The following is a 56,925-nucleotide window of genomic DNA, read 5'->3' as shown; positions in this document are numbered from 1 at the left end:
CAGGGGTGGTGGACATTCGCGAGCGCGACCTCGGAGCCGCCCTGCTCGCCGCAGCCGAATAGCCCCGCACCTGCAAGCAGATCAATCGGTCAGCCGAGCGTGTTGAAGAACCAGGCGTAGCCGACAAGACCCGCGACACCAATCGCAAGGCCGATCAGGAACACGCCGATCGCCGTACCGATGCCGAAACCGCCGCGCTGCGGCTTGGCATTGCGCCGCGATTCCGCCTCGATCAACGCCTTGTCCGCGTCGGCGCGCAGCCGCTTCAGAAGCCAGTCCGATTCGAGCGCCCGCTCGCGGTCGATCATGCGTTCGGCGACATATTCGGTGATGCAATCGGCCATCGCGTGCGCAGAATCGGTTTCCAGCAGCACCGTTCGTCCCAGACGCGTGTCCTTCACGAAGCGATATGTCCGCCGATCGCGCGCGATGACGACATGGCTCGTGACATCCACCCACATTCGCGGCGGATTTCCCGGCACGACCTGCAGCATGAACTGCTCGTCATCCTCGGGGAGCTCCTTTGAGACGCCTTCCAGCTCCTCGCGCAGGATATCGAGGCGGGCTCTTTCGGTTTCTTGCAACTCGATGATGACGTCGGTTCGCTCGGCCTCGGCCAAGCGGACCTTGCGCATCGCCTCGCGCAGGCTGCGAACCTTGGCATGCGGCACAACGTTATCCGCCTGATCGCTCATCGCCGTCACTTCTCCGGGCTTCGGTCGCGGGCGGATATGAAGGAGTTCCGCAGGCGCAACCATCGGCGTGAATGTCTCGCTATATTAATACGTCATTAAGTAACACGGCGAGAGCCCCGTTTCAGCTTCGCGACAACTTGATCGCGAGTCTTCCCCGGGTAATCTGTCGTTCATGGTAAACATTCACGAGGCGAGAAAATGACAGTGCTGCCTGCAAGCGCGGAAATCGTAAGGAACGCAGCGGAAGCCGCCGGCCTCTCAGTTCGCATCGTCGAGGTTCCGGGAACCGCGCGGACGGCGCAGGATGCAGCAGATTCGGTGGGTAGCACCGTCGGCCAGATCGTCAAATCGCTGGTTTTCAGGGGCAGCGATTCGGGCAAGCCTTACCTTCTTCTGGTTTCCGGCGACAACCGCGTGAACGAGAAGGCGGTTGCACGCGACCTCGGCGAACCGCTTCAGCGCCCCGATGCCGCCTATGTGCGCGAAGTGACCGGCTTTGCGATCGGGGGCATTCCGCCGCTTGGCCATGCGCAACCGATGGCGATCTACATGGACGAGGATCTTCTCGCCAAGGACGAGATCTGGGCAGCGGCGGGCACGCCGCGCTGCGTGTTCGCGACAAATCCGCAGGCATTGCGCGACGCCACCGGCGCAACGGTGATCAATGTGAAAGGCTGAGATGGGCTGGTCTTGGCGGCCGCCGCACGCCAGAATGGCACATTGCGCCGCGCAAGGGACTTGACGCGCGGCACGGAAAGCGACCGAGCAGGCACTGCCGGGAACAGGAGAAGGCGCGATGCTGGTCGATGGGAAGCCCTATCGCACGATCTGGCTCAACGACGATGGGCGCTCGGTCGATATCATCGACCAGACCCGGTTTCCGCACGTCTTCTCCGTCGTGACGCTCAAGACCATGAAAGCGGCCGCTGTCGCCATCCGCACGATGCAGGTGCGCGGCGCGCCGCTGATCGGCGCGACGGCCGCCTATGGAATGGCCCTGCAGATGGCGGAAGACCCCGGCGACGCCGGTCTCGACCACGCTTACCGCACGCTGATGGCCACCCGCCCGACGGCAGTCAATCTGCGTTGGGCCCTTGATGAGATGCGAGAGCTTCTGCGCGAATTGCCTCTCGGGGAAAGATCGGCCCGCGCCTACCTGCGCGCAGCCGAAATCTGCGACGAGGATGTGGAGATCTGCGCCGCGATCGGGCGCAACGGCCTTGAGATCATTCGCGATATCGCCCATCGCAAAGGCCAGGGCGCGACCGTCAACATCCTCACCCACTGCAATGCCGGCTGGCTTGCCACCGTCGACTGGGGCACCGCCACCGCCCCGATCTACATGGCGCACGATGCGGGCATCCCCGTGCATGTCTGGGTTGACGAGACACGCCCGCGCAATCAGGGCGCCGCCCTGACCGCCTGGGAGCTTGGTCGACACGGCGTGCCCCACACGGTCATTCCCGACAATTCCGGCGGTCACCTCATGCAACACGGGCAGGTGGACATGGTGATCGTCGGCACGGATCGGACCACTGCCTCCGGCGATGTCTGCAACAAGATCGGCACCTACCTGAAGGCACTGGCGGCAAGCGACAATTGCGTGCCCTTCTACGTCGCCCTTCCCTCGCCCACCATCGATTTCACGATAGATGACGGCTTGCGCGAAATACCGATCGAGGAGCGAGCGGGGGAGGAGGTCTCGCGGATCTGCGGACTGACCCGGGAGGGCCGGATCGAGACGGTTTCGATTGTCGCCAGCGGCTCCCCGGTGGCCAACCACGCCTTCGACGTCACGCCGGCCCGTCTCGTGACGGCGCTGATTACCGAACGGGGCGTCGTCGCTGCCGACAAGAACGCGATTGCCGCCATGTTCCCCGAACGCGTGCAGAGCGCGCAGGCGCGGGAGCCGCAAGTGGGGACAGCCTGAGCAAAGAGCTTGCGGACACGACGTCATTCAGATTTCGTTAAGAAATTGCGCCGATGTTTGAGGCGTGCATCTGCCGTCGCAGCGGCAGTATCTCAGAGCATATTCCAATCAGATTGAGGCAATCTGATTGGAATATGCTCTAGGTATTGATCTGGAGCGGTTTCTTGTCGTTCAGACGATTCCGTCTGAAGGATAAGCGCTCTAGAGAGGCTTTCGGGAGCCCGTCGTGGTTGACAGTGTCGGCTATCAGAAACGATATGCCCTGACGAGCGTGAAGAAATTCTCGTTCGCGAGCAACAATGCCGAATGGAAAGCCCGGCGACAGGCGGCGAACGAAAAGTTCTACGCGCAGCAACAGGCCACGACCAATCTCTTTTCAACGGGCGTGAGCGCGGTGGCCGGCCAGGTCGATCTTACCACGCAGCTCGTGCAGTCCAGGCTCCAGGACGAGATCAACGCTCAGGTCAAAGAGCGGCAGGAAAAGCTCGACGCCCTTTACGCCGGCTTCGACAAGACCGTCTGACGCTCGCGCCCCATTCCGATACCATCCGCACCCTGCAGACCAGTCATGCCGCCAACGCGCTTGCGAGCCCGCGTCGGCAGGGATATTGCCTCAACTCACACGCCCGTTTCGCGCTGCTTCCCTTTAACGAGGAGGGCGACGAACGCGGCGCGTATCCATTTCCGAACACGACGAGCATCCCATGTCTTCCCAGACCGGTCTCGGAAAGGGCATTGCCCTCGCCTTTCTCAGTTTCGCGACGTTTTCGTTTTCCGACGCCTCGGTGAAGCTGCTGGACAACCAGCTCGATCCGTTCCTGATCACCAGCATCGGGTCGGTTTTCAGCCTGATGGCGCTTCCATTCGTGAAAGCCCCCGGCGACCGCTGGACCGACGTTTTCCGCACCACGAACCGGACGCTGTGGATGGTGCGGGCTGGAACCGCGACGCTCGGTTCCGCCGGTAGTGTCGCCGCCTTTTCCACGCTTCCCATGGCCGAAGCCTTCGCACTGATCTTCCTGCTTCCTTCGTTCGTCACGATCCTGTCGATCCTCTTTCTCAAGGAACGGGTCGGATGGCGGCGCTGGGCGGCAGTGATCATCGGTTTCCTCGGCGTGCTGATCGTGCTGCGCCCGGGCTTTCGGGAACTCTCCATCGGTCATCTCGGCGCACTTTTCGGCGGCCTCGCTGGCGCGGTCTCGGTCATTCTCTTCCGGGCGATGGGCCCTTCGGAGAAGCGCATTTCCCTCTATGGCGCAGGCTTCTTCGGTCCCATCGTGCTGTGTGCGATCCTGATGATCCCGCATTTCAGCTGGCCCGACGCCGAACAATGGGTGTTCATCGCCGGCTACGGCCTTCTGGCGGGACTTGCAAACGTGCTGCTGATGCGCGCCGCCCATCACGCGCCGGCCAATGCGCTGGCCCCCGCTCAGTACAGCCAGATGCTGTGGGCGCTGTTGCTCGGCTGGCTGATCGCCCGCGAGACGGTGGATGCGGTGATGCTCGCCGGCATCGCGCTCATCATCATTTCCGGATTGCTCACATTGATGCGCGAGCGCATTCGCGGCGCGCCTCTGCCGCCGCCGGTCGCTGCGGCCGATGCCCAGCCGGCCCTGTCAATCGACGCCGCGGCCAGCGACCACAACTCCGCACCCGCCGGACAGGACTGCGCATGCCGGCCGCATCCGGCTGCATAATCCGCACAGCGCCGGTCTGTCGACGGTATCGATAAGGAAACGCCGCCGGCCCCTTTTGGAACCGGCGGCGTTTCCGTGTCTGCCGGGCCGTGTGGATGCCCTGCGGCTCAGACCGATCCGATGGTCTTCAACCTCGCGCGGGTGTGAACCTCGCTCTGGCTCATGACGGTGGTATGCGCGCGGAAACGCTCCACGATGGAGCGAACGAAAGGCCTTGCCGAGGCGGATGTCAGCAACACCGGAGCCTCCCCGACGAGTGCGGCCTTTTCGAAGGCATCGCGGACCTGTGCGACGAATTCCTGAAGCTTGCTGGGGGCCATCGCAAGATGCCGCTCGTCCCCCTCCCCGACGATCGACTCCGCAAAGGCCTGCTCCCATTTCGGCGACAGGCTGATGAGCGGAAGGTACCCGCCCGGCGCCTGGTTCGCGGAGCAGATCTGGCGCGCGAGCCGGACACGCACGTGTTCCGTGATGACTTGCGGGTTGCGCGTGAAGCCGACCGCCTCGGCGATACCTTCCAGAATGGTAGAGAGATCGCGCACCGAAACACGCTCGGCCAGCAGCATCTGCAGCACGCGCTGGATCCCGGATATCGTGATCTGACCCGGGACGATGTCGTCCACCAGCTTCGACTGTCCCTCGGGCAACTCCTGCAGCAGCTTCTGCACATCGGCATAGGACAGAAGTTCGGAAACGTTTGACCGCAAGATTTCCGTGAGGTGCGTGGACATCACCGTCGCCGGATCGACCACCGTATAGCCCTTGAGGGTGGCATCCTCGCGCAGGGACGGATCGACCCACGTCGCAGGAAGCCCGAAAGTCGGCTCGATCGTATGGGTGCCGGGCAGCTTCACCTGCTTGCCCTGCGGATCCATGACCATGAACTGGTTGGCGTGGATCTCGCCCTTGCCGGCTTCCACCTCCTTGACCTTGATCACGTATTCGTTGGCACCCAGCTGCACGTTGTCGAGAATGCGTACCGGCGGCATCAGGACACCGAGATCGAAGGCGAGCTGGCGGCGCAGCGCCTTGATCTGCTCGGTGAGCTGGTCGCCGGTGCTGCTTTCGGAATTGATCAGAGGCAACAGGGCGTAGCCGAGTTCGATACGCAGATCGTCCATCTTCAGGGCGTCGGTGATCGGCGGCTCGGGGGCCGGTGCCGGCTTGGCGGCCTCCACCTGGGCGGCGACCTTCTCGACTTCCTGACGCTTCTGGACCTTGTTGCCCTGGCTCGCCAGCCAGCCGGCCAATCCGCCGAGCGCCAGGAACGGAATCATCGGCATGCCCGGCAGCAGCGACATCACCACCATGACACCGGAGGACATGCCAAGCGCCTTGGGGTAGCCCGAAAGCTGCGAAATAAGCGCCTTGTCGGCGGCTCCCTTGACGCCCGCCTTTGAAACCAGCAGGCCCGCCGCGGTGGAGACGATCAGCGCCGGGATCTGGGAAACGAGGCCGTCACCAACCGTCAGTAGCGTATACGAACGCCCGGCATCCGCGAACGAGAGATCGTTCTGCACCACGCCGATGATGATGCCGCCGATGACGTTGATGAAGGTGATGAGCAGGCCGGCGATGGCATCGCCGCGCACGAACTTGGACGCGCCGTCCATGGCGCCGAAGAACGAGGACTCGTCCTCCAGCTCGGTGCGCCGGCGGCGTGCCTCCGACTCGTCGATGAGACCGGCGGAAAGATCCGCATCGATCGCCATCTGCTTGCCGGGCATCGCATCGAGGGTGAAGCGCGCCGCGACTTCTGCAATACGGCCGGAGCCTTTCGTGATCACCACGAAATTCACGATCACCAGGATGCCGAAGACGATCATCCCGATGACGAAATTGCCACCCATGACGAAGCTGCCGAAGGCCTGGATCACGTGGCCGGCAGCGTCGGTGCCTTCATGTCCGTTGGCAAGGATGAGGCGCGTGGACGCGAGATTGAGCGCCAGCCGCAACATGGTCGCGATCAGCAGCACCGTCGGGAACGAGGAAAACTCCAATGGCGTCTGAATGAACAGGGACGTCATCAGGATCAGAACCGACAGGGTGATCGACAGGGCAAGAAACAGATCGAGCAGGAACGACGGCATCGGCAGGATGAGCACCACGAGGATGGTCATCACCGCGAACGCAAGCCCCAGGTCCCCGCGCTTCAGGACACCGAGGATATCCATGAGGCCGAAGCCGCCGCCACCGCCGGACGGTCCCGCCCCGCCGGCCTCCACAGCTCCCCCTGCAACACTCGGAACGTCGCTCATCAACAGGCCTCGAATTGACTACGGAACGCGCTCATGCGCGCAGGATCGGACGGCGTCCGGTGCCCTCAGTAAGCCGCGGCACGCGGTTCTCCGGGAGACGGTATCTCGGTGCCCTCGCCGGCATAGAGATTGAGCTTGTTGCGCAGCGTGCGAATGGAAATGCCCAGGATCTTCGCCGCGTGCGTCCTGTTGCCGAGGCAATGCTCGAGCGTGTCGAGGATGAGCTGCTTTTCCACGTCGGCGACGGTCCGGCCCACCATCGAGCGACTGACCGCCTCCGCCGTCATCGCGGCCTGTTCCGCGGTCCCACCACCGCTGCGCACCGGGCTGCCGTCCGGCATCAGGATGGCTGCTGCCGAGATTTCCTCGTCCTGGGCCAACAGCACCGCACGGTGCATCGTGTTTTCCAGCTCGCGGACATTGCCGGGCCATGGATTGGCCGTCAGCGCGCGGCGGGCGTCCGCGCCGATCGGACGTGCCGGCACGCCGTTGATCTCGGCGTACTTGCGAACGAAATGCTGCGCCAGTTCCAGGACGTCCGCCGGACGCTCCCGCAACGGCGGGATCTTAAGGTTGACCACGTTCAGGCGGTAAAGAAGATCCTCGCGGAAGCGCCCTGCCCGCACTTCTTCCGCCAGATCGCGATTTGAGGTCGCGATGACGCGGATGTTGACAGGCACGGGACGCGTGCCGCCCACCCGGTCGATGACGCGTTCCTGCAGCGCCCTGAGGAGCTTGGCCTGCAGACGAATGTCCATCTCGGAGATTTCGTCGAGCAGCAGCGTACCGCCATCGGCTTCCTCGAACTTGCCGACGCGGCGGGCAATGGCGCCGGTGAAGGCACCTTTCTCGTGGCCGAAGAGTTCGGATTCAAGGAGATTGTCGGGAATGGCCGCGCAATTGATGGAAACGAAGGTCTTGTTCGCCCGCTGCGACTTGCGGTGCACGTGACGGGCAAGGACCTCCTTGCCGGTGCCGGACTCGCCCGTGATCAGGACAGATGCCTCTGACGGCGCGATCTGTTCTGCGAGCTTCACGACAAGCGCCATCGCCTCGTCGCGGTAGATCAGGTCCGACTGGTCCGCGGCAACGGCGCTCAGCACAGCGGCGATCAGATCGGGATCGGGCGGCAGCGGGATGTATTCCTTCGCGCCGGCCCGGATGGCATCGACGGCCGCACGCGCGTCCGACTGGGTGCCACAGGCGACCACAGGCACATGGATGCGTTCGTGCTGCAGCCGTTCGATCAGGGTCGTGATATCCAACCCCACATCGATCATGATCAGATCCGCGCCCTTGCCGGAGCGCAGGGTCTTGAGACCATTGTCGACGGTCTCCGCGAAAGTGACGCTTGCGCCGCTTTCCATGGCGATCTTGGAAGCCACGGTAAGCTGTCCGCCGAGCGTGCCAATGATCAGAAGGCGCATGTCGTTTCTCTCGTCCTGCCGACCGCTAGCGGTCGGTCTTGATGATTTCCGTCATGGTCACGCCGAGCTTGTCTTCCACAAGCACGACTTCACCACGCGCGACCAGCCGGTCGTTCACATAGATGTCGATCGCCTCGCCGACCTTGCGGTCAAGCTCCAGCACCGTGCCGGACGACAGGGCCAGCAAATCCGAGACCTGCATCCGCGAATGTCCAAGAACAGCCGCGACGCGCACGGGCACGTCGAAGACGGCCTCCAGATCCGCGGCGGTGCGGGCATGGGGTGAGTCGTCTTCCTCGCGCCGCGCTTCGCCGGGCTTCAGTTCCTCGAACTGCATGCCGCCCGGGCCCGGATCGTTCTCAATCTCGTCATTGTCGCTCATGCGTCACGCTCCGTGGTATCGGCCGCCGGCTGGCGCGCGGCGAAATAGCGGCGGATGGAACTCTCTATCTGCTTCTCAAGCGCCTTGCGGTCCCGCACGAGACCGCCGTCGGCCCATTCCAGACGACAGTCGCCGCGCTCTATGTCGGGTTCGCCCAGAATGACGATCCGCCCCTCGAAGCCCCGCTCGTAGGCGATCTTGTCGATGTGCTGGCGCAATGTCTCGCTGTCGCGCTCGCAAACCCGGATCACCACATGAGGCGAGCGACGCAACGGTCCAAGACACTCCGAGATCAGCGCAACCACCTCACCCAATGGCTGCCGGGCGATCAGATGTCCGGCAAAACGCCGCGCAATCAGAAAGGCCAGCCCGACCGAGTCCTTCTCGACCTTGTCGAGCTCCCCGTCGACACGCAGAAGCAGTTCCGCCGCACTGTTGGCGAGCTTGGCAGCCTCCTTCGCCAGCACATGCTGCCCCTCTTCGCCCACCTTGGCCCGCTCCTCAGCCTTGCCGCGTTCGTAGCCACGCGCCTCCGCGTCCCTGACCAGCCGGTCATGCTCCGACTTCAGGATCGTCGGCTCGACATGGACCTCTTCCTTCTCCGCAGGCTCCGGCGCCACGGGAGCCGCAAAATCGCGGTCGAACAGGAAACGAGCCGGATGGGCCATCATTACTCCACTAGTAGACGAGCTCGTCGTCGCCCTTGTTCTTGGTGATCATGATCTCGCCACGCGCGGCCAGGTCCTTGGCCACGTTGACCATCTCGGACTGCACTTCGTCGACGTCGCGCAGCCGCACGGGGCCGAGCGCCTCCATGTCGTCGCGCAGCATCTTGGCCGCACGCGCCGTCATGTTGCCGAAGAAGAACTCGCGCACCGCCTCGTTCGAGCCCTTGAGCGCGACCGCCAGCTTGTCTTTCTCCACGTTGCGCAGCAGCGTCTGGGCACTGGCCGCATCGAGTTTGGCCAAATCGTCGAAGGTGAACATGAGCGTCTTGATGCGCTCCGCGGATTCCCGGTTCTCCTCCTCGAGAGCCGAGAGAAACCGGGCTTCCGTCTGGCGGTCGAAATTGTTGAAGATATCGGCCATCAGTTCGTGCGAGTCGCGCCGGCTGGTGTGGGAGAGGTTCGACATGAACTCCACCCGCAACGTCTGCTCGACCTTCTCCAGCACGTCCTTCTGCACCGCCTCCATGCGCAGCATGCGGTTGACAACCTCAAGCGCGAATTCCTCCGGCAGGATGGAGAGGACGCGCGCCGCGTGATCGGAACGGATTTTCGACATTACCACAGCGACAGTCTGCGGATATTCGTTCTTCAGGTAGTTGGCGAGAATGTTCTCCTGAACGTTGGAGAGCTTTTCCCACATGTTGCGCCCGGCCGGCCCCCGAATTTCCTCCATGATGATGGAGACGCGGTCTTCCGAGAGAAATGTCGAAAGCAGCCGTTCCGTCGCATCGACGTTGCCGGTCAGCGCTCCGGTGGACGTCAGCTTGTGCACGAACTCGCCGAGCAACTGCTCCAGCATCAGCGGTGTGATCGCACCGAGCCTCGCCATCGCCGAGGAGATCTGGCGGACCTCGATCTCGTCGAGCCGTTCCCAGATGTGACGCCCGTGCTCCTCGCCCAGCGCAAGCAGCAGAACGGCCGCCCGCTCCGCGCCTCCGAGCTGGCGTTCGTTCTGGTCATCGACGACCTTGAGTTCGTTGCCGATAGCCATCTAGGCGGCCTCGTTCAACCAACCGCGCACAATGGACACGGCCTCGTTGGGATATTCGCTGACGATCTCGCCGATCTTCTCCACGGACTTCATGTGGTCCTTGCCAGCCTTCTGTGCGTCAAGGAGCCATTGCATTCCATGCTCCTCTTCGTGTTCGCCGCCTTCCGAAGGCACCGGCACCAGAGATCCATCGGCTGCGATCATCATCTGCTGCTCGGCATTCTCGAGCTGCTCGCTTTCCTTCTTTTCCTCTTCCGCGACGACCGTGCGCACCAGCGGGCGAACCACGAAGAACAGAAGCAGGATCGAAATCACCACGATCACGCCGAGTTCGGCCATATAGAGGATATCCTCCTTGGTGAAGTCGAACAGGCCGACTTCACTGGCCGGAAGATCGGCGACAGGCCCTTGCGCGAAACGCAGATTAACGACCTCGACCTTGTCCCCGCGCTGCTCGTCGAAGCCGACGGCGGAACGGACCAGCGTCGAGATCCGGTCGAGTTCCTCCTGCGGACGCGGAGCATAGACGAGATCGCCGGTATCGTTCGTCTGATACACGCCATCGACCAGCACCGCGACGGACAGCCGCTTGATCGCCCCGGCCTCCTCCACGGTCGTACGGGTGGAATGGGAAATCTCGTAATTGATGGTCTCTTCGGTCGTGCTGGAGGCGTCGCGGTTGCCTGCACCGTCCTGATTGGCGGGAGCATTCGGCAACTGGTTGCCAGCTGTCACTCCGCCTTCGTTCGAGGTGCTGGTCGAATTTTCCTCGCGTGTCTGCGTAGAGCGCGCGACCTGCCCGTCCGGATCGTAGGTCTCTGAGGTCTCCGTCGTGCGGTTGAAATCGATGTCGGCTGCGACGCGCACCCTTGCACGCCCCTGGCCAACGACGGAGGAGACGATCTCCTCCACCTGTTGGCGCAGTTTGCGCTCAACCTCGTTGGCGCGCTGCTGCAACGAGGAGGAGACCACGCCTTCCTTGTCTTCCTCCATGCCGCTTGCCAGCAGCGTGCCGCGCTCGTCGACGATCGAGACGCGCTCGGGCGAGAGCCCCTCAACGGCGGAGGCGACCAGGTGCTGGATCGCACGGATCTGCCCGCTGTCCAGCGTGCCCCGCACCTTCAGAACGATCGACGCGGTCGGGCTTTCGCGATCGCGCTGAAAAAGCTCGCGCTTCGGGATGACCAGATGCACCCGCGCACTGACGATGCGCGAAATCGACTGGATCGTACGCGCCAGTTCGCCTTCCAGCGCACGCAGCTGATTGATGTTCTGGACAAAACTCGTCGTGCCGAGCGTGTCGGTGCGGTCGAAGATCTCGTAGCCGACGGACCCGCCGGTGGGCAAACCCTGCTCGGCAAGCGTCATGCGCGTGCGCAGGACCTTGTCCTGCGGGATGAGAATCGCCGCCCCCTCGTTGCGCGTCTCGTACTCCACGCCCATGCTTTCGAGCTGGCGGATGATGGCCGCGGAATCATCGAAACTCAGGTCGGTATAGAGCGGCGACATGGTCGGGGTCGTCACCCTCAGGATGATGACCGTGAACATGCCGATCAGAATGGCCGCAACCGCGCCCATCGCGGCCAGCCGGCCGGCGCCCAGGGTACGCAAGAATTCGAGCATGCCATTCACGAGATGCAACCCATCGGACTGTTTGCGCAAAATTCTGCGGGTCGCCTGGAAGTATGAGGAATTAGGATGTGCGGTTTCCTTCCAGACGACCCGCTAGGCAAAAATTGCCCCCGTCATGGTAAACAACCCGTTAACAGAATCTTGCCGAGCCGTTAACGGCCGTGGAAAACACCGGCGTCGTGCGGCGTGGCTTGCGCGCAAAAGCGGCAAATTTCGCCGCTTTGGTTAACGAAGTGCGTGCGATCGCGCACGCGATCACGCGGATGTCCGCCGAACCGGCCGGGCTGGAAACAAAATATTCACGGATCAAATACGAAAAGCGGGCCGGCATGACCGGCCCGCATCAATTGACTGCCACGATCGAAAACCGATCGGGATCGCCTGTGCAAAGGGCGAAAAGGACGCCGCGATCGAATGCGAAGTCCCTCAGGGACGATACTGCTGAACCCGCGTCGCTCGCAGGCCCGCAAGCCCATGCTTGTCGATGGAACTCTGCCAAGAGAGAAATTCCTCGACAGTCAAGGTATAGCGCTGACAGGCCTCGTCCAGCGACAATAGTCCACCGCGCACCGCAGCTACGACTTCCGCTTTGCGGCGGATGACCCAGCGCTTGGTATTGGTCGGCGGCAGATCGGCAACCGTCAACGGACTGCCGTCGGGCCCGATGACATATTTGACCCGAGAACGCACTTGTTCGGTCATCGTACTCTCACACTAAACGTGACCTGCGAAGCTTGGCCCACCCGGTCGTCTCCGGCCGGAAAACAGGACTTTGCTTCAACAAATATTCCCAGACGGCTTCCGATGCCTTGCATACACCAAGTTCAACGGAAATCGCCTCAGACACGAGGTGACAATACGCGGCCGGATTTAAAATTTACCTAAGCCATTAGCAACAATTCGGTAAGAGTTAGCACTACCGCCCCGACGCCGGCACCAGGCGCTATTGCCAGCCGGGCGCACAGGGACGAAATGGCAGATTTTTGCCATTTTCCAACCAGCGACGATCTTGGCAATTCGGGAAGATCGCGAGCCTTACCGGGTCAAACCGTTTTCCAGAGCAGTCGAAAATGGAGGCTCCCGCCGCACGCTTTGGTTGCACATTCCCATACCGCGCCCACTGCCACTGCAAATGAGGACGATGCGACGTCCCGTCCCAATGGAGGCCGGCCCCGAGCGTCGCTGTGACAGGCATCGCGACACGCGCCAAAAGCCGAGGCCCCGCGCTACCTGGAAGTAACACGAGACCTTGAGCATCTTGCTGGCTGGCAGAAACGAGGAGAAGGCTCCCGGCGGATGCTGCAAGCGCCTGATATAAACGGCAAGCTTTCAGCACGGCATTCCTCGGGAACACCGGAGGGAGTGTTCCTCGACTTCCCGATAAATCAGAGACTGCCGGAAACCGAAGTGACCGTCGTCAAGGGAACGGAAACATCCCCCATCTTGAGCACAAGATCACTGCCGCTGAAGTCGATCCCGTCGACGACACCTGTCGACTCCGTCGTCACCTCCACCTTGGCGCCCTTGGCGTCTTTTGCCGTGAAGGAGATCGAATAGGCGCCATCCGGTGCCGTGACACCGGACGTCGTCCGTCCGTCCCAGACGTAAGCGCCGGCGCCCTTTGCCACATCAATCTTGTCGGTATAGAGAACCGCGCCCTGAGAATTGCTAATGGTGACCTCGACATCGTCCGCGGCAGCGGCCGCATCGAATTTCCAGGTCGCAAAACCATCAGTCAGAACGCTTTGCTCACCGGTAGCCGTGATTTGCTTGCCAATATAATTTACAAGATTTGTGGCATTAGATATATTTACCTTTGAAATCAAGGTATCCATCGAGGCATTCATCTTCACCTGCTGTTCAACCGACGAATACTGAACAAGCTGGTTCGTGAACTCCTGTGCCTTCATAGGATCGAGAGGGTCCTGGACCTGCAGCTGCGTGGTGAGCAGCGTCAGAAACATCTCGTAGTTTGCCGTCAAGGCATTGGTGCCCGACGACGGCGTGGACGTTCCGCTGGCAGATGACGAACCCGAAATACCCGAAACCATCGACTTGTCTCCTTTACGCGTGACCGCGTTCTATCTGCCCGTCCCGGCTAGATCCTGATATCGACACCACCGGCCCCCCGGCGGCTGTAGGCCGCGATGCGCTCCAGCATCTGCGGCTGGTCCGCTGCCTCGCCCCCCGCCGCGCCGCCGGCAAGGGCCCCGGTCTGGGCGCCGGCCCCGTTCTGATCGCCGTCGCCGTTGCCAAAGCGCTGCCCCTGGCCCTGGTCCTTCAACGAAAACTGAAGGCCGCCGTCAGCGTTGGTCTTGAGACCTGCGTTCTCCAGCGCCCGTTCCATCCCGCGCTGGTCGCGCATGAACATGTCGAGCGTGTCGCGCCGCTCGACCACGAGGTGCGCCTGTACCTTGCCATCGTCGCTGATCTTGAGGTGCACATCGACCCGGCCGAGTTCCGGCGGATCAAGCCGGATCTCGAACTTGCTCACCCCGCGTTGCACGTTGCGCGCGATCTCGGCGGCGACCATGGCCGTCGGCAGCGCGGCCGTCGTTCCCTGACCCGCCTGCGCCATCCTGACCGCCTGCCCGTCGGCACCGCGCGCCGTCGCGGAGCCGGCATCGATGGTGGCGCCCAAGGTCAGCGGGTCCAACCCGTCCTGGCTCGTATCGTCGGCGCCGGTATCGGAAAGGACCGCGGCCGCGCCTGCCGCCAGCGAAGCGCTGCCGGCAGACATATGCGCCTTCGCTCGGGCGGCCTGCTTGCTCACACCAGCCGCGTCCACCTTCTGGTTCAATGTCTCAGCGTCTGCGGAAACCTCTCCCTCTGCGGATACCTCAGAGGTCGAGGACAGATTGACCAGCCGGGGATCGCCATCGCGGCCGGCCTGCGTGCCCCCCGCGGCCTCCTTGAGGCCAAGGGAAGCCGCCTGATCGACGGTGCGCGAGGCGGTCGCTGACGAGGCGGCGGCCTGTGACTTTTTCGTGTCCTTCACGGTCTCGGCAGTGGCGGGATCAATCCCATCCGACGCTTCCGCGCGCTCCGGATCGACGGCCTGCACCCTTGCCGCGCCTTGGCTTGCCGCCGGCCGGGTCATGGCAGTGTCGTCCCCCTTGCCGCCCGAGGGCGTATCAGCAGCCGTTGACGGGTCAGCACGTACCGCCTTGATCGAGATGATCGCGTCATCGCCGGCACCGTCGCCGTCAATCGCCTCGGCGAGGCCGGATGTCGCCGCAGAAGACGTTGCCTTGGCAACCGTCTGCGCAGGCGCCGAGGATGTCCCATTCTGCATCTTTTCAGACGAGATCGCAGACGATTGTGCCGTTTGTGCGGTCTTCGCATTTGCCTCCGCAGCGATCCCGCCCGCGGAGGCCGCGACCTTTGCGGCACCGGTCGTCGTGGCAAAGCCGGCGCTATCGCCCGTCGTTCCAGAAGCATCCCCAACAGCAGAACCCGCAGCCTGACCGTCCGTCAGCGCCCTCAGCGCCGCAGCTGCCTTGGCCATGGCCTCGTCAGACGAGGCCGCGGGCTTCTGCGCACTCAGATCGATGTCGCCATTAGCCTGCGCGGCATCGCCCGCCGAGGCCGCTCCTGCCTTTTGGGGAAAAAACGTCGGTAGAGATTGATCTATATTGTCCCCCGCTGCCTCTCCGCCCGGCGAAAGTCCAGCCGCCGCGGCCCCTGCCGCGGCCTGTGCGCCCGCACCGGCAGTCGAAGGCGCTCCGTCCAGCGCGGCGATCATTCCCGATGCGACGGCCATGCCGGCCTTCAACGCCGCGGTGCCGTCATCCGGCGCCTCGCTGGCGCCGTCTCCGGCCTCCCCATCTGTCGGGGCGCCCGCGAGATCGCCAAGGCTATCCGCGAGTGTGGCAGCGGCGTCCGAAACCGATGCGGAAAGGTCGCCCAGCTCCGAGGATTCCGTTTTCACGCCAACGTCGATGTCGGTCGGTATCAGGCCGGGCACACCAAACACACCCATATTGGCGACCGACACGGCCGCATTGGCCGGCGCTTGTGCCGCAGAGGCACCCGAGACCGCAGCAGCAGCTTCGTCTACCGAAGCGGAACCCGACATGACCCCAGAGAGCTCGGCCGCGAACTGCCCGGTCGCTGCGGCAGACTGACCCGCGCCGGCAGAACCTGCACCGAAACCCGAAACGCCGCCCGCACCGGCGGTGAAACCGCCCATGGTCGGATCCAGCGAAATCATCGACTCGAATGTCAGCACGGCAACCTCGTACACTCCGGCCCCGCCTGCACCTGCCGACGGACGGAAAGACCCGCCTCCTTCTAGCAAGCTGGGGGCCAAGCCGAAGAACGGCAGAAATCTCAGGAAATACATCCGCGGGACGTGGGAAGGCCGGCGTTCCCTGCGAGAAATGTTTGCCGGGGCGGCAAAGCTTGCCGAGTGGCCAAGGTCGGAATTGGCGAGCGCGGCATCATTCGATATAGTGCCGGCGAACAAACCGCCCCATTGAGAAAGCGTTTTCCTTTCCTAAATGGTCGGCAGGCGCGTAAATGAACGCGCAACAACATCAAGCGACCGCCAGCGAGAGAGTGCCAGCCTGTCGCGCCGCCACAACGGCCGCTCTCGTCATATCGGCCGAAAACTCAGGGAGTGGCCACGGATGCTCAACAGCCTGGATCTTCCCAGCCGACCGAAGGACACGCGGGTCGTCGTCGCAATGTCCGGCGGCGTCGATTCCTCCGTTGTCGCCGGGCTGCTCAAGCGTCAGGGATACGATGTCGTCGGCGTGACGCTGCAGCTTTACGACCACGGTGAAGCCATTCACCGCAAGGGCGCATGCTGCGCCGGGCAGGACATCCATGACGCCCGCCGCGTCGCCGAAACCATCGGCATTCCCCATTATGTGCTGGACTATGAGCAGCGGTTCCGCGAGGCGGTGATCGATCCGTTTGCCGCAAGCTACATCGCCGGCGAGACGCCGATTCCGTGTGTCGCCTGCAACCAGACTGTCAAGTTCCATGATCTTCTCGATACCGCCCGCGAGCTTGGAGCAGACGTGCTGGCCACCGGGCACTATGTCCGCACCCGCCAGGTGAACGGACGCCGGGCTCTGTTCCGCCCGGTCGACCTGGAGAGGGATCAGAGCTACTTCCTGTTCGCCACCACGCCCGAGCAGCTTGAATTTCTGCGCTTTCCGCTGGGCGGGCTTACCAAGCCCGAAACCCGCGAACTTGCCCGCGAACTGGGCCTCGAGATTGCCGACAAGCAGGACAGCCAGGACATCTGCTTCGTACCCACCGGCCGCTATTCCGATCTCATCAACAAGCTGAAGCCGGGCGCTGCGGAAAAGGGCGAGATCGTTCACGTCGACGGGCGCGTGCTCGGCCAGCACGAGGGCATCATCAATTACACGATCGGCCAGCGCCGCGGCATCGGCATCGCCGCAGGCGAGCCGCTTTACGTCATCCATCTCGATGCGGACAACAGCCGCGTTATCGTCGGCCCGCGCGAGGCGTTGATGACGCACCGCATGCGCCTGCGCGAAGTGAACTGGCTTGGAGACGAACCGCTCGACAGCCTGCCCGTCGAGGGGCTTGCGATCTACGCGAAGGTTCGCTCCACCCGACCGCCGCGTCCGGCACGCCTCATCCGCGACGGTCACGACATTGTCGTTGAGCTCGACGGCGGAGAGCACGGTATCGCCCCGGGTCAGGCATGCGTCTTCTATGACAGCGACGGCGATGCCGCCCGCGTGTTCGGCGGCGGCTGGATCGACCGGACGGAGCGCGCCCGCGATGCAGAGAGCGCCCTTGCCGCCCTGAACGACGTTCCGGCCGCGGCCGCCAACGGATGATGAGAAGCGAAACCCTCCCCGACCGTCTGCGCAGGTTGCGCGAACGAATCAAGAGACCTTTCGACACAAGGGATGGCGGTCTCGACGACGCTGCCGTACGGGCCGCGTATGCTCGCTGGGCCCCGATCTACGACATGGTCTTTCGCGCGCCGCTCTATTGGGGGCGGCGCGTGGGCGTAAAGCGCGTCAACGAGTTTTCCGGCAACGTTCTGGAAGCGGGTGTCGGCACCGGCATGGCCCTACCGCACTATGACAAGCGCCTGAAGGTCACAGGCATCGACCTTTCGCAGGAGATGCTGGCCAAGGCCGAGCGTCGCGTGCGCGGGGGCGGACTGGCAAATGTGGACGGCCTGCTCGCCATGGACGCGGGCAACCTGGCCTTTCCGGATAACCATTTCGACGTGACGATCGCGATGTACGTGATCACGGTGGTTCCGGACCCCGTAAAGGTGATGAGCGAACTCGAACGCGTGACCAAACCGGGCGGACACGTCATTCTGGTCAACCACTTTTCCGCCGAACAGGGCCTGCGCGCTGCCGCTGAGCAATGGCTTGAGCGGTACGCGAGCCGGGTCGGCTGGAATCCCGTCTTTCCCAAAGCACGCATTCTTGGGCGCACGCGCCTCGTTCTGGAAGAGGATCAGTCGGTCGCGCCGTTTGGTCTGTTCACCATGCTGACCTTCCGCAAGCCCGAAGTCTGAGTCCGCCTTTCTGCGCACCGGCCCCTGCCGCACGAGTCGAAGCCTTCGCCCCCGCGGCCAGACCCTTTTCTGGTTGCCGGATGCGGAAAAATCACCGAGGCACGCCGAACCGGGATTCCCGGGTTTTGGCGGGTTCTTCCACCGCGCATCTCATGCCGGGACAGGGTTGTCGTGAACAATACCCGATCAAGCGTCTCCAACGCTTGACAGGCAAACCACGGCTCCCCTATATGCACGTCACTGCCGGCCCACCCGGCAGCGCACGAAGCGCCCGTGGCACGTTCGACGTCCGCGGAAACCGCGCCGGATGGCGGAGTAGCTCAGCTGGTTAGAGCAGCGGAATCATAATCCGCGTGTCGGGGGTTCAAGTCCCTCCTCCGCTACCAACACTTCTCAACCTGGTCCTGACGGTTTCTTCTCCAGGCGCGCTCCGATCCGTGCGGACTTTCGGGGCAGGTCATTTTCCATGCGAAGCGCCTGTTTTGCACGTTGGTACATGGCCGACCTCTGGCCGAAAGACCAAATGTCCGGAACCGGTCGTCGGCGTCGCCCTCAATGCGGCGGCGGGGCCTTACGAGCTTCGGCACGCGTCATAGCCCCAGGCTCGGCCTGCGGTGCCTTGATCGACCGGTTACCGGCAACCATGCCCACGCGGTTCACCCCAGGCCCAACAGTCACCGCTAACGGTCCTGCCGTCGCGTATCAAAAAGCGGAAACAGCCTTGTCCAGGCAGCCGCCTGGCTCGGGCGGCAATATCGGCCGCGCTCCTCACCCGCTCCCCATCGCGCAAGTCTCAGGAATAATGCGTCGAGCGGTAGGCGACCCGGACCATTCGCACCTGGCCTTGCAAAGGCCTCATGAAGCGCGAGATTCATGCCCCGGATCGCCGAAATTACGAAATTCAGCAATACGATTCGACGAAAAATCTTCTACAGTTCGTTTAGCTGTTGAGGAACTCGCTCATCTTGTCGTAGACGAACGCGCACTCTTCTTCCACCAAGTCTTCCATGTTCATGAAGGTGTGGATCATGCCATCCATATTCACATGAAAGGCGGGAACTCCGGCAGCGGCGACCTTTTCGCAATAGTCTCTGCCTTCATCGCGCAACGGGCAAAACTCTGCTGTCACGACATAGGTTGCCGGTAGCCTTTTTGTGAAGTCTCCATAAAGCGGAGACGCCGCTTTTCTGCACTCTCCATTCTTGAAGTAACTGTCGAAATACCAGGCAATCTTGCTTGCCTGAAGCAGATATCCGACAGAGTTTTCCACCATAGACCCGGAATCCATGGTGTAGTCCACACTGGGATAGATCATGAACTGCTTCTTGATCTCGATGCTGGCGTCAAACTGGGCCAGACCGGAAACGCTTCCACACAACGCACCACCGCCTGAATCTCCGGCAATTGACAGTTCGCGCTTGAATTTCATTTGGCGGGCAGCAAGCACGCCAAATGCACCCTTGAGTGTTGCGTAGGCATCATTCACGCCAGCAGGATAGGGGCATTCGGGTGCGAGCCGATACTCCGGGGCAATGACGATGTGTCGTGTCGCCAGCGCGATCTTGCGGCAGATCGGATCATAAACCGTCACGCTGCCCGCCATACCGCCACCACCGTGATAGTAGATCAGAACAGGCAGTTCTTCTTCCGGCGCCGGATTGTATATGCGCACCGGAACTTGATAGCCTTCCGCAGGGACGATGTCGTCCTGGATCAGCGCCACATCCGGCACGTTGGTGATAAAGGTCTTGGTGAGATTTGCGAGCCCCTCCCGAGCGTTGGTCGCATTTGGCTTGAAACCTGCAGCCACCAGTTCGGCAACCGTCGCATTGAATTCTTTCAGATAGGCCTTTAGCTTCGGATTTACTTCGCGCATTTTCTTATACTCCGCTATGCCTGCTTTTCAGAGAGTTCCAATTGTGCCTGCTTGCGGCTCGGCTCTGGCAAAAGGAAACTCGCCACGAACAATGTTGAAGAAAACACGATAGCGAAAACTGCGGAACTCATGACGGTACCGGTGCTATCCGCGATAATTCCGGAAATGTACATCAGGACCGTCTCTACGAGATAGGAGATGGACCAGAACATCGCGAAGACAACAGAAATGCGCCCCGGTGTCATTCCCGGCATTTCATACGGTAGCGTAACGAGGCTGGTCATCGGGACAAACATCAGGAAGCCGGCAAGAAACGCGCAAACGTAAGCGACAGTTGCATTGCTTGTAAAAGCCATAGCCGCCGCAAACAAAGTCATGAACAGTCCTGACCAGCGGAGCACCGGTACACGCAAGGTGAAGCGCTTGGCGACGATAATACCGACAACGGTCCCAACCATGCCTGCGGAGATCATGATGGAAGACAGGTATTTCGCTTCTGCCGCGAAGTTCGGGACCAATGGAAATATCGCGAACACGGAGATGTAGCAAAACAGGATGCCGGAGTAGGCAAATGGCAGCAGCCAATTGACCGGCTCCTTGACGCCCTCCTTGAAACCGTAGGTCTCGGGCGCCTTCTGGTCCTCCTTGTTGCCGGACAGCGCGAAATCTTCAGACACGAGCATCCAGAGCACAAGCAGGACGAAACTGACTGCGGAAATTCCAATGACCACGTTCTGCCAGGTACCAAGACGTGACAGAAGAGCGCCGGTAAACAGGATCGCCAACAGGTTACCCATATTGAAGGCGGCTGCGTTGATACCGTTGACTATTGGACGTTCGCCCGCCGTAAAATAGTTCATCACGACCGGGTTCATGTAGACGATGATGAACGCGCCACCGAATCCCATGATCAGGCGCGTGCAAACATACAACGGATAGTTCGTAGCAAGAGCCCCCAGTATGCCCGCAACGATCAGAACGGATGCGAAGGCAAACGCCTTCTTGGGCCCGAGTTTGACCAGGAACCACGCAGCTACCAGGTTCCCGATGATCTTGGCGATCGTGATCGCATTGGTCATCCACGTGGCTGCAGCAATTCCATCAACGTTGTAGAAGGACATGATGTCCTTGGTCATCATGTTGCCCGCGACCCACGACATCGCGAACAACGCATATGTCATGAAGACCACGAATTCGATAATCGTCTTTCTGAGCATTGCTGGAACCTCTCCAATCTAGGTTCGGTTTTTCTAGTTCCAGCAATGATTCTTATATGATTTGAAGCCCTTCCATTTTCCCGTTTCCGGGAAGAAGAATTGACAGAAATACAAAAATCATCGGAATCTTTCCTTGGAATCGGCTTATGGACCTTAGCTGTAATCCAGGTCAAGCCTAGATCCCCCCATGTTCAATAGAGGAAAAATCGCGGACAGCGGGCCCAAATCACCACGGAAGCAAAGCGCTGACAGCACGACGAGCCGAACTGGATCCGGATCGGCTGCCCCCATGATATCGCTGCCCGGGCAGCGCGGACGCCCTCGCGGGGGCCTTTTCCACGAGGCTAACGGTGCGATGCAATATCCCGTGCGTTCGGGGACTACAGATGGTTCCGTGAGCTGACCCGCAGTCTCACGCTCCAGACTGCCCACGACGTGGCATCGGCAGTCGGCTGGGGCGCTTCGCTGCAAGACCAGCCTACGGCAGGCGCATACAACCAGACAGCCAAGGCTCCGCACACGGATGCAAGGAAGCCGATACAACACCAAAGGCGAGGGCTTCCTTGGCCCGGGTCACGCAAAGGGATTTGACGAACTAATTGGAGGAAAGGTCTGCCAAATCCAGATCCTCATCGTAGTCGACCCCTTCGAGGAAAAAACCGTTGAGCTTGAGAAATTCCGTCTTGTAGCCTTCGTAATCGCCCAGCTCGCGGAAATTTTCCGGCGTCATCCGATCAATGATCGAGCGAACTTTTTCCTGAACATCGGCACGCAGCTCCCAGTCGTCGACGCGCACCAGCCGGCTGTCATCGGTTTCGACGATACCGTTTTCATTGTAAACGCGATCAGCATAGAGCCGCTGCATCTGCTCGATGCACCCCTCATGCAACCCCATCTCTTTCATCACCTTGAACAGTGCCAGGATGTACGGCGAGAAGGCCGGAATAAAGACACTGGCCTTGGTCACCAGCGCCTTGCAGACAGCCACATGGGCCTGCCCGCCAAAGGACTTCATCCTTGCATCAAGCCTGTCGGCCGTTGAGTGCAAATGTTGCTTTGCCTGGCCCAAGGTTCCTTCATGGTAGATACGATACGTAATCTCTGACCCGATATAGGAATAGGCAAACGTCTGGCAGCCCTCGCCAAGGACGCCTTCTTCCATCAGGAAGGAAATCCACTCTTCCCAATCCTCTCCCCCCATCACCTTGACGGTGTCGTGAATCTCTTTTTCGGTCGCGGGCTCGAGCGTCGCCTCCTCAAGGCAATCCTGCTCGAGATTGACAGTATAGCCTTTAAGTGGCTCCCCGACCGTCTTGATCGAAGATCGGATCTTCTCGCCAGTTTCAGGATCCGGCCGGACACCCGTTGCAAGAGAGTAGATTACAAGGTCGACGCTGCCACCGAATTCGGCCTTGATATAGTCAACGACCTCGCGACGCATCTCCTCCCCAAACGCATCGCCGACGAAATTCTTGGCAATCAGGCCCTCCTGCTCGGCCTGCCGGGCGAAGTTGATCAGGTTGTACCAACCTGCGGTTCCGACACCGTTTTCCGAGGGCCCGCGTTCAAAAGCGACACCGATGCTATCGGCGCGCGCACCGCCGAAAGCCAAGGAGATACGGGAAGCCAAGCCGAAGCCCGAAGATGCGCCGAGTACGAGAACCTTCTTCGGCCCCCTCGCAATCTGTTTGGCCTGACGAACATAGTTGATCTGGTCCTTGACCGCCTTGCCGCAGCCGACGGGATGGCAGGACTTGGCGACCTGCCCCTTGATGATGGGTTCTATAATCATGATCTGCTCTGATTTGAGGAGCTGTTTGCCCTCTCGGGAGACGAGATATCCGAGCGCGTTTCGACCAAGCGCGACGTCTTGCTCGACAAGGCCTCTCCAGCTTGATGCCTGGTCGCTTTACTCTTCGAGCAGATCGTCCCGATCTGCTCGTGATTGGCGTTACGAATTAACCGGTGGACGAACGGTCGCCATTCCTTCGATAACGACCTTTCCATCCTGATTTTTGCTTGTCGTCTTCAGGCGTACGATTTTCTTTTGCTTGTTGATCTCGGCCACCTCGACTTCAGCGCGCACCGTATCGCCAATATAGACGGGGGCAACGAACCGCAGCTCCTGTCCCAGGTAGATGGTTCCCGGTCCGGGCAACTGCATGCCCAGCACTGCGGATGTCAGACCGGCGACAAGAATTCCATGTGCAACCCGCTTGCCGAAAATACTGTTTTCGGCCGCGATATTACTGACATGGACAGGATTTATGTCACCGCTTATACCGCAGAACAGCCCAATATCCGCTTCGCCGATGGTTTTCTCAAACCACGCCTTCTGGCCAATCTGCAGTTCTTCCAACGTGTAACTCATTGGAACCTCGCCAATCGTCATTGATTGAATATCGGGAATATCACTCCCCCGCCGGAGCATTGGGGAAGACGATGCCTCTACAGTGAGAAGCTTCAGCTGCCGACCGCGGGGCGCAGCACCAGTTCCAGAGGCTCGTCGCGGAACAAGCGGGCATCCATTTCAGTGAGTGTAGGACTGACTTGCGGGGCAAACTCCATCTGCCCGAGCACATCCTTGTGCAGATCCACTCCCGGAGCGATTTCGATGAGTTCGAGACCCGTCTCGGCCAATCGGAACACGGCCCGCTCGGTAATGTAGATCACCGGCTTTCCCGTTTGACGGGCGCGATCTCCAGAAAACGTGATCTGCTGAACGCAAGATAGGAACTTGCGGATCTTGCCTTCCTGAATAATGGCAAGTTTACCACCCCCGATTTCGAGTTTCAGGCCCGCAGCCGTAAAGGTTCCGCAGAAGAAGACTTCCTTGGCATTCTGGGTGATGTTGATAAAGCCACCGCAGCCGGCAATCTTCGGTCCAAACCGGGACACATTGATATTGCCCTTCTCATCTGCTTCAGCCAGCCCCAGGAAGGCCAGATCGACACCGCCCCCGTCATAGAAGTCGAACATCTGGTCCTGGGTGATGATCGCATCGGGAAAGGCCGAAGCGCCGAAGCTCAACCCGCCTGCAGGAGTGCCACCGACTGCCCCCGGTTCGACCGTGGCAATCATCCGGCTGGTCACGCCTTCCTCGTCGGTTACCTCGGCGATCCCCTCCGGCACGCCAATCCCGTAATTGAGCACGGCCCCCTCGCGCAATTCGAGCGCGGCCCGGCGGGCGATGATCTTCCTGGCGTCGAGCTTTCGGGCAATGGGCGCCTTGAAACTGCGTTTGCCCCGCCCGCAATAGGCAGGATTGTAGAGTTCGGAGAAGGTCTGCATGTGATCCTCGCCATCAGCAATGACCACAGCATCCACCAGAATGCCCGGGATGCGCACCTTCTGCGGGTCGAGCTCGCCGTGTTCGACGACCCTCTTGACCTGCACGATGACCTTGCCGCCCATGTTGGTCACCAACTGGGCAGCGGCCAGATTCTCGAGGATGAGGCATTCATCCTCCATCGTGATATTGCCATGCGTATCGGCGGTGGTTCCGCGCAATAGCGCCACGTTGGCATCGATCCGGTTGTAGAAGAGATATTCCTCACCCGCGATCTTCACCACAGACACCAGATCTTCTCTGGTGACCGAGTTGATCTTGCCACCCTCGATGCGAGGATCGACAAAGGTGCCAAGGCCGACATGGGTTAACGTGCCAGGCTTGCCTGCAGCACTGTCGCGGATCATGTGGGCGATCACGCCTTGCGGGAAATTGTAAGCCTCAATTTCCTCGCGGACAGCCAGTTCCTGCAGTTTCGGGATAAGCCCCCAGTGTCCGCCGATCGCACGCCGAACGAGACCGGGATGGGCAAAATGATTGTTCGCCCTGTCCTTGCCGTCGCCCTGTCCCGCCGTGAAATACAAATCAAGATTCTTAGGAGAACCCGTTCTAAGAAAGCGATCCTTGATCGCGACTTCAACCGTCTCCGGGACTACGGCTCCGATGAAGCCTCCAAGGATAACGCGATCATTATCCGCAAGAAGATCGGCAGCCTGTTCCGGCGTCAATATTTTTACTTGCATTGCACGGCCACTTAGTAATGGGCGAACTGTTTATTCTACCAGCGCCCCGCCATTTTCATTGCAATGCTAGGTACCTTCGTCAGACGAGGAAACAGCCAATCATCCAAAAGAGAATTCCGCAAACGGGACAATTATCCCACGACAACAACAATGCTTGCACTGGCCCTCAGATACCTTCCTGATCGAGTTCGCGGGTCCGACGGATCAGAAAGTCCTTGAAATTGGAGCATGGCAGAGGCATCTGGCGCCGCCGGCGATAGTAGAGATTGAGCTCGAATTCAGCATCGAGATAGTCACTGAGAATGGCGATCAAACGCCCGTCCGCCAGTTCCTGACGCAGGATGTTGAGCGGCAGGTAGGCCACCCCGCCGCCTTTCAGCGCCACTTCCTTGATAAACTCGCTGTCCTCGACCTCGACCGTCTGCGCGATGCTCACCGCCGAGTATTCGCCATCCGCATGAAACACCCACTTGTTGCCCCCCACCAGCGTGCTGGCAAACAGACAGTTGTGGCGGCTGAGATCCTGCGGCACGACCGGCATGCCGTAACGGCTGGCATACTCCGGGGAACAGCAGGCCACCAGCGGATAGCGCAGCAAAGACCGGCGTATCAGAAGGCTGTCCTTCTCCTGGAACCCGTCATAGGTCGCCTTCGCGCGAATGACGAAATCCACCTTTTCGACCATGTCGACATCATACGCCGTCTCGATCACACGGAAATTTACCTGCGGATGGGCAAGCAGATACTCTCCGACGATGCGGCACAAGAACCGTTTGGCAAACAGCGGGGTCGAAGCGATGACGATCGTGCCGCGCTCTTCCTGTCCAAAGCGTTGCAGCTCCGAGAAGATATCCTCGATCTCTGCGTTAACATTATTGAACCGGTCGTAGAGATGCTGGCCGGGCTCGGTCGCAACCACCTTGCGGGTCGACCGCTTGAGCAGGCTTACGCCCAGCTTCTCCTCAAGCTCGATGATCCACCGGCTGCCCGCGCTGGGGGAAATGCCATAAAGGCGCGCGGCGTCGGAAAAAGAACCGGTACGCACCACATTGAGAAAATAGACCATCTTGTCGAGCATTGTGACATCTCCCTTTCGGGCGAGTGGGCCGATGAAAGTCCTGAACGGTCAGGACCACTATCCGAAAAGGGTGAGCGCGGGCGGTGGGGCTAAGGCAGGGTACGGAGCTCGGCATGGCCATCAGGAACAATTCCCCCGGGGAGCCGGATTGCATCCGAGGGCCAATCCCATTTCGTCATTAGTGTTTTGTTGAACCGCCTATAACCACCCTGCCCCCTTTCATGTCAATAATTCGACCTGCGGCATGTGTGCACGTATACCCACCAGCAACAGCAAGAATAGAAGACTTAATCATGCTCAAGGACAAAATCTGCATCGTAACCGGCGGCGCCCAGGGCATCGGCCGTTGTATAGTAGAAGAATTTGCAACCGAAGGTGCTGCAAAGGTATTCGCTTGCGACATGAAGCTGGACGCCATGGCCGATTACAAAGACAAGTTCGCAAACGTGGAATCTATTGAGCTCAACGTATGTGATCGTGATGCGATTTCAGATTTCGTTTCCGGTGTCAAAGACCGGTTCGGACGGATCGACGTCCTGGTGAACAATGCCGGCATCACCCGAGACAATCTGCTCGCGAAGATGAGCGAGCAGGATTGGGACATGGTGCTCGATGTGAACTTGAAGGGCGTGTTCAACATGACACAGTACGTCTCCCCGGTCATGATCGAGAACGGTGCCGGCTCCATCGTCACCATGTCTTCCGTCGTCGGCACGGACGGCAACATCGGCCAGACCAACTATGCCGCAACCAAGGCCGGCGTGATCGCCATGACCAAGAGCTGGGCCAAGGAATTCACCCGAAAGGGCGCCCAGGTTCGCGCCAACTGCGTTGCCCCGGGTTTCATCAGAACTCCGATGACCAAGGACCTGCCGGAGAAGGTCATCGCCTACATGGAAAGCAAGACCCCGCTCGGCCACATGGGCGAGGCGGAAGACATCGCTCAGGCCGTTCTTTTTCTGGCCAGCGATCGCGCCCGTTTCATCACCGGCCAGTTGCTGAAGGTTGATGGCGGGCTGGTCATCTGAGGCGCAGGACTGTTCGATCGGCTTCGATGCCAACGGCATCCGCAACCAGCCGATCGGCCGGCAGTTCAGCCACGCTTTGTTGAACCGGCGACACCGAAAAGCGCAGGAGCTCCGCCAGGCAAGTATCCGGCGGAGCTCATCTGTCCGACTTTGGACCGCATCGTGAAGAAAATGTGGGCCAAAGCGGCGCCAACCCGATGGCGTCAGGAACTGCCGACAAGGACGACCCGGACATGACAGCCGGCCTCCGTGGCCATCACCTGCGCATCTCCGTGATGCAGTTGGGCAATGTCACGCACGATCGACAGTCCGAGGCCGCAGCCAATCGCGCCCTCCGGAGCCACACGATAAAAGCGGTCAAAGACCCGTTCCCTTGAGGCGGGAGGAATGCCGGGACCGTTGTCACGCACGTCCAGCTCGACATGCTCCGCCGCGAAAGTGAGGATCACGTCGATAACGGGCTGCACCGCGATACCATATCGCTCGGCATTCTCGAGCAGGTTGAGAAGCATTTCACCCAACAGAACCGGATCTCCTGCAAAGCTTCGCGGCTCTCCGCGAAGCTGATAGTTGATCTCGATGCCTTTCGGCAGAACACGTTCGGCGAAATGGCGGGTGACCTCCTGAACCGTGGCCTCCAGATCGAAGCGAACCGCCAGCCCCTTCAGGTCGCGCCCGCGCACCCGTTCCATCGAGAGCAACTGATTGGTCAACCGTCCGGCGCGCCTGGCGGCGACCGCGACCTCCTCCACCCGAGCCCTCAACGCCGTCTCATCCCTCGCGGTCAGTGCCGCCTCTGCTTGCGCCTGAATTCCGGCGATGGGCGTGCGGACCTGGTGCGCAGCATCTGAAATGAAGGCATCGCGGATTTCGAACGCCCTCCTGAGCCGCTCGAACAGCGAATTCATCGCAGCCACGAGTGCTCCGATTTCCCGCGGCACCACCTGCTCGATCGGACGCAGGTCGTTCGCGGTACGCGACACGAGCGCCGCCTCCAGATCCTTGAGCGGTTTCAGGCCGTTTCGAATGCCGAACCAGACAAGCAGCCCGGCAACGGCGAGCAACCCGCCAAAATAGACGGCCGTTTGACCAAGCAGGCTCAGACTGAGCTCCTGGCGCTGCCGGATGGTCTGCCACACCTCGACAGTCACCGTGCCACTCATCGGACGGTCGGTGACGACCTCTGTCATGAACAGCCCGCGAACGGGCTGACCGTGATAGACGGCATCAAAGTAGACGGGTTCGCCGGGAGGCTTCGCGCCGGCATTCGGCACATTGGGTGCATCGGACATGCCGGTCACATAGGCCCCGCCGGGACCGGTGATCCGGTAGAAGATCTGATCGCCCAACGTTTCCACCAGGGCATTGAGCACGGCCCGCGTCAGCAGATCCCCCTCGTTCGTGGTTACGTCACGCGAAATGGTGAGCGCGATCGTGTAGAGGGTGTTGTCGTAAAGATCGCGCGAAAGTTTCGTGAACTGGCTGTAGCGGGCGACCGATGCCACGCACGCGGCGGCGAAGAGCGGAACGACGATGAAAACGAACAACCGGTTCTTGAGCGAGCCCGTATTCAAGCGCGTTCCCCATCCAGCATGTAGCCGAGCCCGCGCGCCGTCCTGATCGCGACGCCCGTCCCATCGATCTTGCGCCGCAGACGGGAGATCAGAAGATCGATCGCGTTGTCCTCGATCTCCGCGCCCGTTCCATAAAGGGTGTCCGATATGAGCGTACGCGAGACGATGCGGCCGCGATGCTCGAGAAGGCATTCGAAAAGGGCGAGTTCGCGCCTGGGAAGCTCGATCACCTTACCGAGGTGGAACAGCTCCCGGCGCCCCCGGTTGAACTTCAGCCCGCCCAGTTCCTCCCACTCGCTGCGCAGCACCGGCCTGCGGCGGGCGAGCGCGCGCAGGCGCGCCACCAGTTCCGCCATTTCAAACGGTTTGACCAAATAGTCGTCAGCGCCAAGTTCCAGCCCCTGAACACGCTCCGAGGTCTTTCCACGTGCCGTGAGGATGAGGATGGGCGTCGACCAGCCTGCTCTGCGCAACGCGCGGATCACCTCGAAGCCGTTCTGACCGGGAAGGTTGATGTCTATGATGGCAACGTCGGCATCGGCATCCCTGAGGAAAGCCTCGCCGGACAGACCATCTTCGATCCAGTCGACACCGAAGCCAAGATCTTCAAGTGCGCTTCGAATGGCTCTGGCGAGAATCTCGTTGTCCTCAAGTATCGCGATACGCATGCACTTGTCCCGTAACTCACAAGAAAACAGGCCGGACGATACCGCCGAACCGCCACAGGCGGGTATCGGCAATTCATGTTCCAGTGTTATCCATCCATATGCGACAATGATAAGCCAGTCTGGGGAGGCCAACACTGTGAATGCCACAAATGGTATGCGGCTTGCGACACTTGCGCTCGCAGCCATTGTGACGCTGTTTGGCACCAGCGCCGGTGCGCGGGCCGAAACCAGCTTTGCGGGAAAGACGATCATATGGACCGTCCCCAACTCCCCTGGCGGCGGCTCGGGCCGGATCGCCCAGTTCCTTGCACCTTTCCTGACAAAGCACCTGCCGGGACACCCCGCCATCTCGATTTCGTACCAGCCCGGAGGCGGTTCGATCCGTGGCGCCAACCAGTTCGCCTCGCACGCAAAGTCCGACGGACTGCACCTGCTGATCACTACCGGCTCCACCCAGCTGCCATTCCTGCTCGGCGACCCGCGGGTGAAATACGACTACAAGGACTGGCGCATCATCATGGTGATGCCGACGGGCGGCGTCGTCTACACCACGCCAAAGCTTGGAATCCATGGCCCCTCCGACATTGCCAAACTCGCTAACAAGCGACTGATCTATGCCAATCAGGGCGCGACGTCGCTTGATCTGATCCCCTTGCTGGCGTTCAGGCTGTTGGGGCTGAAAGTGGAGCATGTCTTCGGCTATCGCGCCCGCGCCGATGGTCGCCTCGCCTTCGAGCGCGGCGACGTGAACATCGACTACCAGACGACCCCCGCCTTTCTCAAAGGCGTCCGGCCGATGGTCGAAAGCGGAACAGCGGTTCCCCTCTTCTCTTGGGGTGTCCTGGGCAAGGACGGCAAACTTGAACGCGACCCCACATTCCCTGATCTACCTAATTTCGATGAGGTCTATGAGACGCTGAGAGGCAAGCCTCCCTCTGGCCCCGAATACGACACCTACATGTCCATCTTCACCACCGAGTTTCTGGCGCAGAAGATGGTGTTCGTCCCCAAGGACACGCCCGATGAAATCGTCGAGACCTACGAGGCCGCGCTCAAGGCGATTACGGAAGATCCCGATTACAAGGCTAAGGTCGCGAACGTTCTCGGCGACTACCAACTGACCATCGGCAAGGAGGCGGAGGCGCTGTTTCACAGGGGCACGACGATCCGCAATGCGGACCGCAAGAGCATCACCCGCATTCTCGCAGACTATGGCGTAAACCTGAGCAAATGATCCGGCGCCCGCCCGGCATGGACAGGCCCGATGCGGGATCCTGGTTCCCGTTGAACCTGCGCCCCTGACAAAGGCGTCCGAGGAGGAGGCCCGACAGACCCTTGCGGCCTGCCGAGCCTGAAGCTTCTAGCTTTGAAGCCGGAAGATGAAGGTGGTGAGCCAGTCGTCCAGAATTCCCGCGGGAACCGGCACATAAAAGACCGTCGTGAACAGAACCGCGAAGACCACCGAGAAGACCGCGGCACAGGCAAAGGCCAGCAGGATCCGCTTCTGGCCGAGCATGCAGAGCGAAACGGTAATCGCAAGCGTCGTCGTGACGATGAAGCCCAGCATGCCGAGAAGCCACGGATAGGCAACCCAAAGGATCACGAACGCGAAAAGCCGCAACCGCTCGGGCCCCGTGGCCGCAACCAGATGAGACACATCCCCGGTCAGGACAGGCGGTTCGCGACGTTGCGCGACGGCCGTGGCGATCATGTACAGCGTTCCCGCCAGCACTACCGTCACCAGCGTAAGCGGATAGGTGCTGGCCATGCCGGATATGCCCATTGCCTGCTTGCCGAGCACGAGCGCGAAGGCGGCGATCAGCGCGAATGAAAACAGCCTGAAGACAAACATGCCGAGCCTCCTCAAACTTCGGTCTGTTCGGGCATGCCGCTACGCGAGGTTCCGCGAACGAGACGGAAGCCCAGCATGAGCACGGACACGGCCAGAAACACCACGGCGGCAGGGCGCTGGAGCACCTCCCCTACGGAACTGTAGGAGGTGTTGAGAACGGCGATCTGCTGCTCGAACAACGGCCCGAGAATGACGGCCATCACCACCGGCAACAGCGAGATCCGCAACGCCTGGAACCAGAGCGCGAAGGCGGTTGCGCCGAGCATGACGAACACATCGAACATGTTGTTCTGGATGGCGAAGGTCCCGAGGATCGAGAACGCTGCGACGAAGGTCGCCAGAACGAATTTCGGGATCTTGAGAACGAAGGCGCAGTAGCGCGCCGCGAAGACGCCGAAGAAAAGCATGAAGATGTTGAGAATCAGGAAGCCCCAGAAGAAGCTGTAGATGAGGGTCGGCTGGTTGGCGAAGAGCATCGGGCCAGGCTGCAGGCCATGCAGCGTCAGCGCACCGATGAACACGGCCGCCGCGCCGGAGCCTGGAATACCCAGCGAAATGAGCGGGATCAACGATCCGCCGACATTGGCGCTGATGGAGGTTTCCGACGCGATCAGCCCCGAGACCGATCCTTTGCCGAACTTCTCGTTGCGCTTGTTGAAGCGCTTTTCGAGCGCATAGGAAATGAACGGCGTTTCCACCGGCCCAAGGGCCGGCAGGATGCCGAGAAAGACCCCTGTCACGGCAGAACGCAGATAGGTGACGATGCGTGTTGGCACCACGCGCAGGAGTTCGGCATACGGGCTCTTGCCGTCGAAGATGATCTCGCCGCCCTTGTCGGGCCTCAACGAATTGAGGGCCAGTACAACGGCCTGGCTCATGCAGAAGAACCCGATCAGCACGGCGACGAGATTGAAGCCGGAATACAGTTCGACAACACCGAATGTGAAACGCGGCGTGCCGATGACCGGATCGAGCCCGATCGTCACGATGAGCAACCCGACAAAGCAGCCGAAAAGATTGGAGGCGAGCGGCGTCTCCAGCATCACGATCACGATGGTGAAGCTGAAAATCAGCAACGCGCAATATTCCGGCGAACCGAAGCTCAGCGCGAAAGAAGAGAGGATCGGCGTCAGGAACAGCACCGCGATGGCCGCCAGGATGCCGCCGATGCCCGAACTCATGGCCGCCAGCGCAAGCGCAAAAGGCGCCTTGCCGGCCCGCGCCATGGCATGGCCCTCCCAACTCGTCACGATCGAGGCGGGCGTGCCGGGAATGTTGATGAGAATGGCGGAGATGCTGCCGCCGAATATGCCGCCGGAATAGATGCCGCCGAGCATGATCATGCCGTGCTCGGGGCTCATGAGGAACGTCACCGGAACGAACAACGCGATGCCAAGCGTCGCCGTCAAACCGGGGATGGCACCAAAGATGATGCCAATGATGACGCCGCCGATTTCTGCCGCCACGCTCTGGTAAGTGATGGCGTTCAGGAAACCTTCGAGCATTTTCCCTATCCTTTGATGCCGGATCCTGTGGTCACTGAGGCCGGGTTTCGCAAAACCGGGCGCACGCGCTCACCGACAGGCACCGCGCCAGCCATTGGCCGACACGGTGCCCCTCGTTCGCTTTCGTGAGATCGACGTCAGTGCGCGGCGTTCTTGAAATACTCGCTGACGGCCTCGAATGAGGCGTTGTAGCGCGCCTGCTCTTCTTCAGCGGTCAGAGGGATAAGCTCGATGCCGACTTTCTCGAAGGCTTCGCGCGTTTCCTCTTGCTTCAACGTGTCATTGATGATCGCGGCGAGGTAGGCCTTGATCTCCGCAGGCACCTTCGGGCTGACGGCAACGAGGCGGTCGGCCCCCCAGGTTCCGGACGGGATCTTCACGCCCAGTTCCTTCATGGTCGGCGCATCAGGCACCTGCGAGAGCGGCGTGTTGTCGGCAACCGCCAGCAACTTCATCTGCCCGGCGTCGATGAACTGGGCAACTTCGTCATAGTAGTTGGCGGCGATATCGACATTGCCGCCGAGAAGCGCCACGGCGGCCGGTTTTCCGCCCTGGAACGGCACGATGGTGAATTTCACACCAAGCTGCTTTTCAAGGATACGGGTGGCGATATCGAAGGCACCATTGGGAATGACGCCGACCTTCAGCTCGCCCGGATGTTCCTTGGCGTAGGCGATCACTTCCTGGAAGCTCTTGCCGGCGATCTTCGACTTGGTGCCGGAAAGCCAGATGGCGGGAGCGAAGGTGATGCCCGCCAGAGGCTCCAGATCGTCCTTCGCGAAGGGGGCCCGGCCCTGAACAACACTGATCGCCATTGTGGGGTTAGCGAGCACGCCGACCGTGTAGCCGTCTGCCTTCGCCTGCTTGGCAACATAGGCGTTGCCGATGGTGCTGCCGCCACCGGCACGGTTTTCCACGCGGAACTGCAACCCGGTCGTGCGCTCGAGTTGGGCGGCCAGGGTCCGCGCCGTCAGATCAACGCCGCCGCCGGCCGGATAGGGAACGACAAGATTGATGGGGCGGGTCGGATAGTTGGCCGGCTTGTCCGCCGCCGCCGCACCCACGGCGCTGGCAATGGTGAAAAGCACGGCCGCGCCGGTCACGGCGACTGATTTGAACATCATCACAGATGAACCTCCCAATTATTGCTTGTTTCCAACGGGCAGTGCTGGCTCCTCCAGTCGGCTCCACTCATTCGGCCGCAAGGCTGAAGGCGCGGTGCCCGTTCGGGCCCGAACAATAAGGTTGTTCACCTGTCCAAAACCTGTCCGTCCTTCGGACAGTGACCAAAAGGTTTATTGCAACGGCACCGAAATCACCGACGCAAAGCCCAGATTCCGATTCCATTCGCAAAGCTATTTCGCGCGAGCGGCAACCGCATCCCCGAGCAATGTCAAAGGCTTTCTGATGGTTACAGGAGACGCTTCGCCCCCTCCCGCGCGATCACTCAGTCCAGTGATAGAATGCAAATCATGTACGCAATCGTTGGCGAGTTCCCTGCCCAGAAATTGTGAGGAAGCAGGCGGCTCGCCAATCCGCCTCGATAGCTCCGGCGCCCGATCAGGTGAGCGCGGACGCAGGCTGTCACATTCAACGCGGAGCCTTCTGCTCGGCGAAGAACGAGCGACACGCCAACGCGCTACCGCTTGGCATGCCAACTTTGGAAAACCCCGGTGCGAGCAGCGTCTTGGCTTTGACCTCCGCAACCATTGCCGCAGCGATCAACGCAAGCAGGCTCAAGTTGCAACCGGATCTGCGGGCTGCGGGTCCGCAGGCTCGGGTTCGGGCGGAAACGAAAGCGCACTGGAAATATCGTGAACCCCGACACCGGCCGGCTTCTGATCAGGCCCCTCATCCGCCACCAGGGCGGCGACGCGCTCCAACGCCGAGAGGATCATCGCCTGTTCCCAGTTTGAAATCGTGTCAAACGCGCTTGAAAAGCGCTGGTGCAGCGGATCGGGCGCGGAATGCAACGCGGCCACGCCTGCTTCTGTCAACGACACCCAGTATTTGCGACGGTCACTCTCGCTGCGCCGGCGCCGCAGATAACCAAGCTGGGCCAGCTTTTCGATCAGCGCAGTTGCACTCGCCGGGGCGACGCCTGCGCGCGTGGAAATCCCCTTGGGCGTGATCTCCTTCGCATCCTCGATAATCCGCAGGACCAGCAACTGTGCCGTGGTCAGTCCCGTGGCGCGCGCCAGCGCACGGTCGTTGCGTTCCGCCGCGCCTAACACGCGACGCAGGGCCAGCAGGCAGCTTAGCGCGCGATCTTCCATGTCAATCCAACCATTTCGCCATAATACGCGATTTTCCTCCATCCAATGGACAGGCGCAAACGATTTTTCGGATTCTGAACTATCCCACCAGAGTCGACGGAAAAAATCATTCCGATTTTAAATTATAATTGTAGGTCGAATTGCCAACTTTTAGTTTTTATCCATTATTTTCAATATGTTATTACACGGCCACCATCCGACAGAAATTAAATTACTTCGCTATTGAAAACATTCTCCCAATCCCTATTGTTAGTCGCGCATAGGAACTGAGGATGCCATGAGCTTGAACATTATCGGTAGCGACACATCCAGGCGGAGATCCGAAACGCTCACCCTGAGGACACCGGAACCACAGGATGGGTCGAATATCTGGCAATTGATCCGGGATTGCGGACCGCTCGACGACAACTCGATGTACTGCAATCTCCTGCAATGCGACCATTTCGCTGACACCTGTGTCGTGGCCGAACTCGGCAACGAGATCGTGGGGTGGGTGTCCGCCTACCTGCTGCCGGCAGAACCGGACACGCTTTTCGTGTGGCAAGTGGCCGTGGCCGAGAAGGCGCGCGGGATGGGCGTCGCCAAGAAGATGCTGTCGCATCTGCTGGCACGCGCCTGCTGCGCCGACGTCTCGAGCCTGAAAACCACCATTACCCGCGACAACAAGGCCAGCTGGGCGTTGTTCAACGGCTTCGCGGACAAGATGGACGCACCGCTCGCCTCCACCGCGCATTTCGAGCGCGACGAGCACTTCGAAGGACGTCACGCCACCGAATACATGGTGACGATCGGCGCTTTCGGCGACCGCAAGGTTGCCGCCGCCTGACGCTCCTGCCACGCGCCCCTTCCCCTTAATTCCATATTCATCGAGGTTTTCATGACCACCTTCCCGACGGATGCTACAGCCGTATTCAACAGGCGCGAGTCGGAAGCGCGCAGCTACTGCCGCAGCTTCCCTGCCGTCTTCACCAGTGCCCGCAATGCGACGCTGACCACCAGCGACGGCCGCGACTACACCGACTTTCTGGCGGGCTGTTCGACCCTCAATTACGGCCACAACGATCCCGACATGAAGGCCGCGCTGATCGACTACATTGCCGCCGACGGCGTCGCGCACGGTCTCGACATGCACACGGACGCCAAGGCCGCCTTCATCGAGGCGTTCGAACGGCTTGTGTTGAAGCCGCGCGGGATGGACCACAGGATCATGTTCACCGGTCCCACCGGCACCAATGCCGTGGAGGCGGCGATGAAGCTCGCTCGCAAGGTCACCGGGCGCCAGACGATCATCGCGTTCACCAACGGCTTTCACGGCATGACGATGGGCGCGCTCAGCGCGACAGGCAACGCGGCCAAGCGGGCGGGCGCCGGCGGCGCATCGCTGGCCGGCACTGCGCGCATGCCCTATGAGGGCGCGTTCGGCGCGGACGCCGACACGTTGGCCCAGATCGAGACCATGCTCGACAATCCCTCCAGCGGCATCGACGCTCCTGCCGCCTTCATCGTCGAGCCGGTTCAGGGCGAAGGTGGCCTGAACGCGGCTTCGAAAAAGTGGATGCAGGGCATTGCGCGTATTGCCCGCAAGCATGGCGCCCTGCTCATCGTCGACGACATCCAGGCGGGTGTCGGGCGCACCGGCACGTTCTTCAGCTTCGATGATTACGGCATCGTGCCGGACATGATCCCGATGGCCAAGTCGCTGTCGGGCATGGGGCTGCCCATGGCCGTTCTGCTGATCAAGCCGGAGCACGACATCTGGAAACCGGCCGAGCACAACGGCACCTTCCGCGGCAACAACCATGCTTTCGTCACGGCGCGCGTGGCGCTGGAGAAATTCTGGTCGGATGACAGCTTCGCGGCCAGCGTGCGCAAAAAAGGCGACTTTCTGGAAAAGCGCCTCACGGCAATGGCCGATGAGCTGCTGTCGGGCGCCAGCCTCAAGGGTCGCGGCATGATGCGCGGCATCGATGTGGGCTCGGGCGAGCTTGCCGGCAAGATCTGTGCGGAATGCTTCCGTAACGGCCTGATCATCGAGACGTCCGGCGCGCATGACGAGGTCGTCAAGGTCCTCGCGCCGCTGACCATTCCGATGGAGCAGTTCTCCGCCGGTCTCGACATTCTCGAAAACTCAATCGCCGCCAGCATCGCGCCCATGCGCGTCGCTGCCGAGTAAGGAGACACCATGATCGTTCGCGATTTTCACGAGCTCAAGAACACCGATCGCACCGTTGCCGATGCACGCTGGACATCCACACGCCTGCTTCTCGCCGGCGATGCGATGGGTTTCAGCTTCCACATCACGGTGATCGAGGCGGGATCCGAACACACGTTCCACTACAAGAACCATTTCGAGAGCGTCTACTGCATCTCCGGAACCGGTTCGATCGAGGAACTCGACAACGGCAAGACGCACGAGATCCGGCCCGGCGTGATGTACGCGCTCGACCAGCATGACCGGCACACGCTGCGGGCCAAGGAGGAACTGGTGTTGGCCTGCTGCTTCAATCCGCCTGTCACGGGCACGGAAGTGCATCAGGCCGACGGATCCTATGCCCCTGCACCTGAAGCGGTCGCATAGTTCGATCCGTCCACAGACCGGGGTCAAGCAACCCCACCGACAAAGATCAGGAAATGGCGCGCCTCCAGGCGCGCCCTACGAAGGCATTTCATGAGTACGCATACAGTCGAAAAGATCGGTGGCACCTCCATGAGCCGGTCTGACGAATTGATCGACACCCTGTTTCTAGGCGGGCGCAAAGACGCTGAAATCTACAATCGCGTCTTCGTGGTATCCGCCTATGGCGGCATCACCAACCTCCTGCTTGAAGACAAGAAGACAGGAGCGCCCGGCGTCTACGGCCTGTTCGCCGCCTCCGACAGCAACATCGCCTGGAGCGACGCTCTCGACCGGACCCTTCATGCGATGACGGAGGTGCATAACCGCCTTCTGGAACATCCGGCAGACCGACGCACGGCGGACGATTTCACGCGCGAGCGGATCGAAGGCGCTCGCAGCTGCCTGATCGACCTGCAGCGGCTGTGCTCCTATGGTCATTTCCAGCTCGACGAGCACATGATGACGATCCGCGAGTTGCTTTCCGGCCTCGGTGAAACGCATTCCGCTCATACGACATCGCTCATGCTGCAGCGGCGCGGCGTCAACGCCCGCTTCATCGATCTCACCGGATGGCGCGACGAGCGCCAGCCGACGCTTGAGGAACGCATTGAGGAAGGCATGCGCGATGTCGATCTTTCGAGCGAACTGCCCATCGTCACGGGTTATGCCCAATGCCGCGAAGGCCTGATCCGCCTCTATGACCGCGGCTATTCCGAAGTCACGTTCGCGCGCATCGCCTCGGCAACGAAGGCGAAGGAGGCGGTGATCCACAAGGAGTTTCATCTCTCCAGCGCCGATCCGAAGATCGTCGGCACCGACGCCGTGCGCAAGATCGGACAAACCAACTTCGACGTCGCCGACCAACTGTCCAACCTCGGCATGGAAGCGATCCATCCGCGCGCGGCAAAGACACTGCGCCAGGCCGACATTCCCCTTCGGGTGGCAAACGCTTTCGAACCGGCCGATCCGGGCACATTGATCGATGCCGATCTCAGCGGCGAGGCCCGCGTCGAGATCGTCACTGGTCTCGACGTTCTGGCGCTGGAGGTGTTCGAGCAGGACATGGTCGGGGTAAAGGGCTACGACGCCACCATCCTGAAGGCACTGACGCGCCACTCGGCGCGCATTGTCTCCAAGCACTCGAACGCCAACACCATCACGCACTATGTCGACGCGTCCCTGAAAACGGCACGCCGTGTCGAGCATGAAATCACGGAAGCCTACCCTTCGGCGCGCATTCACATCCAGAAAGCGGCACTCGTCAGTGCCGTGGGTCGCAATCTGAAGGACATTTCGGTCGGCTTGCGCGGCCTCACGGCACTGGATGCCGCGGGGATCACCCCGATTGCCGTTCAACAGAGCGGGCGTGCTGTCGATGTTCAGTTCGTCGTCGCCTCCGACCAGAAGCAGGATGCGATCCGGGCGCTGCACGGTGCCCTCGTCGAGGCAACTGACGGCGCCGCATGGGGCGCCACAGAACACAGCGCCTCCGAAGAGAAGCTGCGGTCAGCGGCCTGAGTTGCCGACCCTGTCGCTCCCCGGTCCGTCTGGATGGGGCCGACTACGAGAATGGGAAACGGGGTCCGTGCGCCAGCATGGGCCCCTTTTCATACGGCCAGGAAACCGCCATCGACCGGCAGCACCGCGCCTGAAACAAAGCCCGCATCAGCGGAAAGGAGAACGCAGATCGCCCGGGCCACATCCTCGACTTCGGCAAAGCGGCCGCTTGGGTGACGCACCAACATCGGCTCGCTCTTCGACGGATCGCTCCAGGCGGCAGCAGCGAGTTCCGTCATTGTTACGGTCGGCGCGAGCGCATTCACCCGGATGCCATGAAGCCCCAGTTCCTTGGCCATCACGCGTGTCGCGCCCTCAAGCCCCGCTTTTGAGGCCGCGTAACAGACGTGGTCGGGGAAGCCGCGATGACCGGCGATGCTGGTGACATTGACGATCGCGCCGCCCCCTCCGGCCGCAATCCGCGCTTTCGCGAATTCCTGGGCACACACCAGCGCGGCGCGCAGGTTGATCCCCATGACGGCCTCGTATCCCTCCTCCGTCATGTCGAGAACGCTTTCCAGCACGTTTGTGCCGGCGCAATTGACGAGGTGGTCACAACACCCCGCCGTACGCATCGCCGTGCGCGCGGCCGCCGTGTCGGCAAGATCGACGGCAATGCCACGGCAGCCGGCTTCTGCATGCAGGCTGTCCAGATCGGCTTGCGTCCGACTGAGAGCGACAACGTCGGCCCCGCGTTCCGCCAGCATGAGGGCCGTCGCCCGGCCGATCCCCTTGCCCGCGCCGGTAATGATGACCGATGTGCCTGAGAAGTTCATCGCCGGTCTCCTGAGATGATGCGATGCGCGTTGTTGAACCGGGCGCTCAACGGGCGCGAATGCGCTCTTCACTGGTCCGGTCAAAGAGGTGAACGTTGACCGGATCGATGACGAAGCCGATTTCCTCGCCCGGCTTCGCCCGGATGCGATCCTTGACCACCGCATCGATCAGATCCTTGCCGGCTCTGGCGAAAACCTGCGTCTCGGCGCCCGTCGGTTCGACAACGACGACGTTAACCGGGATGCCCCGAGATCCAATGGAAATGTGCTCGGGGCGGATGCCGCAGGTGACCTCCTGACCGTCGCTGACATCGACACCGGGGATCGGCAGCTCCAGGCCGCTGTCGGAGACAAAGCGCGGCTTTCCCGCATCCACCGCGATCCGGCCATGGATGAAGTTCATCGAGGGAGACCCGATGAAACCGGCGACGAAAACGTTGTCCGGATTGTCATAGAGATCGAGCGGGGCGCCGATCTGCTCCACCCGGCCGTCGCGCATCACCACGATCTTGTCGGCCATGGTCATGGCCTCGATCTGGTCGTGGGTGACATAGACGATGGTGGTCTTCAGGCGCTGGTGCAGCTCCTTGATCTCCACGCGCATGGTGACGCGCAGCTTGGCGTCGAGGTTTGACAGGGGTTCGTCGAAGAGAAAGACGCGCGGATCGCGCACGATGGCGCGCCCCATGGCGACGCGCTGGCGCTGGCCGCCGGAAAGCTGCTTGGGAAAGCGGTCGAGCAGATGGGTGAGATCGAGAATCTCGGCCGCCTTCTGGACCTTCTCCCGGATCTCGGCGGCGGGGCGCTTCGCCATCTTGAGCGGAAAGCCGATATTGTCGAAGACGGTCTTGTGCGGGTAGAGCGCGTAGGACTGGAACACCATCGCGATGTCGCGCTCCTTCGGCGCCACGTCGTTGACGACGCGCCCGCCGATGGAGATCTCCCCTCCCGAAATGACCTCCAGCCCCGCGAGCATGCGCAACAACGTGGACTTGCCGCAACCGGAAGGGCCGACGAGGACGACGAACTCGCCATCCTCGATATCGACGCTCACGCCATGCATCACCTGGTGGGCGCCGTAGCGCTTGATGACATTGTTGATCTGCACGTCGGCCACGAGAGGGCTCCTTAACTGGGCATCACGATCTGCATCTTCACATCGGCCGGCGGCGCGGAGGCCGCGACCTCGAAGGCGCGCACGCTTTCCTCGAAGTCGAAGGTGCGGGTGATGAGCGGCTTCACGTCGATTGCCCCCGACGCGAGCATGGCGACGCAACGCGGGAAGACGTGGGCGTAGCGGAAAATATTCTCCACCCGCGCTTCGCGCACCATCGCGGCACCCGCATCATAGGAGATGGGATCGGGCTGGCCGCCGATCATGACCACGCAACCGCCAGGCGCCAGCGGCTGGAAGATCTGCGCCGCCGCCTTGGGCGAGCCCGTCGCCTCGAACACCACGTCCGCACCCCAGCCGTCCGTCTCCTTCATGACGCGGGCAACGAGATCCCCCGTCACGGCGTTGACGCCGGTGATGGCCGGGTTGAGGCTTTCCGCGATCTCCAGCTTCTTGTCCGACAAGTCGCTGACGAAGACACGAGCGCAGCCGGCTGCGAGCGCGGAGAGAACCGTGACGAGGCCGATCGGGCCAGCGCCCATCACCACCGCGATGTCGCCCGGTTTGATGCGGGCCTTGGTGGCGGCGTGAACGCCGACCGCGAGCGGCTCGACCATCGCCGCTTCCGCAAACGAGACCGCGTCGGGCAGCTTGAAAGTGAAGGCTTCCGGGTGGACGCAGGTGGGCCGCAAAATGCCGTGGACCGGCGGGGTCGCCCAGAAGCGCACCGCCGGATCCACATTGTAGATGCCGAGCCGCGTCGCCTTTGAATTGGGATCGGGAATGCCCGGCTCCATGCAGACCCGGTCGCCGACCTTGACGCTTTTCACCCCGGCACCGGTCTCAATCACGGTGCCGGAAGCCTCGTGACCGAGGATCATCGGTTCGTTGACGACGAAATGGCCGATGCGGCCATGGGTGTAATAGTGGATGTCCGATCCGCAGATGCCCACCGTGTGCAGCTTGATGCGCACGTCGAGGGGACCGAGCACGTCTTCCTCGCGGTCGATGGCGGGGAAGTCGCGCAGCGAAAGCTCGTCTTTCTTTTCAAGAACCAGTGATTTCATTGCATTACCCTTTCGCGATGACGATGGCAGCGATCGCCATCGCGATGACATTGGAAATCCAGATCGAGAGGCCGGCCGGCTCCATAAAGCGGAACCAGAAGAGCGACAGCGCGATCCAGATCACGACCGAGATGAAACAGCGGTCGAAGGCGTTGGTCTCGATCGGCAGGAATCCGCGGGATCCCGATGGCGGCGCCGTGTTGTCCTCAAGCACGTCGATGGGCGTGTCGATATCGTCGAGTTTGTGGTTCATCGCGCTATCCCTTCACCGCGCCGAAGGTCAGGCCGGTGACGATGTGGCGCTGCACCAGGCCGAAGACGATGAGCGCCGGGATAAGGGTGAAGACCGAGATCGCGGCCATGATTCCCCATTCCGTGCCGGTGGTGGTGACGTATTCCGACAGGCCCGTCGTCAGGGTGCGTGCGCTGAAATTGGTGAGCGTGGCGGCGAGCAGGTATTCGTTCCAGGCAAAAACCCAGGTGAGGATCAGCGTCACCGCAAGGCCCGGCCGGCACAGCGGGAAAACCACCTCGGTGATCACCTTGAAGGGGCTCGCCCCGTCCATGTAGGCAGCCTCGTCCAGCTCCTTCGGGATACCGTCCAGGGTGGGCCGCAACGTCCAGATCGCGAAGGGCAGGTTGAAGGTGCAATAGACCAGGATCATGCCGATGCGCGTATCGAGGAGCGTGAAGTCGCCGATCCGGTAGACCTGCGTCATCAGCAGGAACAGCGGAAGCAGGAACACTGCCGGCGGCGCCATGCGGTTGGTGATCGTCCAGAAGAAGATGCTCTCCTTGCCCGGCAGGTCGAAGCGCGAGAGCGCATAGCAGGCGAGAAAGCCGAGCGTCGTGCACAGAACCGCATTTCCCGACGAGATCACCAGCGAGTTGACCATGTAGCCGCGCAGGGTGCGGTCGTTCAGGACGTCGATGTAGTTCTGCCAGTAGAAGCTTTTCAGGATGATGTCCGGGGTGGAGAAGAGATCCACAGCCGGTTTCACCGAGATGACGAACAGCCAGTAGATCGGAAAGAGCGTGAGGAAACTCACTGCGATCCAGAACAGGAGATAGAGCCAAGGGTGCCGGCGTTTCATCGCATCACCCCTTCCCGGTGTTGCGCGGGGCGAGCATGCCCACATAGAGCAGCCAGCACACCACGATGGTCAGGTAGAGCACGATGACGGAAATGGCCGAGCCGTAGCCGTAGTTCGTGCGCGGGAAAACTTCCTTGAAGATGTGGACGCCCACATAGCGGGTGGCCGCTCCCGGACCGCCGCCGGTGAGCATCAACACCTCGTCGACGGTGCGCAGCGCATCCATCAGGCGGATGAAGACCGTGGCGAGCACGGCGGGCGCGATCATCGGCAGGGTAACGTGCCAGAAAATCTGCCGTTTTCCGGCGCCATCGATCTGCGCCTGCTCGAAGGGATCTTGCGGCAGCGAGACGAGGGCCGCGATGAGGCTCAGCGTCACGAGCGGGGTCCAGTGCCAGACATCCATGACCACGGTGACGATGAAGGCGGCCGCCGCGCTCTGCCCGATGTTGAGATCGAAGCCGAACCAGCTGTCGAGCAGGTTCGGGATGATGCCGATGGACGGCGTCGTCATCAGCTTCCACACCGAACCGACGATGATCGGCGCCATGATGAGAGGCAGAGTGTGGATCGTGCGGAAGAAACCCTTGCCGGGAAAGTCCTTCATGAAGGCCTGGGCAAGCATGTATCCAAGCACCAGTTCGGAAACGACCGCGAAAAAAACAAAACTCACAGTCGCGCCGAGCGAGGCCAGGAAGGCCTCGTCAAAGACGAGGTGGCGGAAGTTTTCCGCGCCGTTGAAGATCATGTCCGGGTTGGCGGCGAAGGGGTTCCACTGGTGGAAGGAAACCCAGACCACGTAGAAGAACGGCACGACACCGAAGAGACCGAGGACGAGCAGCGTCGGGGCGAGCAGAAGCCAGCCCAGCCTGTTCGAATGCATCGATTGATCCTCCCACATCGCGAAAGTACGTTCGCGACGGCAGATGCTTGTTCTGATTGAGATTGAAGCTGGGGTCACGGGCCGCGCCAGGAACAAAGGCGCGGCCCGCAAGCGTTCGGCCTACTCGCGGTAGCCGAGGGTCTGAAGTTCTTCCTCTGCCTTCGCGGCCATCTGGTCGAGGCCTTCATCCGGGCCAAGATCGCCGGTGAGGACCTTGTAGAGGATCTGCGCGGTCGCCTCGCGCACCTGGGCATGGAAGGGATACGGGGGCGCGCCGCGGAAGAGCTTTCCGTCCTCGCGCATCATCGTGTAGTAGCCGCCCAACTCCTTATCCAGCGCCTTGACCTTCGGCGTGTCGTACGTGGAGGTCAGGGTGATACGCGATGCGGCCGCCGCCCAGTCTTCCTGGATTTCGGGCAACGCGAGGAACTGCAGGAACAGCAGCGCCGCTTCCTTGTTCTTGGAGGTGACCGGAGTGCCGAAGGCACCACCATCGTAGTAGCCGATATATCCCTTGCCGCTTTCGGCATCCGCCATCACGCCATCTTCCAGCGGCGGCAGGGCGACACCCACCTTGCCGACGACGCGCGACTTGTTCTTGTCGGACGCGATCCAGGCGGCGTTCTCGCCGTAGACCAGCCCTTGCGCGGCACGACCGGCGGCGAAGGTGGTGGCGACCTCCGTCCAAGTGGACTGGACCGATTCCGGCGGCGCCAGATCACGCATCTCAAGCCACCACTTGAGCGCGGCCTTGGCTTCGGGCGAATTCATCGAACCGCCGTGGGCAACGGTCGCCGCGTAGTTCTTGTCCGGGTTGATGCCCCAGTTGTAGACGCCGTAGGTGGGCGCGACGGATTCAAAGAACTCGTACCAGGAAGCCGGATGGCCGGTATGGGCCTGCGCCGTGGTGCCCCACAGCTTCATGTCGTGATCCTTGCCCCACGTGGTGAAGAAGCGGGCGATCTCGGCATATTCGGCGTGGGTCTTGGCGGGGACGAGATCGTGACCTGTCTCCTTCTTGAAGGCGGCCTTGACCTCCGGGTCGTTGAAGAGATCCGTGCGATAGAGGTAGACCTTGATGAAGGCCTCCATCGGCATGCCGAAGAGGTCGCCGTTCTTGCCGCGGAAATTGTCGGCAAAGGAGGTCAGGTTGGCCTCGTCGAAATTCGCGGCCTTCAGCTCCGGGTGCGCCTTCAACTCGGCCGTGAAATCAACCAGAAAATCACGGGCGAGATAGGCGTAGACGATATCCTGCTCGATGAAGACCATGTCATAGATGCCGGTCTTGGCCTCCATGTCCTTGATGGCCTTGTCGTACATCTGATCCCAGGAAGTGGTCTCGATCTCCACCCGAATGCCCGTCAGGTCCTCGAATGCCGGGGCGAGGACATCGGAGATGTAGTTGGACGGCGGCGTCGCCTCGGTCACGCCACGCAACGTCACGCCCTCGAACTTGGCACCGGCGTTCTTCCACCAGTCGGGATGTTCAACCTTGATATCCTGCGCGAAGGCAGAGCCCGCCGCAAGCATGAGCGCCAGCGCGGATGCGCCGAGCTTGACAGATAAATTCATGTGATTCCTCCCGGATTTTTCTGCAAGACGGCGGCGCCTGTGGCGCTCTCCTCCAGATCCGTCTCCCATGAGATTACAAATGTATAATAATCAATGCAACTGTTTTATCCATTTGTGTGCCCGGGTTTACAAATGTAAGATTGAGCGAGGCGACCGGCTCCGCGCAAGGGCCGAACTTCGCGCAAAACAATCGGGCGACAACGTCCAAACCGTCGGGAGGCGGGCAGAGGGTGACTTCAAGGGACAAGCGGATGCCCCAGGACGGGCGGGACGAGAGCGAGGCTCTCGTGAGCGAGGTTTGCTGGCATTACTATGTCAACGAAATGACCCAGGCCGAGGTCGCCAAGACGCTCGGGCTGACGCGGCTGCGCGTCAATCAGGCGATCCAGCGCGCCAAGTCGCTCGGCATGGTGAAGGTTAGCATCGAGTCCCCCTTCCTGGCGCGCATCGAGCTGCAAGAGGAAATCAAGGCCCGCTTCGGCCTCGAAAAGGCACTGGTGGCGCCGGCTAACCGCGAAGCCTACGACTATCACAACTCGGTCGGGGCCGCGCTCGCCAGCTATCTGAGCGAACGCGTCACCGCCAGCGACTGGAGGCTCGTCGGCGTCTCCTGGGGCATGACCCTGCAAAGCGCGATCCGCCGCCTGCCGAAACAGTCGCGCCCCGATCTCGAGATCGTCTCGATGATCGGCGGCAGCACCAAGGGCGCTTCATTCAACTCCTTCGCGATCGCCTCCGGCTTTGCGGAACGCTTCGGGGCGAACTATTCGATCCTGGCGGCCCCGATCTATCTGTCGCGTGATATCGATCCCAATGTGTTTCTGGCGCCCGAGATATTCGGTGATCATTTCCGCAAGCTACGCCATCTCGACGCCGCCGTGCTGGTCGCCGGCGACGTTTCGGACCGCTCCTATCTGGTCTCCACGGGTGTTCCGGGTGAAGTCAGCCAGGAAGAGCTCATAGCTCATGGCGCCGTCGGCGACGTGCTCGGACGGTTCCTCGACCGCGAGGGCAATACGATCACGCATCCCCTCAACGATCGAACGATCGGTGTCGATCTGGAAACGGTAAAGCGTATTCCGGAAAAGATCCTCGCCGCGGCGGGACATCACAAGATCTCCATCATCCGCGCCGCGATGAAGCGCGGGCTCGTCAACACACTGATTACCGACGATGTCACCGCCCAGCTGTTGCTCAAGGTCGATTGATGGTGAATGAGAAAAGCAAGGCTCTCATCCTCGACTTCGACGGCGTTGTGGTCGACAGCGAGGTCATCGCCCTGGCCGAGCTGCAAGCCTGTCTGGCGGCGTTCGGCATCAAATTGCAGCTCGGCGAGATGATCGCACGATTTCTGGGTGCCTCGTTCGAGGACATCGAGGCATTCGTGCACGGCGCTACCGGCCGCATGCCGGACGCCTCCTTTCGGGAGGGGTGGTACGCGCGGCTGTTTGAGCGCTATTCCCGCGAATTGCGCATCATGCCTGGCGTCCTGACCATCCTCGATCGACTGGATCGCCGCGAATTCCCCTATTGCATCGCCTCCGGCAGCTCCTACCGACGCCTGGACTTCGCGCTGCGGGCCGTCGGCCTGAGCGAGCGCTTCGCCGGCCGGGCCTACAGCGCGGATTCGGTCGAACACGGAAAGCCCGCCCCGGACCTTTTCCTCTTTGCCGCCATGAAGATGAACGCCCGGCCGGAGGACTGCCTTGTCGTTGAAGATGCCGGCGCCGGGGTATCGGCGGCAATCCGTGCCGGCATGCGGGTCGTCGGCTTCGTCGGCGGGCGACACCTCACCGATCATCGAGAGGAACACGCGGCACGTCTCAGGACAGCAGGCGCGGCAGATGTGGTAGCGCGTTTCGACGATCTTCTTCAGATCATGGATGCGTCGTCGTGAAACGGGGAACGGCACATGTTTCTGGGTCTTGATCTCGGCACGAGCGGACTGAAGGGGCTCGTCATTCGCGACGACCAATCCGTCGTCGCCTCCGCGACGGCGCCGCTTGAGATCTCACGTCCGCAATCGGGATGGTCGGAGCAGGATCCGCAGGACTGGGTTGACGCGCTGATAGCCGTACTCGATGCGCTCAGGGCCCAGATTTCGTTCGACGGGATTTCCGGGATCGGCCTGTCGGGACAGATGCACGGCGCCACGCCGCTCGATCACACGGGAAACGTGCTTCGTCCTTCCATTCTCTGGAACGACACCCGGGCAGAAGCCGAAGCCGCGCGGATGGACGTTGATCCGCTCTGGCGATCCGTATCGGGCAATATCGTCTTCCCGGGATTTACCGCTCCGAAACTGGCCTGGATGAGGGAACACGAACCGCACCGGTTCGAAGCGACGCGGATGGTCCTGCTGCCCAAGGACTATCTGCGGTTCTGGCTGACGGGAGAATTCGTGAGCGAGATGTCGGACGCGGCCGGCACGAGCTGGCTCGATACGGGCAAGCGGGACTGGTCGGACGCGCTACTGGGCGCCTGCGGAATGGACCGCAGTCAGATGCCGCGACTGGTGGAGGGTTCCGAAGCCTCGGCCTGCCTGAAGGCCGACATCGCGGCGCGTTGGGGTTTTGCGAAAGACACCGTCGTGGCCGGCGGCGCCGGCGACAACGCGGCATCCGCCGTCGGCGCCGGGCTTACGAAAGCGGGCGAGGGTTTTGTCTCGCTGGGGACCTCCGGAGTGGTGTTCGTCGCCAATGATGCCTATGCGCCGGCCCCGGAAACCGCGGTTCACACCTTCTGTCACGCATTGCCCGACCGTTGGCACCAGATGGGCGTCGTGTTGTCGGCAAGTGACGCGCTGGCCTGGTTCGCCCGCCTCCTTGAGGCTGATCCTTCCTTCCTGGCCGGCACTCTGGGCGATCTGAGCGCGCCCGGACGCGCGCTCTTCCTGCCCTATCTTGGCGGTGAGCGCACGCCGATCAACAATGCCAGCGTGCGCGCGGCGTTTCTCGGACTGGAGCATTCCAGCGACCGGACAACGACCACACGCGCGGTTCTGGAAGGCGTCGCCTTTGCCTTGCGCGACAGCCTGGAAGCCATCAGGGAAACCGGCACCGACGTTACCAGTCTGGTGGCCATCGGCGGGGGAAGCCGATCGGACTACTGGCTGCAGGTGCTGGCCTGCGTCCTCGGCATCCCGATCGATGTGCCGGCCGGTGGCGAGTACGGCGCCGCGCTCGGATGCGCCCGGCTTGGCATGATGGCCGCAACCGGTGCGGAGGCAGACATAGCGACCCGCCCGAAAATCGCACGCACGATCGAGCCGGTGGCGGAACTCGGCAGCGCCTTCGAGGCCGGCTATGCCCGCTATGTGCGGGCCCGTGAAATGCTGGCAGCGCTTTCCTGAAAACAAGGGATATCGAACGCATGCGGGCGACGAGCGCCTGCTTGCACCATCACAGCGAGGGAGGAAATAGGTTGGCAGAGAGCTTGAAAGGAAAGGTGGCGTTGATCACCGGTGCCGCCTCCGGCATCGGCCTGGCCACGACGGAAGCATTGATCGCCACGGGCGCCATCGTCGTTCTCGCCGATCGCGACGAGGACGCGCTCAAGACCGTCTGTGGACGCTTAGGCGACACTGCGTACCCCCTTGTCACCGATCTGCTCGATGTCGAAAGCTGCGCCCGGATGATCCCGAACGCCCTGGATCTGGTTGGCCATATCGACATTCTGCATTGCAATGCCGGAAGCTACATCGGTGGCGACCTGATCGACACCGATACGGCAGCGATCGACCGCATGCTCAATCTGAACGTCAACGCCGTCATGAAGAACGTCCGCGACGTGCTCCCCCACATGATCGAACGAAAAACGGGGGACATCCTCGTGACGGCATCTGTCGCCGGTCACATGCCGATCCAGTGGGAACCGGTCTATTCCGGATCGAAATGGGCCATAACCTGCTTCGTGCAGACCATGCGGCGCCAGTTGAAGGGGCACGGGATTCGGGTGGCTCAGGTATCGCCCGGCCCGGTCGCCAGCGCACTGCTCGCCGACTGGCCGGAAGAAAATCTCCGCAAGGCGAAGGAAACGGGCAGCCTGCTTGAGCCGGCGGAAATCGCCGATGCGGCGATCTACATGCTCTCGCGGCCGCGCAACGTCACGATCCGCGACATGATCGTGCTGCCGACGAATTTCGATATCTGAGCCGATCGGCTCTGCCCCTATCGAGGCAACTCGCGCCGGCCCTTTTTCAACCTGCCCGGCGCGGATTGCAATTTACCTAGAAGGAACGGGCCGGCCATCGCCGGCGCCTTTTTCCCGTTACTCCGCGGCTTTGATAAGCTTCGCTTCCGCGCGCCTTCCGGCACGAAGACGCGACCTTGGTCAGCCCGACACCGCGCGCGCCACCCACATGCCGATCAAGGCGGACAGGCCGGTCAGGAACGCGCCCCACGCCATATCGACAAGCGAAACGGTCAACGACCAGTGTCGCAGCGTCGCGTAATTGGTCATGTCATAGGTTCCGTAGGCGAACAGCCCGAACAGCGCGCCGTACAGGAACGCCGTTCCGGCACTGTCGGCGCGCAACGCCGGAGCGATTGCGAACAGAACGATGCCCACGACATACGCGGCGTAGAACGCTACCGCCGCCCCCATTCGGGGTGTCTCCAGCAAAATATCTCCCAGCCTGCCATAATAAAACGACTTGGCGATGCGTGAGAGCCAAAGAAAATCGACGCCGAGAAAGACGACGGCCGTGGCTATGTAAGCGATCACGTATTGGAACATGCCGATCCTTCCTGGAAAGGTTTGGCTTGGTACGCTCCGCACGCCTTCTCGGATCACATATCCTCACGATTATCCGGCCCCCCCTTGTTGCCCTTGCGGGTGATCCGTTCTCCCGTCTGCTGCGTACAAGGACAAAGCGAAACCGGAAAAACCCATGGAACCGAGCAAAATCGCCGTTATTGGATCCGGCATCGCCGGCCTCTCCGCAGCATGGCTCCTGTCGATGCGCCATCACGTGACCGTCTATGAGGCAGACGACCATCTGGGTGGCCACGCCAATACGGTCGACGTGGAGACGCCCCACGGGCCCGTCGCCGTGGATACGGGGTTCATCGTTTACAACGAGATGAACTACCCCAACCTCACAGCTCTCTTCCGGCACCTCTCCGTCGCCACGGATCCGACGGAGATGAGCTTCGCGCTTTCATTGGAAAACGGCGCATACGAATATGCCGGATCGGGTCTCGGCGGCTTTTTTGGCCAGCGCAGCAACCTGTTGAGGCCACGCCATTGGCGTCTTCTGCGAGACGTCGCCCGCTTCTTCGACACCGCACAGGTCCGTGTGGCGAACGCAAGCGAAGAGATGACCCTGGGGGCTTTCCTCGAACAGGAGGATTACTCCCGCGCTTTCATCGAGGATCACATCGTGCCGATGGGCGCGGCCATCTGGTCGACCTCGATGAACGAGATGCTTGACTTCCCGGCCCGCAGCTTCGTCGACTTCTACGCCAATCACGGCATGCTGCAGTTTCGCGACAGACCCGCCTGGCGCACGGTTTCCGGAGGCAGCCGGCGCTATGTCGAAAAACTAGCGAAGGACGCAGGGTTCGAGTTTCATGTCGGCAATGGCGTCGAGCGCATCGTCCGCCATCAGGACTATGTCCATGTCGCCGACGCGCAAGGCGTCATCCGTCCGTTCGATCATGTCGTGATCGCGACACATGCGGATCAGGCGCTCAGGATGCTGGACACGCCCAGTGTGCGGGAAGAGAAGCTGCTCGGATCATTTTCCTACCAGGCGAACCGCGCCATCCTGCATCGCGATCCGCGCTGGATGCCCCGTCGCCGTCGGCTGTGGTCGAGCTGGAACTACCTCAAGACGCACAAGGGCGCAGATACGGACCTATGCGTCAGCTACTGGATGAACCGCCTCCAGTCTCTGCCGACCAGTGTCGATTTCTTCCTCACCCTAAATCCGCACGACGAGATTCATCCCAAGGCCGTCGATGCCGATATCAAGTATCATCATCCGGTCTTCGATAGGCGCGCCACTGCCGCGCAAAGCGACCTTTGGTCCTTGCAGGGGACCCGCAGAACATGGTTCTGCGGCAGCTATTTCGGCTACGGCTTCCACGAGGACGGAATACAGAGCGGCCTGGCTGTGGCCGAAGCGCTGGGCGGGGAGCGTCGTCCCTGGACCGTCGACGGGGAGTCTGCCCGCATATCGTCTCTTCACCCGGCCAAGAGCGAGGCCGCGGAATGAACCTCAACGCGATCTATCCCGGAACGGTGGTCCACACGCGCCTGCGGCCCGTCAACCACCGGCTGAAATACCGCGTCTTCGCGTTGCTGCTCGATTGCGACACCCTCGACGCACTGGACAAGCGCTCGCGGCTCTTCTCTTACAACCGCTTCAATCTGCTGAGCCTGAGCGACCGTGACCATGGCGACGGCTCCCCGGTCGCATCCTATCTCCGCTCGCTCGCGGACGCCTCGCCGATGCGCGGCGAGGTGCATCGGTTTCTGATGCTGTGCTATCCGCGCGTCCTCGGCTACGTCTTCAATCCCCTGACCGTCTACTACGGCCTCGATCAAGCCGGCGCGGTTCGCCTCCTGATCTACGAGGTGAACAACACGTTCGGGCAACGCAAGACATATGTCCTGCCCGTCGTCGCCCAGGAACAGGGCCAGGCGATCTCCCAAAGCTGCGCGAAGGAACTCTATGTGTCCCCGTTCAACGACGTGTCGGGCACCTACAGCTTCCACGTCACCCCTCCCGGAGAAAGCCTCACCGTGGGCGTGGCGCTCAGGAATGCGGACGGACCTCTGCTCAAGGCCTATTTTCGCGGGCAGAGGCGGCCCTTCACCGACGCGACGCTGTTGAGCGCCCTCGCGCGCACCGGCTGGCTGACCCTCAAGGTCACTATGGCAATCCATTTCGAAGCCGCGCGCCTCTGGCTCAAGGGCTTGCGCCTGGTCAAGCGCCCGTCGGCGCCAACAAACTCCGTAACCTACGTCGATCCTACCGGTGACTGACCCATGCAAGACGATTTGACAGCAGACACTGAACCGCTTCGCCGGCGCTGGACCAATCCTCTGACCTCAGCCACGCGCTGGGCCCTCAAAAGGCTGTTGGACCGCAAGCTCGATGGGGCGATCCGCGTTGTTCTGCCTCAGGGAGAAAGCATGCACTTCGGCAGCGCTGGGGAAACGGCGGAGCCGATCGTACGGCTGCGCACGTATCGCGCCGTCGCCGGAATCGTGCGTCGTGGCGCGATCGGCTTCGCCGAGGGCTACATGAACGGGGATATCGACTGCTCGGATCTGCCCGGATTGTTCCGCTTCGTTTTGCGCAATCGCCACCGTCTGGGCACCTCGGGCAAGGTTGTCCTGAGCGCACGATTGCGCGACCGCATCGCTCATGGCAGACGCCACAATTCAAGGCGCGGCAGCCGGCGCAACATTCCCGAACACTACGACCTCGGCAACGCCTTCTACCGGCTATGGCTCGATCCGGAGATGCTGTACTCCAGCGGGTACTACCGCAAAGGCACCGAAACCCTGGAAGCAGCCCAGGCTGCGAAGCTGCAAAAGATCAACGATCTGCTCGAACTTCAGGGCGGCGAGAGCGTTCTGGAAATCGGATGCGGCTGGGGCGCGTTTGCGCTGCGGGCCGCGGAACAATACCAGGTACAGGTCGACGGGGTGACCCTTTCGCACGAACAGCTAGACCATGCGTGCAAGGCTGCGAAGGAGCGCGGGCTTTCAAGCTTATGCCGCTTCCGGCTCGAAGACTACCGTGACATCCGTGGCTGCTACGATCGCATCGTTTCGATCGAGATGATCGAGGCCGTGGGAGAAGCCTACTGGTCTGACTATTTTCAGGTGCTGCACGACAGGCTGGCCCCGGAGGGCACGGCCGTCATCCAGGCCATCACCATCGACGAGCGCCGCTTTGACACGTATCGCCGCTCCGCCGACTTCATCCAGCGCTACGTCTTTCCCGGCGGCATGCTGCCCACGCCACGGATCATCGAACGATACGCCGCAGCGTCAGGATTGAGGCTCGACCATGTCGAGAGTTTCGGCCCGTCCTATGCGCACACGCTGCGCGAATGGTACCGACGCTTCGAAGCCGCATGGCCAGATATCGCACGCCTCGGGTTCGACGAGAATTTCCGCCGCCGGTGGCGCTATTACCTGGCGTATTGCGAAGCAGGTTTCGACGAAGGCTCGATAGATGTCGGCTTTTACAGATTGCGAAAGAAATAACGCTTTCATCGCCCGGGCAACGTTGCCGGGGCGGCGGAACATTGCGACGGCTCGATATTTTGAGCCCATTCGTGCGAGGTAGATCCGGTAATCTGTGATCGAAAGATGGCAAGGACTTTTTGCGCCCGTCAGGCGGCTCGACGCATGACGAACTTGCGTATCAGCCGGAAATAAAGCGCGTTCGGCATCAGCCGCAGCAATTTCATGACCAAGGCAAAGCCACGTGGAAACGCGATCTCGTACTTGCGTTTCTTCAGCCCCGTCAGGATCGTCTCGGCAGCCTCCTCGGCACTGACGATGCCCGGCATCGGAAACGGATTGTCGCGAGTCATGGGCGTATCGACAAAGCCCGGGTTGATAACCGAAACCGTGATGCCGCGGGGCTCGAGCTCCAGCCGCAATATTTCCGCAAGATTGATCAGGGCTGCCTTTGTCGGACCGTAGGCGACGGCACGCGGCAACCCGCGATAGCCCGCAACGGAGGCGACGATGGCGATATGCCCGCGTCCCCGCTCAAGCATGCGCGGGATCAACACATCGAGCGCATTCATCACACCGAAGTAGTTGACTTCAACGCCAGATCGCACGGCCGTCAGGTCCAGATTGGGCGCATCCATCAACGCCCAAGTTCCGGCATTGAGTACGGCGAGATCGATGGGCCCGGCGGAAGCCTCGATCGCGTCCACGCAACGGGCCACGGCTTCCCCGTCCGTGACATCGACCGGGTGGGCCGACACGTTCACACACTGCTCGCGCAATGCCTCCAAACGATCGTCCGAGCGAGCCGATACGGCGACGGTAGCCACCTCTTCATCCATCGCAAGGGCAAGCGCGCGTCCGATCCCGGAACTCGCACCGGTAATCCAGACCGTTTTCCAGCGAAGCCCCGACATCGATCAGATCCCGACCACCGGCTGCAATAGCCGACTGAAAAATCCCCGGAACCGCGTAGGCATTTCGGTCGCAACGAGGCAGATGCAGGGTCCTGTTGAGTCGACCCTCGGCTGATGCTCCACATGCTCGTCCAGATCGGCGATGTCGCCGGGAGCGAACCGCCCGAGCGCATCCCGATAGGAACCGGACAGGATCAGCGTCATCTCCGCGCCGCCGTGGCCGTGTTCGGGAACCGCCTTCCCGGGTGCGATGTGCAAGAGAAAAAGAGAGGATGCGCCCCCCAAGGCAATTCGGTGACGCCTAATGCCTGGGGCGACCCTGCTCCAGGAAATGTCGCCAAGCCGATCGCCTACGAAACGGCGCAATGGCAGCGGAACATCCGTTTCCGGGGCGGATTGCTCCACCCGCCGACGGGTGTCGCCGCCGGGCCTCTCGAGCCCTGACATCAATCGCTCGAATGCATCGTCTGCGAGTGGGGCTGGATCTTCGCCCTTCAGCAGCTCGCCGCCGATATCTTCCGCAATGCGCAGGGAGCGGCGGCACTGGGGACACAAGGCCAGATGCGACGCCACGACAACTGCGAAGGCCTCGTCGAGATCGCCGCTCGCGTAACGCAGCAACGTGCTGTCATCAATGTGATGCCGGGCCGTCATTTCAGTGTTTCCAGTCGTCCCTTCAGCTTCGCATAGGCGAGGCGCATTCTCGATTTCACCGTGCCGAGCGGGATGGCGAGCCTTTCGGCGATTTCGTTCTGCGACAGATCCTCCACGAAGGCATATTCAATGATCCTGCGCTGCTCGTTTGGCAGATCGGCGATCGCGGCGGCTACGCATTCGCTGCGTTGAGCAGCAAACACCTCTGTTTCGCTGTCTGGCTCCTCGGAAGCTAGTTCCAGGTCGTCCAGATCGTCGTAGGGCTGCGCTGCGCCGCGTCTGTGCCAGTCGACCCGGGCATTACGCGCGATTGTGTAGATCCAAGTACTGACGGCCCCTTTGTGCGGCGCATAGAGATCGACCTTGCGCCAAACGGTCATCATCACGTCCTGCACCAGATCGTCCGCCATTGCCGGGTCCGCTCCGGCCTTCAACATCAACGTCTTCACGCGGGGGCCGAAATAGTCAAACAGCGCGCGGAACGCGTCACGGTCCCGGTCCGCGGCAACCTGTGCAAGGAGACGTTGATGGTCAGCCTTTGTCGCGTAGCTCACGGAACCATCCGGTTTCTTGATGACGCTCAAAGCCGCTTGCATGTCCGCACCCGGTTGCACCTGGGGTGAATACGTCGTGCATGGGCGGGTGGATCACTGTGTCGGGATTTTTTGTACGTTTTTTCGCAAGAACGATAAGCAACGTCACGGACGTCAGATCAGGCAACACCTCGCGGCTCGTGCGGGGTAACGGCCTGGACGAAACCACACCCGCGCGCACGCCGGCCGCATCATATCGATATGGTAGCTAATCTTTTGAAGCACCGGCAAGTCGCATCCCATCTTTGCGTGCGCTCGCGCTTCCCGTGCAGCCGCATGATACGAGCGGGCCGGTCGGAACTGGCTGTCTCCAGAGGGCATGCGCCGAGCAATCGAAGCCGACCCCGTGCCGCTCCCGTGCTGCCGCCCAATTCCGCCGCCCCAATAAGTGAACATACGGTCAAGGTGACGCATACGACGTCTGCGTCGCAAATGTGCAACCGAAGCGTCGTGGGCTTTAATCTGATGGAACTGGAGATAGGGGGTATCGCTGAGAGCTTTACT

The 56,925-nt window shown here is 61.4% G+C and carries 54 protein-coding genes and 1 tRNA gene (1 of these 55 only partly in view); 21 read left to right on the top strand and 34 right to left on the bottom strand.

Annotation, left to right across the window (positions count from 1 at the left end; all coding sequences use genetic code 11):
* On the top strand, positions 1-62 hold the end of the coding sequence (locus V2L18_RS00275; protein WP_336175632.1) for a metallophosphoesterase. It extends 856 nt beyond the left edge of the window; 62 of the gene's 918 nt are visible here — the last part of the coding sequence; its start codon lies off the left edge, out of view; the stop codon is at positions 60-62.
* Between the two features lie 27 nt (positions 63-89).
* Here V2L18_RS00275 and V2L18_RS00270 read toward each other — a convergent pair whose 3' ends face one another.
* A complete protein-coding gene (locus V2L18_RS00270; RefSeq protein ID WP_336175630.1) occupies positions 90-695 on the bottom strand; it encodes a hypothetical protein in 606 nt (201 codons plus the stop codon).
* Positions 696-893: 198 nt separating this feature from the next.
* Here V2L18_RS00270 and V2L18_RS00265 point away from each other — a divergent pair, with 198 nt between their 5' ends.
* From V2L18_RS00265 to V2L18_RS00250, 4 genes are all read left to right on the top strand, one after another.
* A complete protein-coding gene (locus V2L18_RS00265; RefSeq protein ID WP_336175628.1) occupies positions 894-1,373 on the top strand; it encodes a YbaK/EbsC family protein in 480 nt (159 codons plus the stop codon).
* Between the two features lie 118 nt (positions 1,374-1,491).
* Positions 1,492-2,625 carry an S-methyl-5-thioribose-1-phosphate isomerase gene (gene mtnA / locus V2L18_RS00260; RefSeq protein ID WP_336175626.1) on the top strand — a complete coding sequence of 378 codons (1,134 nt, stop codon included), beginning with the start codon at positions 1,492-1,494 and terminating at the stop codon, positions 2,623-2,625.
* Between the two features lie 226 nt (positions 2,626-2,851).
* Positions 2,852-3,148 (top strand): hypothetical protein, encoded by a 297-nt coding sequence (locus V2L18_RS00255; protein ID WP_336175625.1) that lies wholly within the window; start codon positions 2,852-2,854, stop codon positions 3,146-3,148.
* Between the two features lie 181 nt (positions 3,149-3,329).
* Positions 3,330-4,322, top strand: a complete 993-nt coding sequence (locus V2L18_RS00250; RefSeq protein ID WP_336175623.1) for a DMT family transporter — start codon at positions 3,330-3,332, stop codon at positions 4,320-4,322.
* Between the two features lie 107 nt (positions 4,323-4,429).
* Here V2L18_RS00250 and flhA read toward each other — a convergent pair whose 3' ends face one another.
* The 10 genes from flhA to V2L18_RS00200 form a co-directional block, all read right to left on the bottom strand.
* Entirely contained in the window at positions 4,430-6,496 is a 2,067-nt protein-coding gene (flhA, locus tag V2L18_RS00245; RefSeq protein WP_336176358.1) for a flagellar biosynthesis protein FlhA, read from the bottom strand.
* A 149-nt stretch (positions 6,497-6,645) separates the two neighbouring features.
* Complete coding sequence (locus tag V2L18_RS00240) at positions 6,646-8,007, bottom strand: sigma-54 dependent transcriptional regulator (RefSeq protein ID WP_336175621.1); 1,362 nt, start codon at positions 8,005-8,007, stop codon at positions 6,646-6,648.
* Positions 8,008-8,032: 25 nt separating this feature from the next.
* The gene (gene fliN, locus V2L18_RS00235; protein WP_336176357.1) at positions 8,033-8,344 is read right to left on the bottom strand and encodes a flagellar motor switch protein FliN; all 312 of its coding nucleotides are present in this window, start codon (positions 8,342-8,344) and stop codon (positions 8,033-8,035) included.
* A 41-nt stretch (positions 8,345-8,385) separates the two neighbouring features.
* Positions 8,386-9,057, bottom strand: coding sequence for a FliH/SctL family protein (locus tag V2L18_RS00230; RefSeq protein WP_336175620.1), 672 nt, complete (start codon positions 9,055-9,057; stop codon positions 8,386-8,388).
* 10 nt (positions 9,058-9,067) lie between these two features.
* The gene (fliG, locus tag V2L18_RS00225; protein WP_336175619.1) at positions 9,068-10,108 is read right to left on the bottom strand and encodes a flagellar motor switch protein FliG; all 1,041 of its coding nucleotides are present in this window, start codon (positions 10,106-10,108) and stop codon (positions 9,068-9,070) included.
* Positions 10,109-11,731, bottom strand: coding sequence for a flagellar basal-body MS-ring/collar protein FliF (fliF, locus tag V2L18_RS00220; protein WP_336175617.1), 1,623 nt, complete (start codon positions 11,729-11,731; stop codon positions 10,109-10,111).
* Positions 11,732-11,870: 139 nt separating this feature from the next.
* Positions 11,871-12,071 (bottom strand): hypothetical protein, encoded by a 201-nt coding sequence (locus V2L18_RS00215; RefSeq protein ID WP_336175614.1) that lies wholly within the window; start codon positions 12,069-12,071, stop codon positions 11,871-11,873.
* Positions 12,072-12,166: 95 nt separating this feature from the next.
* Positions 12,167-12,442, bottom strand: a complete 276-nt coding sequence (locus tag V2L18_RS00210) for a DUF1153 domain-containing protein (protein WP_107991867.1) — start codon at positions 12,440-12,442, stop codon at positions 12,167-12,169.
* Between the two features lie 683 nt (positions 12,443-13,125).
* On the bottom strand, positions 13,126-13,791 hold the full coding sequence (locus V2L18_RS00205; protein ID WP_336175612.1) for a flagellar hook capping FlgD N-terminal domain-containing protein: 666 nt from the start codon (positions 13,789-13,791) through the stop codon (positions 13,126-13,128).
* A 47-nt stretch (positions 13,792-13,838) separates the two neighbouring features.
* Complete coding sequence (locus V2L18_RS00200) at positions 13,839-15,971, bottom strand: flagellar hook-length control protein FliK (protein WP_336175610.1); 2,133 nt, start codon at positions 15,969-15,971, stop codon at positions 13,839-13,841.
* A gap of 400 nt (positions 15,972-16,371) precedes the next feature.
* On the opposite strand from V2L18_RS00200, the gene mnmA reads away from it, so the two are divergent.
* The 3 genes from mnmA to V2L18_RS00185 all read left to right on the top strand — a co-directional run bounded on the left by mnmA (position 16,372) and on the right by V2L18_RS00185 (position 18,652).
* Positions 16,372-17,565, top strand: coding sequence for a tRNA 2-thiouridine(34) synthase MnmA (gene mnmA / locus V2L18_RS00195; RefSeq protein ID WP_336175608.1), 1,194 nt, complete (start codon positions 16,372-16,374; stop codon positions 17,563-17,565).
* Between the two features lie 134 nt (positions 17,566-17,699).
* Complete coding sequence (locus tag V2L18_RS00190; protein ID WP_336175606.1) at positions 17,700-18,266, top strand: class I SAM-dependent methyltransferase; 567 nt, start codon at positions 17,700-17,702, stop codon at positions 18,264-18,266.
* A gap of 309 nt (positions 18,267-18,575) precedes the next feature.
* A tRNA-Met gene (locus tag V2L18_RS00185) sits at positions 18,576-18,652 on the top strand.
* Positions 18,653-19,206: 554 nt separating this feature from the next.
* Here V2L18_RS00185 and V2L18_RS00180 read toward each other — a convergent pair.
* The 6 genes from V2L18_RS00180 to V2L18_RS00155 form a co-directional block, all read right to left on the bottom strand.
* On the bottom strand, positions 19,207-20,142 hold the full coding sequence (locus tag V2L18_RS00180) for an alpha/beta hydrolase (protein WP_336175604.1): 936 nt from the start codon (positions 20,140-20,142) through the stop codon (positions 19,207-19,209).
* A gap of 14 nt (positions 20,143-20,156) precedes the next feature.
* Positions 20,157-21,359, bottom strand: coding sequence for an MFS transporter (locus V2L18_RS00175; protein WP_336175602.1), 1,203 nt, complete (start codon positions 21,357-21,359; stop codon positions 20,157-20,159).
* 595 nt (positions 21,360-21,954) lie between these two features.
* Positions 21,955-23,151 carry an enoyl-ACP reductase FabV gene (gene fabV, locus V2L18_RS00170; protein ID WP_336175600.1) on the bottom strand — a complete coding sequence of 399 codons (1,197 nt, stop codon included), beginning with the start codon at positions 23,149-23,151 and terminating at the stop codon, positions 21,955-21,957.
* Between the two features lie 159 nt (positions 23,152-23,310).
* On the bottom strand, positions 23,311-23,751 hold the full coding sequence (locus tag V2L18_RS00165; RefSeq protein ID WP_336175598.1) for a MaoC family dehydratase: 441 nt from the start codon (positions 23,749-23,751) through the stop codon (positions 23,311-23,313).
* A gap of 71 nt (positions 23,752-23,822) precedes the next feature.
* The gene (locus V2L18_RS00160; protein WP_336175596.1) at positions 23,823-25,391 is read right to left on the bottom strand and encodes a CoA-transferase; all 1,569 of its coding nucleotides are present in this window, start codon (positions 25,389-25,391) and stop codon (positions 23,823-23,825) included.
* Between the two features lie 166 nt (positions 25,392-25,557).
* The gene (locus tag V2L18_RS00155) at positions 25,558-26,469 is read right to left on the bottom strand and encodes a LysR family transcriptional regulator (RefSeq protein ID WP_336175595.1); all 912 of its coding nucleotides are present in this window, start codon (positions 26,467-26,469) and stop codon (positions 25,558-25,560) included.
* A 293-nt stretch (positions 26,470-26,762) separates the two neighbouring features.
* Here V2L18_RS00155 and V2L18_RS00150 point away from each other — a divergent pair, with 293 nt between their 5' ends.
* Positions 26,763-27,497 carry a beta-ketoacyl-ACP reductase gene (locus tag V2L18_RS00150; protein ID WP_336175593.1) on the top strand — a complete coding sequence of 245 codons (735 nt, stop codon included), beginning with the start codon at positions 26,763-26,765 and terminating at the stop codon, positions 27,495-27,497.
* A 203-nt stretch (positions 27,498-27,700) separates the two neighbouring features.
* On the opposite strand, the gene V2L18_RS00145 is transcribed toward V2L18_RS00150, so the two are convergent.
* On the bottom strand, positions 27,701-29,071 hold the full coding sequence (locus V2L18_RS00145; RefSeq protein ID WP_336175591.1) for a sensor histidine kinase: 1,371 nt from the start codon (positions 29,069-29,071) through the stop codon (positions 27,701-27,703).
* Positions 29,068-29,739: a response regulator transcription factor gene (locus tag V2L18_RS00140; protein ID WP_336175590.1), complete on the bottom strand. Its 672-nt coding sequence runs from the start codon at positions 29,737-29,739 to the stop codon at positions 29,068-29,070. The genes V2L18_RS00145 and V2L18_RS00140 overlap by 4 nt, the downstream gene beginning before the upstream one ends.
* Positions 29,740-29,875: 136 nt before the next feature.
* On the opposite strand from V2L18_RS00140, the gene V2L18_RS00135 reads away from it, so the two are divergent.
* Positions 29,876-30,973, top strand: coding sequence for a tricarboxylate transporter (locus V2L18_RS00135; RefSeq protein WP_336175588.1), 1,098 nt, complete (start codon positions 29,876-29,878; stop codon positions 30,971-30,973).
* Between the two features lie 126 nt (positions 30,974-31,099).
* Here the strand turns inward: V2L18_RS00135 and V2L18_RS00130 are convergent, their stop codons facing one another.
* The 4 genes from V2L18_RS00130 to V2L18_RS00115 form a co-directional block, all read right to left on the bottom strand.
* A complete protein-coding gene (locus V2L18_RS00130; protein WP_336175586.1) occupies positions 31,100-31,591 on the bottom strand; it encodes a tripartite tricarboxylate transporter TctB family protein in 492 nt (163 codons plus the stop codon).
* Between the two features lie 11 nt (positions 31,592-31,602).
* Complete coding sequence (locus tag V2L18_RS00125; RefSeq protein WP_336175585.1) at positions 31,603-33,096, bottom strand: tripartite tricarboxylate transporter permease; 1,494 nt, start codon at positions 33,094-33,096, stop codon at positions 31,603-31,605.
* 137 nt (positions 33,097-33,233) lie between these two features.
* Positions 33,234-34,220, bottom strand: coding sequence for a tripartite tricarboxylate transporter substrate binding protein (locus V2L18_RS00120; protein WP_336175583.1), 987 nt, complete (start codon positions 34,218-34,220; stop codon positions 33,234-33,236).
* Positions 34,221-34,832: 612 nt separating this feature from the next.
* A complete protein-coding gene (locus V2L18_RS00115) occupies positions 34,833-35,372 on the bottom strand; it encodes a MarR family transcriptional regulator (RefSeq protein ID WP_336175581.1) in 540 nt (179 codons plus the stop codon).
* A 277-nt stretch (positions 35,373-35,649) separates the two neighbouring features.
* On the opposite strand from V2L18_RS00115, the gene ectA reads away from it, so the two are divergent.
* From ectA to V2L18_RS00095, 4 genes are all read left to right on the top strand, one after another.
* The gene (gene ectA / locus V2L18_RS00110) at positions 35,650-36,198 is read left to right on the top strand and encodes a diaminobutyrate acetyltransferase (RefSeq protein ID WP_336175579.1); all 549 of its coding nucleotides are present in this window, start codon (positions 35,650-35,652) and stop codon (positions 36,196-36,198) included.
* Between the two features lie 51 nt (positions 36,199-36,249).
* Positions 36,250-37,545 (top strand): diaminobutyrate--2-oxoglutarate transaminase, encoded by a 1,296-nt coding sequence (gene ectB / locus V2L18_RS00105; protein WP_336175577.1) that lies wholly within the window; start codon positions 36,250-36,252, stop codon positions 37,543-37,545.
* A gap of 9 nt (positions 37,546-37,554) precedes the next feature.
* Positions 37,555-37,950: an ectoine synthase gene (locus V2L18_RS00100; protein WP_336175575.1), complete on the top strand. Its 396-nt coding sequence runs from the start codon at positions 37,555-37,557 to the stop codon at positions 37,948-37,950.
* Positions 37,951-38,040: 90 nt separating this feature from the next.
* Positions 38,041-39,507, top strand: coding sequence for an aspartate kinase (locus V2L18_RS00095; protein ID WP_336175574.1), 1,467 nt, complete (start codon positions 38,041-38,043; stop codon positions 39,505-39,507).
* Positions 39,508-39,596: 89 nt separating this feature from the next.
* On the opposite strand, the gene V2L18_RS00090 is transcribed toward V2L18_RS00095, so the two are convergent.
* The 7 genes from V2L18_RS00090 to V2L18_RS00060 form a co-directional block, all read right to left on the bottom strand.
* The gene (locus V2L18_RS00090) at positions 39,597-40,322 is read right to left on the bottom strand and encodes an SDR family oxidoreductase (RefSeq protein ID WP_336175572.1); all 726 of its coding nucleotides are present in this window, start codon (positions 40,320-40,322) and stop codon (positions 39,597-39,599) included.
* A gap of 46 nt (positions 40,323-40,368) precedes the next feature.
* Positions 40,369-41,439, bottom strand: coding sequence for a sn-glycerol-3-phosphate ABC transporter ATP-binding protein UgpC (gene ugpC, locus V2L18_RS00085; RefSeq protein ID WP_336175570.1), 1,071 nt, complete (start codon positions 41,437-41,439; stop codon positions 40,369-40,371).
* Positions 41,440-41,450: 11 nt separating this feature from the next.
* Positions 41,451-42,503: an NAD(P)-dependent alcohol dehydrogenase gene (locus V2L18_RS00080; protein WP_336175568.1), complete on the bottom strand. Its 1,053-nt coding sequence runs from the start codon at positions 42,501-42,503 to the stop codon at positions 41,451-41,453.
* Between the two features lie 4 nt (positions 42,504-42,507).
* Positions 42,508-42,756 carry a DUF2160 family membrane protein gene (locus V2L18_RS00075; protein WP_336175566.1) on the bottom strand — a complete coding sequence of 83 codons (249 nt, stop codon included), beginning with the start codon at positions 42,754-42,756 and terminating at the stop codon, positions 42,508-42,510.
* A 4-nt stretch (positions 42,757-42,760) separates the two neighbouring features.
* Positions 42,761-43,597 (bottom strand): carbohydrate ABC transporter permease, encoded by an 837-nt coding sequence (locus V2L18_RS00070; RefSeq protein WP_107991913.1) that lies wholly within the window; start codon positions 43,595-43,597, stop codon positions 42,761-42,763.
* 4 nt (positions 43,598-43,601) lie between these two features.
* Complete coding sequence (locus V2L18_RS00065) at positions 43,602-44,480, bottom strand: sugar ABC transporter permease (protein ID WP_336175562.1); 879 nt, start codon at positions 44,478-44,480, stop codon at positions 43,602-43,604.
* Positions 44,481-44,600: 120 nt separating this feature from the next.
* On the bottom strand, positions 44,601-46,052 hold the full coding sequence (locus V2L18_RS00060; protein ID WP_336175560.1) for an extracellular solute-binding protein: 1,452 nt from the start codon (positions 46,050-46,052) through the stop codon (positions 44,601-44,603).
* Between the two features lie 251 nt (positions 46,053-46,303).
* On the opposite strand from V2L18_RS00060, the gene V2L18_RS00055 reads away from it, so the two are divergent.
* The 4 genes from V2L18_RS00055 to V2L18_RS00040 all read left to right on the top strand — a co-directional run bounded on the left by V2L18_RS00055 (position 46,304) and on the right by V2L18_RS00040 (position 50,204).
* On the top strand, positions 46,304-47,260 hold the full coding sequence (locus tag V2L18_RS00055) for a sugar-binding transcriptional regulator (protein ID WP_336175559.1): 957 nt from the start codon (positions 46,304-46,306) through the stop codon (positions 47,258-47,260).
* On the top strand, positions 47,260-47,949 hold the full coding sequence (locus tag V2L18_RS00050) for an HAD family phosphatase (RefSeq protein ID WP_336175558.1): 690 nt from the start codon (positions 47,260-47,262) through the stop codon (positions 47,947-47,949). Before V2L18_RS00055 ends, V2L18_RS00050 begins: the two co-directional genes overlap by 1 nt.
* A 15-nt stretch (positions 47,950-47,964) precedes the next feature.
* The gene (gene xylB, locus V2L18_RS00045; RefSeq protein ID WP_336175557.1) at positions 47,965-49,404 is read left to right on the top strand and encodes a xylulokinase; all 1,440 of its coding nucleotides are present in this window, start codon (positions 47,965-47,967) and stop codon (positions 49,402-49,404) included.
* Positions 49,405-49,475: 71 nt separating this feature from the next.
* Positions 49,476-50,204, top strand: a complete 729-nt coding sequence (locus V2L18_RS00040) for an SDR family oxidoreductase (RefSeq protein ID WP_336175556.1) — start codon at positions 49,476-49,478, stop codon at positions 50,202-50,204.
* Positions 50,205-50,384: 180 nt separating this feature from the next.
* On the opposite strand, the gene V2L18_RS00035 is transcribed toward V2L18_RS00040, so the two are convergent.
* Positions 50,385-50,789, bottom strand: coding sequence for a DUF2177 family protein (locus V2L18_RS00035; RefSeq protein WP_336175555.1), 405 nt, complete (start codon positions 50,787-50,789; stop codon positions 50,385-50,387).
* Between the two features lie 154 nt (positions 50,790-50,943).
* Between V2L18_RS00035 and V2L18_RS00030 the strand changes: the two genes are divergently transcribed.
* From V2L18_RS00030 to V2L18_RS00020, 3 genes are read left to right on the top strand one after another with little or no spacing between them, the layout of a single operon-like run.
* Entirely contained in the window at positions 50,944-52,272 is a 1,329-nt protein-coding gene (locus tag V2L18_RS00030) for an FAD-dependent oxidoreductase (protein WP_336175553.1), read from the top strand.
* The gene (locus tag V2L18_RS00025; RefSeq protein ID WP_336175552.1) at positions 52,269-53,045 is read left to right on the top strand and encodes a DUF1365 domain-containing protein; all 777 of its coding nucleotides are present in this window, start codon (positions 52,269-52,271) and stop codon (positions 53,043-53,045) included. Before V2L18_RS00030 ends, V2L18_RS00025 begins: the two co-directional genes overlap by 4 nt.
* 3 nt (positions 53,046-53,048) lie before the next feature.
* On the top strand, positions 53,049-54,281 hold the full coding sequence (locus V2L18_RS00020; protein WP_336175551.1) for a cyclopropane-fatty-acyl-phospholipid synthase family protein: 1,233 nt from the start codon (positions 53,049-53,051) through the stop codon (positions 54,279-54,281).
* Positions 54,282-54,409: 128 nt separating this feature from the next.
* Here the strand turns inward: V2L18_RS00020 and V2L18_RS00015 are convergent, their stop codons facing one another.
* Genes V2L18_RS00015 through V2L18_RS00005 form a run of 3 tightly spaced genes read right to left on the bottom strand, consistent with a single transcriptional unit; the run spans position 54,410 to position 56,382 of the window.
* On the bottom strand, positions 54,410-55,174 hold the full coding sequence (locus tag V2L18_RS00015; RefSeq protein WP_336175550.1) for an SDR family NAD(P)-dependent oxidoreductase: 765 nt from the start codon (positions 55,172-55,174) through the stop codon (positions 54,410-54,412).
* Between the two features lie 3 nt (positions 55,175-55,177).
* Positions 55,178-55,828, bottom strand: coding sequence for a ChrR family anti-sigma-E factor (locus tag V2L18_RS00010; RefSeq protein WP_336175549.1), 651 nt, complete (start codon positions 55,826-55,828; stop codon positions 55,178-55,180).
* Positions 55,825-56,382: a sigma-70 family RNA polymerase sigma factor gene (locus V2L18_RS00005; protein WP_336175547.1), complete on the bottom strand. Its 558-nt coding sequence runs from the start codon at positions 56,380-56,382 to the stop codon at positions 55,825-55,827. Before V2L18_RS00005 ends, V2L18_RS00010 begins: the two co-directional genes overlap by 4 nt.
* Positions 56,383-56,925 lie beyond the last annotated feature (543 nt).

This window comes from Breoghania sp. JC706 (assembly GCF_037026715.1).
Classification (GTDB): domain Bacteria; phylum Pseudomonadota; class Alphaproteobacteria; order Rhizobiales; family Stappiaceae; genus Breoghania.
Note: the sequence above shows the minus strand (reverse complement) of the source record. Positions and strands in the feature narration are given on the sequence as shown.

Bases quoted from the DNA above. Each gene is read 5' to 3' on its own strand.
- V2L18_RS00205 (WP_336175612.1), bottom strand. From the start codon at position 13,791: ATGGTTTCGGGTATTTCGGGTTCGTCATCTGCCAGCGGAACGTCCACG.
- ectA (WP_336175579.1), top strand. From the start codon at position 35,650: ATGAGCTTGAACATTATCGGTAGCGACACATCCAGGCGGAGATCCGAA.
- ectB (WP_336175577.1), top strand. From the start codon at position 36,250: ATGACCACCTTCCCGACGGATGCTACAGCCGTATTCAACAGGCGCGAG.
- V2L18_RS00065 (WP_336175562.1), bottom strand. From the start codon at position 44,480: ATGCATTCGAACAGGCTGGGCTGGCTTCTGCTCGCCCCGACGCTGCTC.
- V2L18_RS00165 (WP_336175598.1), bottom strand. From the start codon at position 23,751: ATGACGATTGGCGAGGTTCCAATGAGTTACACGTTGGAAGAACTGCAG.
- V2L18_RS00190 (WP_336175606.1), top strand. From the start codon at position 17,700: ATGGTCTTTCGCGCGCCGCTCTATTGGGGGCGGCGCGTGGGCGTAAAG.
- V2L18_RS00025 (WP_336175552.1), top strand. From the start codon at position 52,269: ATGAACCTCAACGCGATCTATCCCGGAACGGTGGTCCACACGCGCCTG.
- mnmA (WP_336175608.1), top strand. From the start codon at position 16,372: ATGCTCAACAGCCTGGATCTTCCCAGCCGACCGAAGGACACGCGGGTC.
- V2L18_RS00075 (WP_336175566.1), bottom strand. From the start codon at position 42,756: ATGAACCACAAACTCGACGATATCGACACGCCCATCGACGTGCTTGAG.
- V2L18_RS00080 (WP_336175568.1), bottom strand. From the start codon at position 42,503: ATGAAATCACTGGTTCTTGAAAAGAAAGACGAGCTTTCGCTGCGCGAC.
- V2L18_RS00250 (WP_336175623.1), top strand. From the start codon at position 3,330: ATGTCTTCCCAGACCGGTCTCGGAAAGGGCATTGCCCTCGCCTTTCTC.
- flhA (WP_336176358.1), bottom strand. From the start codon at position 6,496: ATGGATATCCTCGGTGTCCTGAAGCGCGGGGACCTGGGGCTTGCGTTC.
- V2L18_RS00090 (WP_336175572.1), bottom strand. From the start codon at position 40,322: ATGAACTTCTCAGGCACATCGGTCATCATTACCGGCGCGGGCAAGGGG.
- V2L18_RS00035 (WP_336175555.1), bottom strand. From the start codon at position 50,789: ATGTTCCAATACGTGATCGCTTACATAGCCACGGCCGTCGTCTTTCTC.
- V2L18_RS00100 (WP_336175575.1), top strand. From the start codon at position 37,555: ATGATCGTTCGCGATTTTCACGAGCTCAAGAACACCGATCGCACCGTT.
- V2L18_RS00150 (WP_336175593.1), top strand. From the start codon at position 26,763: ATGCTCAAGGACAAAATCTGCATCGTAACCGGCGGCGCCCAGGGCATC.
- V2L18_RS00120 (WP_336175583.1), bottom strand. From the start codon at position 34,220: ATGATGTTCAAATCAGTCGCCGTGACCGGCGCGGCCGTGCTTTTCACC.
- V2L18_RS00175 (WP_336175602.1), bottom strand. From the start codon at position 21,359: ATGCTCAGAAAGACGATTATCGAATTCGTGGTCTTCATGACATATGCG.
- V2L18_RS00125 (WP_336175585.1), bottom strand. From the start codon at position 33,096: ATGCTCGAAGGTTTCCTGAACGCCATCACTTACCAGAGCGTGGCGGCA.
- V2L18_RS00130 (WP_336175586.1), bottom strand. From the start codon at position 31,591: ATGTTTGTCTTCAGGCTGTTTTCATTCGCGCTGATCGCCGCCTTCGCG.
- V2L18_RS00265 (WP_336175628.1), top strand. From the start codon at position 894: ATGACAGTGCTGCCTGCAAGCGCGGAAATCGTAAGGAACGCAGCGGAA.
- V2L18_RS00230 (WP_336175620.1), bottom strand. From the start codon at position 9,057: ATGGCCCATCCGGCTCGTTTCCTGTTCGACCGCGATTTTGCGGCTCCC.
- V2L18_RS00055 (WP_336175559.1), top strand. From the start codon at position 46,304: ATGCCCCAGGACGGGCGGGACGAGAGCGAGGCTCTCGTGAGCGAGGTT.
- V2L18_RS00210 (WP_107991867.1), bottom strand. From the start codon at position 12,442: ATGACCGAACAAGTGCGTTCTCGGGTCAAATATGTCATCGGGCCCGAC.
- mtnA (WP_336175626.1), top strand. From the start codon at position 1,492: ATGCTGGTCGATGGGAAGCCCTATCGCACGATCTGGCTCAACGACGAT.
- fliG (WP_336175619.1), bottom strand. From the start codon at position 10,108: ATGGCTATCGGCAACGAACTCAAGGTCGTCGATGACCAGAACGAACGC.
- V2L18_RS00215 (WP_336175614.1), bottom strand. From the start codon at position 12,071: ATGCCGGCCCGCTTTTCGTATTTGATCCGTGAATATTTTGTTTCCAGC.
- V2L18_RS00160 (WP_336175596.1), bottom strand. From the start codon at position 25,391: ATGCAAGTAAAAATATTGACGCCGGAACAGGCTGCCGATCTTCTTGCG.
- V2L18_RS00050 (WP_336175558.1), top strand. From the start codon at position 47,260: ATGGTGAATGAGAAAAGCAAGGCTCTCATCCTCGACTTCGACGGCGTT.
- V2L18_RS00155 (WP_336175595.1), bottom strand. From the start codon at position 26,469: ATGCTCGACAAGATGGTCTATTTTCTCAATGTGGTGCGTACCGGTTCT.
- V2L18_RS00010 (WP_336175549.1), bottom strand. From the start codon at position 55,828: ATGACGGCCCGGCATCACATTGATGACAGCACGTTGCTGCGTTACGCG.
- V2L18_RS00115 (WP_336175581.1), bottom strand. From the start codon at position 35,372: ATGGAAGATCGCGCGCTAAGCTGCCTGCTGGCCCTGCGTCGCGTGTTA.
- V2L18_RS00240 (WP_336175621.1), bottom strand. From the start codon at position 8,007: ATGCGCCTTCTGATCATTGGCACGCTCGGCGGACAGCTTACCGTGGCT.
- V2L18_RS00095 (WP_336175574.1), top strand. From the start codon at position 38,041: ATGAGTACGCATACAGTCGAAAAGATCGGTGGCACCTCCATGAGCCGG.
- V2L18_RS00020 (WP_336175551.1), top strand. From the start codon at position 53,049: ATGCAAGACGATTTGACAGCAGACACTGAACCGCTTCGCCGGCGCTGG.
- V2L18_RS00140 (WP_336175590.1), bottom strand. From the start codon at position 29,739: ATGCGTATCGCGATACTTGAGGACAACGAGATTCTCGCCAGAGCCATT.
- xylB (WP_336175557.1), top strand. From the start codon at position 47,965: ATGTTTCTGGGTCTTGATCTCGGCACGAGCGGACTGAAGGGGCTCGTC.
- V2L18_RS00015 (WP_336175550.1), bottom strand. From the start codon at position 55,174: ATGTCGGGGCTTCGCTGGAAAACGGTCTGGATTACCGGTGCGAGTTCC.
- V2L18_RS00180 (WP_336175604.1), bottom strand. From the start codon at position 20,142: ATGCGCGAAGTAAATCCGAAGCTAAAGGCCTATCTGAAAGAATTCAAT.
- V2L18_RS00070 (WP_107991913.1), bottom strand. From the start codon at position 43,597: ATGAAACGCCGGCACCCTTGGCTCTATCTCCTGTTCTGGATCGCAGTG.
- V2L18_RS00030 (WP_336175553.1), top strand. From the start codon at position 50,944: ATGGAACCGAGCAAAATCGCCGTTATTGGATCCGGCATCGCCGGCCTC.
- V2L18_RS00270 (WP_336175630.1), bottom strand. From the start codon at position 695: ATGAGCGATCAGGCGGATAACGTTGTGCCGCATGCCAAGGTTCGCAGC.
- fliN (WP_336176357.1), bottom strand. From the start codon at position 8,344: ATGCAGTTCGAGGAACTGAAGCCCGGCGAAGCGCGGCGCGAGGAAGAC.
- fabV (WP_336175600.1), bottom strand. From the start codon at position 23,151: ATGATTATAGAACCCATCATCAAGGGGCAGGTCGCCAAGTCCTGCCAT.
- fliF (WP_336175617.1), bottom strand. From the start codon at position 11,731: ATGCTCGAATTCTTGCGTACCCTGGGCGCCGGCCGGCTGGCCGCGATG.
- V2L18_RS00060 (WP_336175560.1), bottom strand. From the start codon at position 46,052: ATGAATTTATCTGTCAAGCTCGGCGCATCCGCGCTGGCGCTCATGCTT.